The sequence below is a fragment of the Bradyrhizobium sp. Kon69 genome (assembly GCF_055807515.1).
On sequence record NZ_JBVVOS010000002.1, the window covers coordinates 166,546 to 222,617 of the forward strand.

Annotated in this window: 52 protein-coding genes (2 of these 52 only partly in view); 22 read left to right on the top strand and 30 right to left on the bottom strand. The window is 65.1% G+C overall.

The annotated features are described in order from the left end of the window. Together AC0L3U_RS03040 and AC0L3U_RS03045 are read right to left on the bottom strand one after the other, a co-directional pair. Window positions 1-1,106, bottom strand: partial view of a multidrug effflux MFS transporter gene (locus AC0L3U_RS03040; protein ID WP_473360633.1) — the 5' portion only. The gene continues 172 nt to the left of window position 1, outside the view; 1,106 of the gene's 1,278 nt are visible here — the first part of the coding sequence; the start codon lies at window positions 1,104-1,106; its stop codon lies beyond the left edge, outside the window. Between the two features lie 323 nt (window positions 1,107-1,429). Continuing rightward, a complete protein-coding gene (locus AC0L3U_RS03045; protein WP_473360634.1) occupies window positions 1,430-3,259 on the bottom strand; it encodes an aminopeptidase P family protein in 1,830 nt (609 codons plus the stop codon). Between the two features lie 188 nt (window positions 3,260-3,447). On the opposite strand from AC0L3U_RS03045, the gene AC0L3U_RS03050 reads away from it, so the two are divergent. After that, entirely contained in the window at window positions 3,448-3,627 is a 180-nt protein-coding gene (locus AC0L3U_RS03050; protein ID WP_027519609.1) for a hypothetical protein, read from the top strand. A gap of 24 nt (window positions 3,628-3,651) precedes the next feature. On the opposite strand, the gene AC0L3U_RS03055 is transcribed toward AC0L3U_RS03050, so the two are convergent. Then, on the bottom strand, window positions 3,652-4,539 hold the full coding sequence (locus AC0L3U_RS03055) for a 50S ribosomal protein L11 methyltransferase (protein WP_473360635.1): 888 nt from the start codon (window positions 4,537-4,539) through the stop codon (window positions 3,652-3,654). Window positions 4,540-4,702: 163 nt separating this feature from the next. Here AC0L3U_RS03055 and AC0L3U_RS03060 point away from each other — a divergent pair, with 163 nt between their 5' ends. Then, window positions 4,703-4,858 carry a Flp family type IVb pilin gene (locus AC0L3U_RS03060; RefSeq protein WP_456769831.1) on the top strand — a complete coding sequence of 52 codons (156 nt, stop codon included), beginning with the start codon at window positions 4,703-4,705 and terminating at the stop codon, window positions 4,856-4,858. 278 nt (window positions 4,859-5,136) lie between these two features. On the opposite strand, the gene AC0L3U_RS03065 is transcribed toward AC0L3U_RS03060, so the two are convergent. After that, a complete protein-coding gene (locus AC0L3U_RS03065; protein ID WP_473360823.1) occupies window positions 5,137-6,747 on the bottom strand; it encodes a phytoene desaturase family protein in 1,611 nt (536 codons plus the stop codon). Between the two features lie 176 nt (window positions 6,748-6,923). Here AC0L3U_RS03065 and AC0L3U_RS03070 point away from each other — a divergent pair, with 176 nt between their 5' ends. Beyond that, the gene (locus tag AC0L3U_RS03070) at window positions 6,924-9,203 is read left to right on the top strand and encodes a spermidine synthase (RefSeq protein ID WP_473360636.1); all 2,280 of its coding nucleotides are present in this window, start codon (window positions 6,924-6,926) and stop codon (window positions 9,201-9,203) included. Window positions 9,204-9,237: 34 nt separating this feature from the next. Here the strand turns inward: AC0L3U_RS03070 and AC0L3U_RS03075 are convergent, their stop codons facing one another. After that, window positions 9,238-10,245: a glycerophosphodiester phosphodiesterase gene (locus AC0L3U_RS03075; RefSeq protein ID WP_473360637.1), complete on the bottom strand. Its 1,008-nt coding sequence runs from the start codon at window positions 10,243-10,245 to the stop codon at window positions 9,238-9,240. 161 nt (window positions 10,246-10,406) lie between these two features. Between AC0L3U_RS03075 and AC0L3U_RS03080 the strand changes: the two genes are divergently transcribed. The 3 genes from AC0L3U_RS03080 to AC0L3U_RS03090 are packed head-to-tail and all read left to right on the top strand — an operon-like array spanning window position 10,407 to window position 13,782. Then, window positions 10,407-11,366, top strand: coding sequence for an acyl-CoA desaturase (locus AC0L3U_RS03080; RefSeq protein ID WP_473360638.1), 960 nt, complete (start codon window positions 10,407-10,409; stop codon window positions 11,364-11,366). 45 nt (window positions 11,367-11,411) lie between these two features. Continuing rightward, complete coding sequence (locus AC0L3U_RS03085) at window positions 11,412-12,794, top strand: MBOAT family O-acyltransferase (protein WP_473360639.1); 1,383 nt, start codon at window positions 11,412-11,414, stop codon at window positions 12,792-12,794. A gap of 25 nt (window positions 12,795-12,819) precedes the next feature. Next, on the top strand, window positions 12,820-13,782 hold the full coding sequence (locus tag AC0L3U_RS03090; RefSeq protein WP_473360640.1) for a hypothetical protein: 963 nt from the start codon (window positions 12,820-12,822) through the stop codon (window positions 13,780-13,782). Window positions 13,783-13,788: 6 nt separating this feature from the next. On the opposite strand, the gene AC0L3U_RS03095 is transcribed toward AC0L3U_RS03090, so the two are convergent. The 3 genes from AC0L3U_RS03095 to AC0L3U_RS03105 form a co-directional block, all read right to left on the bottom strand. Then, window positions 13,789-15,489: a fatty acyl-AMP ligase gene (locus tag AC0L3U_RS03095; RefSeq protein WP_473360641.1), complete on the bottom strand. Its 1,701-nt coding sequence runs from the start codon at window positions 15,487-15,489 to the stop codon at window positions 13,789-13,791. 24 nt (window positions 15,490-15,513) lie between these two features. Then, the gene (locus tag AC0L3U_RS03100; protein WP_018454262.1) at window positions 15,514-15,768 is read right to left on the bottom strand and encodes an acyl carrier protein; all 255 of its coding nucleotides are present in this window, start codon (window positions 15,766-15,768) and stop codon (window positions 15,514-15,516) included. Between the two features lie 224 nt (window positions 15,769-15,992). Continuing rightward, a complete protein-coding gene (locus tag AC0L3U_RS03105) occupies window positions 15,993-16,763 on the bottom strand; it encodes a L,D-transpeptidase (protein ID WP_473360642.1) in 771 nt (256 codons plus the stop codon). A gap of 328 nt (window positions 16,764-17,091) precedes the next feature. On the opposite strand from AC0L3U_RS03105, the gene AC0L3U_RS03110 reads away from it, so the two are divergent. Continuing rightward, window positions 17,092-17,415, top strand: coding sequence for a hypothetical protein (locus AC0L3U_RS03110; protein ID WP_027519597.1), 324 nt, complete (start codon window positions 17,092-17,094; stop codon window positions 17,413-17,415). A gap of 45 nt (window positions 17,416-17,460) precedes the next feature. On the opposite strand, the gene AC0L3U_RS03115 is transcribed toward AC0L3U_RS03110, so the two are convergent. Then, the gene (locus AC0L3U_RS03115) at window positions 17,461-18,222 is read right to left on the bottom strand and encodes an ABC transporter permease (RefSeq protein WP_018454266.1); all 762 of its coding nucleotides are present in this window, start codon (window positions 18,220-18,222) and stop codon (window positions 17,461-17,463) included. Next, the gene (locus AC0L3U_RS03120) at window positions 18,219-19,142 is read right to left on the bottom strand and encodes an ABC transporter ATP-binding protein (RefSeq protein ID WP_027570727.1); all 924 of its coding nucleotides are present in this window, start codon (window positions 19,140-19,142) and stop codon (window positions 18,219-18,221) included. Before AC0L3U_RS03120 ends, AC0L3U_RS03115 begins: the two co-directional genes overlap by 4 nt. Before the next feature lie 281 nt (window positions 19,143-19,423). Between AC0L3U_RS03120 and AC0L3U_RS03125 the strand changes: the two genes are divergently transcribed. After that, the gene (locus AC0L3U_RS03125) at window positions 19,424-20,137 is read left to right on the top strand and encodes a hypothetical protein (RefSeq protein WP_473360643.1); all 714 of its coding nucleotides are present in this window, start codon (window positions 19,424-19,426) and stop codon (window positions 20,135-20,137) included. 81 nt (window positions 20,138-20,218) lie between these two features. On the opposite strand, the gene AC0L3U_RS03130 is transcribed toward AC0L3U_RS03125, so the two are convergent. Next, window positions 20,219-20,563, bottom strand: a complete 345-nt coding sequence (locus AC0L3U_RS03130) for a hypothetical protein (RefSeq protein WP_473360830.1) — start codon at window positions 20,561-20,563, stop codon at window positions 20,219-20,221. Between AC0L3U_RS03130 and AC0L3U_RS03135 the strand changes: the two genes are divergently transcribed. Then, entirely contained in the window at window positions 20,539-21,528 is a 990-nt protein-coding gene (locus AC0L3U_RS03135) for a zinc-binding metallopeptidase family protein (RefSeq protein ID WP_473360644.1), read from the top strand. The two genes, AC0L3U_RS03130 and AC0L3U_RS03135, sit on opposite strands and share 25 nt — an antisense overlap. 22 nt (window positions 21,529-21,550) lie before the next feature. Here the strand turns inward: AC0L3U_RS03135 and AC0L3U_RS03140 are convergent, their stop codons facing one another. After that, on the bottom strand, window positions 21,551-22,402 hold the full coding sequence (locus AC0L3U_RS03140; RefSeq protein ID WP_473360645.1) for an alpha/beta fold hydrolase: 852 nt from the start codon (window positions 22,400-22,402) through the stop codon (window positions 21,551-21,553). Between the two features lie 128 nt (window positions 22,403-22,530). On the opposite strand from AC0L3U_RS03140, the gene AC0L3U_RS03145 reads away from it, so the two are divergent. Further along, window positions 22,531-23,145 (top strand): CGNR zinc finger domain-containing protein, encoded by a 615-nt coding sequence (locus tag AC0L3U_RS03145; protein ID WP_473360646.1) that lies wholly within the window; start codon window positions 22,531-22,533, stop codon window positions 23,143-23,145. A 127-nt stretch (window positions 23,146-23,272) separates the two neighbouring features. After that, window positions 23,273-24,205 (top strand): LysM peptidoglycan-binding domain-containing protein, encoded by a 933-nt coding sequence (locus tag AC0L3U_RS03150; RefSeq protein WP_473360647.1) that lies wholly within the window; start codon window positions 23,273-23,275, stop codon window positions 24,203-24,205. Window positions 24,206-24,547: 342 nt separating this feature from the next. On the opposite strand, the gene AC0L3U_RS03155 is transcribed toward AC0L3U_RS03150, so the two are convergent. The 4 genes from AC0L3U_RS03155 to AC0L3U_RS03170 form a co-directional block, all read right to left on the bottom strand. Next, on the bottom strand, window positions 24,548-24,787 hold the full coding sequence (locus AC0L3U_RS03155) for a hypothetical protein (protein WP_473360648.1): 240 nt from the start codon (window positions 24,785-24,787) through the stop codon (window positions 24,548-24,550). A 26-nt stretch (window positions 24,788-24,813) separates the two neighbouring features. Continuing rightward, window positions 24,814-25,131, bottom strand: coding sequence for a hypothetical protein (locus AC0L3U_RS03160; protein ID WP_473360649.1), 318 nt, complete (start codon window positions 25,129-25,131; stop codon window positions 24,814-24,816). 116 nt (window positions 25,132-25,247) lie between these two features. Further along, window positions 25,248-25,703 (bottom strand): small heat shock protein HspD, encoded by a 456-nt coding sequence (gene hspD, locus AC0L3U_RS03165; RefSeq protein WP_035994254.1) that lies wholly within the window; start codon window positions 25,701-25,703, stop codon window positions 25,248-25,250. A gap of 232 nt (window positions 25,704-25,935) precedes the next feature. Beyond that, the gene (locus tag AC0L3U_RS03170; RefSeq protein ID WP_473360650.1) at window positions 25,936-27,009 is read right to left on the bottom strand and encodes a tartrate dehydrogenase; all 1,074 of its coding nucleotides are present in this window, start codon (window positions 27,007-27,009) and stop codon (window positions 25,936-25,938) included. A gap of 135 nt (window positions 27,010-27,144) precedes the next feature. Between AC0L3U_RS03170 and AC0L3U_RS03175 the strand changes: the two genes are divergently transcribed. Together AC0L3U_RS03175 and AC0L3U_RS03180 are read left to right on the top strand one after the other, a co-directional pair. Further along, entirely contained in the window at window positions 27,145-28,062 is a 918-nt protein-coding gene (locus AC0L3U_RS03175; RefSeq protein WP_473360651.1) for a LysR substrate-binding domain-containing protein, read from the top strand. 37 nt (window positions 28,063-28,099) lie between these two features. Then, the gene (locus AC0L3U_RS03180) at window positions 28,100-28,924 is read left to right on the top strand and encodes an aspartate dehydrogenase (RefSeq protein WP_473360652.1); all 825 of its coding nucleotides are present in this window, start codon (window positions 28,100-28,102) and stop codon (window positions 28,922-28,924) included. A gap of 4 nt (window positions 28,925-28,928) precedes the next feature. Here the strand turns inward: AC0L3U_RS03180 and AC0L3U_RS03185 are convergent, their stop codons facing one another. The 9 genes from AC0L3U_RS03185 to AC0L3U_RS03225 all read right to left on the bottom strand — a co-directional run bounded on the left by AC0L3U_RS03185 (window position 28,929) and on the right by AC0L3U_RS03225 (window position 37,349). Beyond that, entirely contained in the window at window positions 28,929-30,233 is a 1,305-nt protein-coding gene (locus tag AC0L3U_RS03185; protein ID WP_473360653.1) for a PQQ-dependent sugar dehydrogenase, read from the bottom strand. Window positions 30,234-30,375: 142 nt separating this feature from the next. Then, window positions 30,376-30,585 carry a hypothetical protein gene (locus tag AC0L3U_RS03190; protein WP_007613466.1) on the bottom strand — a complete coding sequence of 70 codons (210 nt, stop codon included), beginning with the start codon at window positions 30,583-30,585 and terminating at the stop codon, window positions 30,376-30,378. A 286-nt stretch (window positions 30,586-30,871) separates the two neighbouring features. Continuing rightward, window positions 30,872-31,498, bottom strand: a complete 627-nt coding sequence (locus AC0L3U_RS03195) for a methyltransferase family protein (protein ID WP_007600907.1) — start codon at window positions 31,496-31,498, stop codon at window positions 30,872-30,874. A gap of 30 nt (window positions 31,499-31,528) precedes the next feature. After that, window positions 31,529-32,560 carry an NAD-dependent epimerase/dehydratase family protein gene (locus AC0L3U_RS03200; RefSeq protein WP_473360654.1) on the bottom strand — a complete coding sequence of 344 codons (1,032 nt, stop codon included), beginning with the start codon at window positions 32,558-32,560 and terminating at the stop codon, window positions 31,529-31,531. Window positions 32,561-32,589: 29 nt separating this feature from the next. Next, the gene (locus tag AC0L3U_RS03205; RefSeq protein ID WP_473360655.1) at window positions 32,590-33,126 is read right to left on the bottom strand and encodes an Mpo1 family 2-hydroxy fatty acid dioxygenase; all 537 of its coding nucleotides are present in this window, start codon (window positions 33,124-33,126) and stop codon (window positions 32,590-32,592) included. 154 nt (window positions 33,127-33,280) lie between these two features. Further along, window positions 33,281-33,952, bottom strand: a complete 672-nt coding sequence (locus AC0L3U_RS03210; RefSeq protein ID WP_473360656.1) for an OmpA family protein — start codon at window positions 33,950-33,952, stop codon at window positions 33,281-33,283. Further along, entirely contained in the window at window positions 33,952-34,368 is a 417-nt protein-coding gene (locus tag AC0L3U_RS03215) for a hypothetical protein (RefSeq protein ID WP_473360657.1), read from the bottom strand. Before AC0L3U_RS03215 ends, AC0L3U_RS03210 begins: the two co-directional genes overlap by 1 nt. 88 nt (window positions 34,369-34,456) lie before the next feature. After that, a complete protein-coding gene (locus tag AC0L3U_RS03220; protein ID WP_473360658.1) occupies window positions 34,457-34,747 on the bottom strand; it encodes a type II toxin-antitoxin system HicB family antitoxin in 291 nt (96 codons plus the stop codon). 7 nt (window positions 34,748-34,754) lie between these two features. Beyond that, window positions 34,755-37,349 carry an ATP-dependent helicase gene (locus tag AC0L3U_RS03225; RefSeq protein ID WP_473360659.1) on the bottom strand — a complete coding sequence of 865 codons (2,595 nt, stop codon included), beginning with the start codon at window positions 37,347-37,349 and terminating at the stop codon, window positions 34,755-34,757. A gap of 241 nt (window positions 37,350-37,590) precedes the next feature. Between AC0L3U_RS03225 and AC0L3U_RS03230 the strand changes: the two genes are divergently transcribed. After that, entirely contained in the window at window positions 37,591-37,764 is a 174-nt protein-coding gene (locus AC0L3U_RS03230; protein WP_007600914.1) for a DUF1328 domain-containing protein, read from the top strand. Window positions 37,765-37,769: 5 nt separating this feature from the next. On the opposite strand, the gene AC0L3U_RS03235 is transcribed toward AC0L3U_RS03230, so the two are convergent. Continuing rightward, a complete protein-coding gene (locus AC0L3U_RS03235) occupies window positions 37,770-38,276 on the bottom strand; it encodes a thioesterase family protein (RefSeq protein ID WP_473360660.1) in 507 nt (168 codons plus the stop codon). 87 nt (window positions 38,277-38,363) lie between these two features. On the opposite strand from AC0L3U_RS03235, the gene AC0L3U_RS03240 reads away from it, so the two are divergent. After that, complete coding sequence (locus tag AC0L3U_RS03240) at window positions 38,364-39,788, top strand: FAD-binding oxidoreductase (protein ID WP_473360661.1); 1,425 nt, start codon at window positions 38,364-38,366, stop codon at window positions 39,786-39,788. 50 nt (window positions 39,789-39,838) lie between these two features. Then, window positions 39,839-40,201: a hypothetical protein gene (locus tag AC0L3U_RS03245; protein WP_473288634.1), complete on the top strand. Its 363-nt coding sequence runs from the start codon at window positions 39,839-39,841 to the stop codon at window positions 40,199-40,201. Between the two features lie 6 nt (window positions 40,202-40,207). Here the strand turns inward: AC0L3U_RS03245 and AC0L3U_RS03250 are convergent, their stop codons facing one another. Next, the gene (locus tag AC0L3U_RS03250; RefSeq protein ID WP_473360662.1) at window positions 40,208-41,875 is read right to left on the bottom strand and encodes a SulP family inorganic anion transporter; all 1,668 of its coding nucleotides are present in this window, start codon (window positions 41,873-41,875) and stop codon (window positions 40,208-40,210) included. A 139-nt stretch (window positions 41,876-42,014) separates the two neighbouring features. Further along, window positions 42,015-43,502 (bottom strand): caspase family protein, encoded by a 1,488-nt coding sequence (locus AC0L3U_RS03255; RefSeq protein WP_473360663.1) that lies wholly within the window; start codon window positions 43,500-43,502, stop codon window positions 42,015-42,017. A 428-nt stretch (window positions 43,503-43,930) separates the two neighbouring features. On the opposite strand from AC0L3U_RS03255, the gene AC0L3U_RS03260 reads away from it, so the two are divergent. Genes AC0L3U_RS03260 through AC0L3U_RS03270 form a run of 3 tightly spaced genes read left to right on the top strand, consistent with a single transcriptional unit; the run spans window position 43,931 to window position 47,837 of the window. Next, window positions 43,931-44,962 carry a TRAP transporter substrate-binding protein gene (locus AC0L3U_RS03260; protein ID WP_473360664.1) on the top strand — a complete coding sequence of 344 codons (1,032 nt, stop codon included), beginning with the start codon at window positions 43,931-43,933 and terminating at the stop codon, window positions 44,960-44,962. Between the two features lie 7 nt (window positions 44,963-44,969). Beyond that, window positions 44,970-46,847, top strand: a complete 1,878-nt coding sequence (locus tag AC0L3U_RS03265; protein WP_473360665.1) for a TRAP transporter large permease — start codon at window positions 44,970-44,972, stop codon at window positions 46,845-46,847. 12 nt (window positions 46,848-46,859) lie between these two features. Beyond that, entirely contained in the window at window positions 46,860-47,837 is a 978-nt protein-coding gene (locus tag AC0L3U_RS03270; protein ID WP_473360666.1) for a hydroxyacid dehydrogenase, read from the top strand. A gap of 7 nt (window positions 47,838-47,844) precedes the next feature. Here AC0L3U_RS03270 and AC0L3U_RS03275 read toward each other — a convergent pair whose 3' ends face one another. Further along, the gene (locus AC0L3U_RS03275) at window positions 47,845-49,011 is read right to left on the bottom strand and encodes an ABC transporter substrate-binding protein (protein WP_473360667.1); all 1,167 of its coding nucleotides are present in this window, start codon (window positions 49,009-49,011) and stop codon (window positions 47,845-47,847) included. 315 nt (window positions 49,012-49,326) lie between these two features. Between AC0L3U_RS03275 and AC0L3U_RS03280 the strand changes: the two genes are divergently transcribed. The 3 genes from AC0L3U_RS03280 (at window position 49,327) to AC0L3U_RS03290 (ending at window position 55,845) form a co-directional block, all read left to right on the top strand. After that, on the top strand, window positions 49,327-51,717 hold the full coding sequence (locus AC0L3U_RS03280; RefSeq protein WP_473360668.1) for a putative bifunctional diguanylate cyclase/phosphodiesterase: 2,391 nt from the start codon (window positions 49,327-49,329) through the stop codon (window positions 51,715-51,717). Between the two features lie 97 nt (window positions 51,718-51,814). After that, window positions 51,815-53,107, top strand: a complete 1,293-nt coding sequence (locus AC0L3U_RS03285) for an MFS transporter (protein WP_473360824.1) — start codon at window positions 51,815-51,817, stop codon at window positions 53,105-53,107. A gap of 152 nt (window positions 53,108-53,259) precedes the next feature. Continuing rightward, the gene (locus tag AC0L3U_RS03290) at window positions 53,260-55,845 is read left to right on the top strand and encodes an EAL domain-containing protein (protein WP_473360669.1); all 2,586 of its coding nucleotides are present in this window, start codon (window positions 53,260-53,262) and stop codon (window positions 55,843-55,845) included. A gap of 29 nt (window positions 55,846-55,874) precedes the next feature. Here the strand turns inward: AC0L3U_RS03290 and AC0L3U_RS03295 are convergent, their stop codons facing one another. Beyond that, window positions 55,875-56,072: the final stretch of an isocitrate lyase/PEP mutase family protein gene (locus AC0L3U_RS03295; protein WP_473360670.1), read on the bottom strand. Its footprint extends 606 nt past the window's final position; 198 of the gene's 804 nt are visible here — the last part of the coding sequence; its start codon lies off the right edge, out of view — the gene reads right to left on this strand; it ends in the stop codon at window positions 55,875-55,877.

Sequence of the window (56,072 nt, forward strand, 5' to 3'; positions counted from 1 at the left end):
AATTGCGACATCAGCGCGCCGATGCCCTGCTGGAGGAAGCCCATCGCACCTGAGGCGGTGCCGGCGGCCTCGGGACGGATGCTGATGGCGCCGGCGGCGGAGTTCGCCATCACGAAGGCATTGCCGACCATCACGATCATCTGCGTGCCGAACAGCCAGGCGGGCGCCTCGTTCCAGCCAGTGAAACTCCACAGCAGGTTCAACAGGCTGCCGCAAAGCTGTAGCGCGAGGCCGAACCAGATCAACTTCTCCAACGAGTGCCGGGGCGCGAACCGCACGCAGAGCAGATTGCCGACGAGATAGGCAAAACCTGTCGTCGCGAACCACGCGCCGTATTCGGCGCTGGTCCTGCCCATCTGCGTCACCACGATATAGGGGCCGCCGCCTGCGAAGGTGAAGATGATCTGCGACGCCAGCACCTGGCACATCACGTAGCCGACGAAGGCGCGGTTGCGGATCAGGATGCCGACATCGCCGCGAAAACCGCTGCCGGCGGCGCGGTCTCGGCGCGTCTCGGGCAGCGCGAATGCGATGCCGACGGCGACAATGATCGCGGCGAGCGTGATGGCGTAGAAGATCGCGCGCCAGCCGAACGCAGTCTCGATCAGGCCGCCGGTGAGCGGGGAGACCATCTGCCCGATCATCAGCGCCGCGATGACGAGGCTGATCATCGAGGCGACGCGATCGCGCTGGTAGATGTCGCGAATGATGGCGCGGCTCACCACCATGCCGGCGGCGCCGCCCAGCGCCTGGAAGAAGCGCGCGGCGATCAGCTGCGGCAGGGTTTCCGCGAAGATACAGGCGACGCTGGCGACCACCATCAGCGCCAGGCCTCCAAGCAGCACCGGGCGCCGCCCGAAACGGTCCGACAGCGGGCCCATGATGAGTTGCGACAGCGCGATGCCGACCATGTACAGCGACACCGTCATCTGCGCGACCGAGATGTCGCTGCCAAAGGTCGTCGCCAGCACCGGCAGCGCCGGAACCAGCATGTAAAGCGAGATCGGCGCGATTCCGGTCATGACGACGAGCAGCAGCAACACCACGCGCGAGGTCGCGAGGTTGTGTTGCGCCGCTGGCGGCGGCGTGCTGATCATGCCGTGCATGCGCGCCCGTCTCGTCGAAATTCGAATCGGACTGTAGCGTGCTCGCACAAGACGGATATCGGCGTTTTGGAATGCGGCTATACGGATTCCGGGACGGTGATATTGGCGGCGCGATGAGGATGGATTCGGCGTGCTGCTCGCGTCAAAAACTCGGTGTCATCGCCCGGCTTGACCGGGCGATCCAGTACGCCGCGGCTTCTCCGCATGCGTTTGCTGTCTCTGGAATACTGGATTCCCCGCCTTCGCGGGGAATGACAGCGGGGGTGGAAATGAGCCTTGCGCAAATCGCGTGGTGCTATGCGTCGAGCCCGTGAATGGCAAACTTACGCCTTCAGCTCCGCCGTGGCCTGGTCCAGCCAGGCCTTCGTCGTCTCGTCCAGGGCCGGCCGCACCTCGGCCCTGACGCGCGCGTGATAGGCGTTGAGCCAGTCGAGTTCGTCCTTGCCGAGCATGCCGACATCGATCAGCCGGCGGTCGATCGGTGCCAGCGTCAGCGTCTCGAACGCGTTCATCGATTTTTCCGCGCCCTTGATGTCGGCGGCGACCACCAGTTCGAGGTTCTCGATGCGGATGCCGAAGCCGTCGGTCTTGTAGTAGCCGGGCTCGTTGGACAGGATCATGCCGCGCTTCAGCGGCGTGGTGCCGAGCTTCGAAATCCGCGCCGGTCCTTCGTGCACCGAGAGATAGCTGCCGACGCCGTGGCCGGTGCCATGCTCGAAATCGACGCCGGCGGCCCAGAGATATTGCCGTGCCAGTGTGTCGAGTTGCGCGCCGGTGGCGCCGTCGGGAAAGATCGCCCGCGCGATCGCGATGTGGCCGCGCAGCACACGCGTAAAGCGGTCGCGCATCTCGGAGGTCGGCTCGCCCACGGCCATGGTGCGGGTGACGTCGGTGGTGCCGTCTTCGTATTGCGCACCTGAATCGATCAGCAGCAGATCGCCGGGCACGATCCGCCGGTTGCTCTTGCGGGTGACGCGGTAGTGCACGATGGCGCCATTCGGGCCGGTGCCCGATATGGTCGGGAACGACACGTCCTTGAGCGCGCCGGTGTCGCGGCGGAACGTCTCCAGCGCCTCGACCGCGTCGATCTCGGTCAGCTTGCCGCTTGCCGCCTCGCGATCGATGAAGGCGAGGAAGCGCGCCAGCGCCACCGCGTCGCGCCGGTGCGCCGTTTGCGTGCCCTTGATCTCGGTCGTGTTCTTGACCGCCTTGAGCAGCGCGATCGGATCGCTGCCGCGCACCGGCTTGCCGCCGGCGCCCGTGATCAGCCGGCTGAGGGCGTCGGCCGCGGTCGCATTGTCGAGCGCGATCGATCCACCGCTCTTGGCGAGCGCCATCAGCGTCGGCGCCATCGCATCGGGCTCGCGCACGTCGGCGGACTGCTCGAGATGGTCGCGGGTCAGATTGGAGAGCTTGCGGTGGTCGATGAAGATGGTGGGACGGCCGTCCTTCGGCACCAGCGCATAGGACAGCGGCAGCGGCGTATGCGCGACGTCGGCGCCGCGGATGTTGAAGGTCCAGGCCACGGCATGGCTGTCGGACAGCACCAACGCATCGACGCCTAGCTTGGCGATCTCGCTTCTGATCTGCGTCAGCTTCTCGGCTTCAGTCACGCCGGCATGTTGCATCCCGTGCACCGTGACCGGCGCAATCGGCGGCTGTGGCCGGTCTTGCCAGATCGCATCGACCGGATTGCTGTCGACGGCGACCAACTCGGCACCGGCCTTGGTGCAGGCGGCGGACAAACGCTCGGCTGCCGCAAAAGTGTGCAGCCACGGATCAAATCCTAGGCGGTCGCCGGCCTTCAGGTGTGCCGATATCCAGCTTTCCGGCGGGGGATCGATCAGAGATTCCACGGCCCAGGCCCTTGAATCGACCTGCTTGGCCGCCTGGATCGTGTAGCGGCCATCGACGAAGACCGCGGCCTCGTGCGTCAGCACCACCGCCAGTCCCGCCGAGCCGGTAAAACCGGTCAGCCAGGCCAGGCGCTCTTCCGACGGCGGCACATACTCATTCTGCTGCTGGTCGGCGCGTGGAATCACGAAACCGGTCAGCTTGCGGCGGGCGAGTTCTTCACGGAGCGCGGCCAACCGCGCCGTCAACGCGACGCCGGCCTCGGGCTCCTCGAATGTCTGGAAGTGCGCTTCGAACATGGTGGATCACTTTAGGATCATGCGGATCAGTCCGCAATGTAGACGCATTTGAGGTCGTATCTGGCATGGACTGTGCTTGAACAAGTTCCATTCGAATTGAGTGGAGTACAGGATGCGGCAGTTGCGCTTCGTCCGGATAACAGGGAAATTCGAGCAAGTTGTTCATCTCAACGACGAGGGGACACTCGATGCCAGCGTTCACGTTTGAGAAGATTACGCCGCCGGTGCGCCGCGCCCCGGCTGCGGCAACACCGAAGAAACCGCGCGGCCTCATCAACCAGATGATCGACCGCTTCGCCGAACGCCGCGCGAGGCGCGCCTCGCAGGCCGAGCGCGCGATGCGCCCGGACGAGAAGGCCGCAAAGTAGCGGCATCTACGGCAGCACCCGTACTCACCCCATCTTCCGCAGCAACAGGCTGCTCCATCCCTCGATCCGCAAGTGCTTCAGAGGCACGAGGCCGCGCGCGCGGTAGGCGGCGATCACGGCGGGGACCTGGGGCGTCAACAGGCCGGAGAGGATGACGCGCCCTCCGGTCGCGAGGTGCCGCGTCAACGGGCCCGCCAATTGCCGTAACGGATTGGCCAGGATGTTGGCCAGCACCAGGTCGAACGGGCCGCATCTGCCGAAATCGGCCGCCGCGAATCCGGTGGCGCGGATCACGCGCACATGGTGACCGACCTCGTTCAACAAGGCGTTCTCGGCTGCCACCTTGACCGAGGCCGGGTCGATGTCGGAGGCCAGCACCGCGCGATGCAGCGCCTTCGCCGCCGCTATCCCCAGCACGCCGGTCCCGGTGCCGAGGTCGAGCACGCGGCCGGGCCGGGTGCTTTTCAGGACATGGTCAAGCAGGAGTAAACAGCCGCGTGTGGTGCCGTGATGGCCGGTGCCGAAGGCGAGAGCCGCCTCGATCTCGATGGCGAGCTTGTTTGGCGCCACGCGGTCGCGGTCATGGCTGCCGTGGACGACGAAGCGCCCGGCCGGCACCGGGACGAGATCTTGCAGGCTCGACTTGACCCAGTCCCTGGCTTCGACAGTGTCGAAGGCCAGCGTGTCCGCGATCTCATTTCCTGCTGAAGTTGCAACGAGTTCGCGCAGCCATGCCCGGTCCGGCGCGTTCGCGAAATGCAGCGCGACGTCCCATTGTCCGTTCGGCTGCTCGAAGGCGACGACGGCCGCATCCTCCTCGAAGAACATTTCGGTGAGGACGTCGACAATGCGCCTGGCGGCGATCTCGCTGCCGATCGAAAAACTGGCGCGATGGGTGGGGGAAGGCTGCATTCTCAGGGTTCCGTCCGGTTCAAGTTTTGGAACTTTTGTTCCCATTTTTTCCGACAACTTGCATTTAAGAGATTAACCCGACCGCAGGTTGTACCCCGTACATTTCCGGGTGTTGGGCAACCCACACAGCTTGAAATAGAATAGGAGGCGAAACTTGAAGCGCATGATTTTGAAGTTCTGGACCGACGATTCAGGTGCAACCGCAATCGAATACGGTCTGATCGCAGCCGGTATCGCGCTGGCGATCATCACCGTGGTGAACGGCCTGGGCACCACGATGAACGAGAAGTTCACCTCGATTAGCACCTCCTTGAAGTAATTTCCGCCTTCCATCTCCCGGCGGGGCCATTTCTCCATACGACTGCTTTCGAGCCGCGCCCGTCGGGGGGAATTGCCCCCCGGCGGGCGGAAGTCGTTTTGGGATTGGCTTTCACAGAATGCCCACAGGCTTTCCGGTGGTTTTTCCGGACTTTGTCCACGGATTATTCCGCCGCACATCCCCGGATTTTCCGCCGACTTGTACCAGGCTTGAAGGGGCGTTACCCACCGCTCTTTCACAGCTCTGCCAACAGCCTTGTCCACAGCCCATCCACGGGCTTATCCACGGCTTCCGAACAGGCTGCGGTGATCCCTCAAAATCGCCTGCGCGGCGTTGTGGCCGGGCGCGCCCGTGACGCCGCCGCCGGGATGGGCGCCGGAGCCGCAATGATAGAGGCCCTTCACGGGCCCGCGATAATCGGCGTGGCCCAGCATCGGCCGGGCCGAGAACAGCTGGTTCAGCGTCAGCGCGCCGTGAAAGATGTCGCCGCCGAGCAGGCCGAACTGCCGTTCGAGATCGAGCGGTGACAGGATCTGGCGGCCGAGCACGCTGGTCGCAAAGCCCGGCGCGTATTTGTCCACCGTCGCGATCATGAGGTCGGCGACCTCGTCGCGATGGTCGTCCCACGACTTTCCATCGGGAAGCTCCGGCGCCACGTGCTGGCAGAACAGGCTCGCGACATGTTGTCCTGCGGGCGCGAGCGTATCGTCGAGCGTCGAGGGGATCAGCATTTCCACGACCGGCTCTCGGCTCCAGCCGTGCGCGCGGGCATCGAGGAAGGCGCGGTCCATGTAGCCGAGATCAGGGGCCAGGATAATGCCCGAGGTGAGATGATCGCCGTCGCCCGGCAACGCCGTGAACGAGGGCAGGCGGTCGAGCGCGACGTTCATGCGGAAGGTGCCGGAGCCGTTCTTCCAGTGCCGGATGCGGGCGAGGAAGTCGGCCGGCAGCGCATCGGCCGCGACCAGCCGCGTATAGAGCAGCTTCGGATTGACGTTGGCCGCGACATATTTCGCGCGGATGGTCGTGCCGTTCTCCAGCGCCACGCCGACCGCGCGGTCGCGCTCGACGATGACCTCGCGCACGCCCGCATCGGTGTCGATCACAACGCCGTGGTCGCGTGCGGCGCGTGCCATGGCCTGCGTGATCGCGCCCATGCCGCCGATGGCGTGACCCCAGACGCCCTTCTTGCCGTTCACCTCGCCGAAGGCGTGATGCAGCATCACATAGGCCGAGCCTGCGGCGTAAGGGCTGGCATAATTGCCGACGATGGCATCGAAACCGAACAGCGCCTTGACCAGATCATGCTCGAAACGTTCGTCCAGCATCTCGCCGGCCGAGCGGGTGAAGAGATCGAGCAGGCTGCGGCTCTGCTCCAGCGACAGCCCGCGCAGGATGTTGGCGCTCTGGAATGCGTTGACGGCCTCGCGGATCGAGGCCGTGCCGAAGCCATCGAGCAGGTTTGGCGGCGCGCGCAGCACGAATTGCCGGAGCACGTCGGCGATATCTTCCAGCTCGCGCGAAAACCCGTCGAGCGCGTTTGCGTCGCGCGCGCTCAGCCGTGCGACGGATGCTTGCGTCCGCCCCTCGCCAGTGAGGAGATAGCTGCCGTCGGGAGCGGGCAGAAAATTCTGCGCGCGCCGTTCGACGATGCGCAGGCCCTGTTCGGCCAGCTTCAAGTCACGGACCACTTGCGGGTTAAGCAGGCTCACGGTGTAGGCCGCCACCGAATTGCGGAAGCCCGGATGAAACTCCTCCGTGACCGCGGCCCCGCCGACCACCTTGCGGCGCTCGACCACGCGCACGCGCAAGCCGGCCATCGCGAGATAGGCCGCGCAGGTGAGGCCGTTATGGCCAGCGCCGATGATGATGACGTCGGTTTCGATCATGAAGGGTGCAAGCTGTTCCACGGTCATTCCGGGACGGTCTGAGCGACCCGGTTCGGAATGACATCTGTATATGAAGCATTCCCCGCTGCAACATCACGAGACCCTTTATTGCTCGTTCAGGCGCCTTGTGCTCCATTGCGCGCGCCCGGCGCCCGCCGGGATATGCTGGAGCTTCCATGGATTCGATCGTGCAACCCGCCGCCACGGAGCAGCCGTCCTCGTCACGCAACCGGCTGCTGCTGACGGTCTACACCGCGGCGATCTTCGTCAGCGCGCTGTTGCTGTTATCGGTGCAGCCGCTGTTCACGAAGATGGTCCTGCCGCGGCTCGGCGGCTCGCCGGCGGTGTGGTCGGTGGCGATGGTGTTCTTCCAGTCGCTGCTGCTGGCGGGCTACGCTTATGCGCATGTGTTGATGCAGGTGAGGAACCGCATCGTTCCGGTGGTGGTGCATCTGGTGCTGCTGATTGCGGCCTTCGCCACGTTGCCGCTCGGCATCGCCTCGGCCTATGGCGATCCGCCCGCTTCGGGCTACGCGGTCTGGCTGCTCGGTCTGTTCGTGATCTCGATCGGGCTGCCGTTCTTCGCGCTCGCCGCCAACAATCCGTTGCTGCAGGCCTGGTTCGTCCGCACCGGGCATCCTGCCGGACATGATCCCTATTTCCTCTATGCGTCCTCCAACATCGGCAGCTTCCTCGCCCTGCTGTCCTATCCGTTCCTGCTGGAGCCGATGTTCACGCTGCACACGCAGAACCGGCTCTGGACCGGCGGTTACGGCATTCTGATCCTCCTGATCGCCGCATGTGGCGTGCTGCTGTTGCGCTCGCCGAAGCTGGCCACGGTCGATGCACGAACCGAAGATTTGAATGCGCCGGCGCCCGGTTTCATGACGCGGCTGCGCTGGATATTTCTCGCCGGAGTGCCGTCCGGCTTGCTCATCGCCGTCACCGCGCACATCTCGACCGACGTTGCGGCAGCGCCGCTGCTGTGGGTGCTGCCGCTGTCGCTATACCTCTTGACCTGGGTGGTGGTGTTCCAGTCGCGGCCGCTGCTGCCGCACAAATGGATGCTGATGCTGCAGCCGGTCGCGATCGCGGGCGTCGTCTTCCTGCTGGCCTTCGGCGGCGAACAGAACCTGCTGCTGACGCTCGGCGGGCATCAATTGTGCTTCTTCGTCATCGCGATGGCCTGCCACGGCGAATTGGCGCGGACCCGGCCGGCCGCGAAATACCTCACCGGATTCTATGTCGCGCTGTCGTTCGGCGGCATGGTCGGCGGCCTGTTTGCAGGGCTGGTTGCGCCGTTCACATTCTCCTGGATCGCCGAATATCCGATCCTGGTCGCGCTTGCCGCGCTGTGCCGGCCGCCCGCGAACGAGCGGCTGGCGGGCTTCGTCAAATGGTATTGGCTGGCGCTTGCCGCACTGGTCGTCGTGCTCGTTGCGCCCTTTGCCACGACGGGCGCCCTGTCGAGCTGGTTCGAGGATCACCGCGTCTGGCTGGCCAGCGGCGTCGGCGTGCTCGCCGCGCTCCTGGCGCTGACGGTCAACGCCGGCCGCTGGAAGATATTCGCCACCGTCGCGCTCGCGCTGGCGCTGATCCGGGTTTATCCGGCGGACGAAGGCCGCGTCACCACGGTGCGCAGCTTCTTCGGCGTGCACAAGATCGTGGTGACGCCCGGCGGCTATTTTCACGTGCTGATGCACGGCACCACGATCCACGGCGCCGAGCGTTTCCTCAACAATGACGGCACGCCGGTCACCGGCCGGCCCGAGCCGATCACCTACTATCACAAGGATGGCGGCATCGGTCAGGCCGTCAGCGCGATCCGGGAACGCAAGGGCGCTCCGTTGAAGGTCGCGGCGATCGGCGTCGGATCGGGCACGCTCGCCTGCGCCGCCGAGCCAAACGAGAGCTGGACATTCTTCGAGATCGACCAGTCCATGGTCGACGCGGCAAGCGATCCGAAGAATTTCCGCTACATCTCGAGCTGCATGCCGGGCCTGAAGCCGGTGATCGGCGATGCCCGCCTCACCTTCGCGAAGGAGCCGGACGGCGCCTATGATCTCATCATCGTCGACGCCTATTCGTCCGATGCGATCCCGATCCATCTTGCGACCGAAGAAGCGATGAAGATCTACAAGGACAAGCTCGCTCCGCACGGCGCGGTGGTGATGCACGTCTCCAACCGCCACCTCGATCTCGAGACCGTCGTGGTCGGCATCGCCGATGCCAACGATCTCAAGAGCTGGGTCTACAACGAGGATTCGGGGCGCGATGGTGACTACATCTTCTCGACCGACGTCGTGATATCCGCCCGCGAGGATGCCGACGTCGGCAGGCTCGCATCGTCGAAATCATGGGAGCAGACCGAAGCCGACGACAGGGTGCGGGTCTGGACCGACGATTACTCCAACATTTTGGGCGCGCTGTACCGGCGCTTGCGGGACGGGGAGTAGGGACAGTTCGTAGCAGAAAGCCTGCGGCTCGACCTCACGGCTCCACCGCTGTCCCCGCGGGCAACGTAATTCCCTTCTCGCCCGCGACCTGTCGCAGCAAATCGGGCCTATCGGAGATGATCCCGTCGACGCCGATCTCGATCATGCGCGTCATGTCCTCAGGTTTGTTGACCGTCCAGACCACAACCCGCAGCCCGAGGGCATGGGCCTCGGCAATCAGCGCCGCGGTCACATCGCCGAAATAGGGTGACCAGACCGCGCCGCCCGCAGCCTTGATGGTTCGGGGCAGCGACCCGCCATGATCGGCCGGGCTGAACCCCGCCGTCCAGCTGGTCGCCTTGTCCAGCGCCACCGTCTGGCTCGAGCCGCGCTGGAGCGTCAGGTACACCGTCGGCATCTTCGGTGCCTGCTGCTGGACGAGCAACAGAGTCCGCCAGTCGAACGACTGGATCATGACGCGGTCGGAGAACTTTTCGGCTTCGATCAGGGCGAGCAGCCTGGTGACGAAAGCTTGCGGATCGAGCGTCTCGTCCGGATGGTTCGGATCGATCTTGGTCTCGATGTTGAAGCGCACGCGCGTATTGCCGGATCTGCGCACCAGCGCGAACAGCTCGCTCAGGGTCGGAATGCGGGTCCCGGGCATGGCGCGCTGGTCGGGGAATTGCTTGGCGTAAGGGCTGTCTGGCCGGATCCGGCCGACGTCGTAGGTCCTGACATCGGCGAGCCGCAGCTTCGCGAACGGCGTGCCGGGAGGCGCGACGTAAGAGCCGCTCGCATCCCGCGTGATATCAGGGTTGAGCCCGCGCTCATGCGACACAACCACTTCGCCGTCTGCGGTGATGCCGACGTCGAGCTCCAGCGTGTCCACGCCCATCGACAGCGCATTGGCGAAGGCCGGAAGCGAGTTTTCCGGCAACAGCGCCCGCCCGCCGCGATGGGCCTCGAGGTCGAAAGCCGAATCAAATGCCGAATCGAATCCCATGGCCGGTCCCGCAATGAGAAGTGACAGTACGGTCAAGATCGTCGCAGCACGTGACGGCATGGCGGCTCGTGGGGCAAGGGGAAAGGGGCGATATTTCAACGCGTTTTGGCGCGTCCGGCCGATTGTATAGGTTTTCGTGGCTGTTGAAACCTTGGGCGGTGGCTTGGGTTGCGGCCGGCGCGGGGGTATGTACTCATAGTCGGTGCCCTGGAATCCCGCCCGTGCAGCAGCAACGCGATCATCGAATTATCCGCAGCCGGCATTTTCGCCGGATGCAGCGCCGGCATTTCATCATCTTCGACGTTTTGCCCTTCGTCGGCACGCTGCTGGCGTTGGCCCTTCTGCTCTACCACCCGATCGGCGCGATGGAGCTTGGCCTGTTCGTCGGCTTCTGGCTGGTCACCGGGCTCGGCCTCACCGTCGGCTATCACCGGCTCTTTACCCACCGTGCCTTCGCGACCTCCACGGCGATGAGTGCGATCCTGGTCGCGATGGGATCGATGGCCGGCCGCGGTCCCATGCTGTCCTGGGCGGCAATGCACCGCCGGCACCACGAATTGTCCGATCACGAGGGCGATCTGCATTCGCCGCGGCTGCACGGCGAAGGCGCATTCGGCCGCCTGCGCGGCTTCCTGCACGCACACCTGACCTGGATGATCGAGCACGATTATCCCAACGTCGCGCACTATGTCCCGGATCTGATGGCGGATCGCAGGCTGGTTGCCGTCAACAGCTACTATTACACGTGGGTCGGTCTCGGCCTGGTGCTGCCGGCCGCGATCGGCGGCCTCGCCACGATGAGCCTGTGGGGCGCACTCACCGGCTTGCTCTGGGGCGGCGTGGTGCGCATGTTCGTGGTCGAGCAGACCATGTCCGCCATCAACTCCGTGATGCATAGTTTTGGCGCGCAGCCCTTCGTCACCCGCGACGACAACAGCCGCAATCTCGGCGTCATGGCCTGGCTCGCCTGGGGCGAGGGCTGGCACAACAACCACCATGCCTTTCCCTATTCCGCGGCGTTCGGCCTGCGCTGGTTCGAGTTCGATCCGGGCTTTATTTTCATCAGGGCGCTGGAAGCGCTGGGACTGGCCTGGGACGTCAAGGTGCCGAGCGAGGAGAAGATTGCGCGACGCATGCTACGGCAGCCGGGCGACGCTGCGCCCGACCTCGAAACGGGCTGAGCATCATCCGCCGGCTCACGCCGGCGATGGCGCGGCTTTGAACCGATGCTGTTCAACGACTATCCCTTTCTCCTGGTCTTCCTGCCCGCGGCGCTGCTGATCTATCGCTTGGCCGATCCCTATCCGGGCTTGCGTATCGGCGTGCAGGTCGCGCTGTCGCTCGCCTTCTATGCCTGGGGCAGCCCGTCCTTCATCCTGCTCCTGATCGGCTCGATCGCGATCAATTGGCTCGCCTCGGTCGCCTATGGGCGCGTGAAGTGGCCGGCGGTGCTGACACTGGTGATCGTGCTCGATCTCGCGGTGCTGGCGCTGTTCAAATACGCCAACTTCCTTCTCGCCAATCTCGGCCTCGTCCTCGGTACGACGCTGCCGGTGCTCGACGTCGGGTTGCCGCTCGGCATCTCCTTCTTCACCTTCCATCACATCATGTATCTGGTCGACCTGAAGCGCGGCAGGGCTCCGCTCTATACGCTCGACCGCTACGCGCTCTACATCGCCTTCTTCCCGCAGGCGATCGCCGGCCCTCTGGCGCGCTGGTCAGAGGTGATGCATCAGTTCGGCAGGCAGGTCTACGTTCCGGGCTGGCAGCGCCAGTTCTGTGTGGCGACCTGCTTCATTGCGATCGGCCTGTTCGAAAAAATCGTGATCGCCGACGGCCTCGCGCATCTGCTCGATCCGATCTACGCGCAGGCAGCGAACGGGCCACTTCCGAGCGGCGATGCCTGGCTCGCCTTCTGCTTCTCCTTCCAGATCCTGTTCGATTTCTCCGGCTATTCCGACATTGCGATCGGCCTCGGCCTGCTGTTCGGGGTGCAATTGCCGTACAATTTCAATGCGCCGCTGCGCTCGACCAATATCCAGGATTTTTGGCAGCGCTGGCACATCACCCTGATGCTGTTCCTGCGCGACTACGTGTTTTATCCGCTGGTCAATCTCCGCCTGTTGCCGCGGCACTGGCTACCCGTACAGTTTTTCGCCGCCATGATGATCACGATGGCGTTGTGTGGCCTCTGGCACGGCGCGAGCTGGACCTTCGTGTTGTGGGGCGTGCTGCACGGGCTTGGGCTGGTCGCCTGCACGCTGTGGCGTCGCTATGGTCCGGAGTTCCCGTCATGGCTCGGCTGGACGCTCACCGTGCTCTTCGTGCTCGCGACCGGCGTGATTTTTCGCGCGGGCTCCGTGGAGGCGGCCTGGCATGTCTTCTTTGGGCTGGTTTCGCCGCTGCCGCTTGAGCGCGGAAAGCATTTGTGGCCGCTGATCGCAGCGCCGCTGTTCGCCTTCCTGCTGCCGGCGAGCCAGGACATCGTGGCGGTGCTCACGCGTCGCCCCAATCCGTGGCTCGCTGCTCTGCTCGGTCTTGGGCTATTCGCATTGCTGCTTCACATGGGTGGTCGGGATCTCCATGACTTCGTCTACTTCAAGTTCTGAGACCGACCCCGGCTGGGGCCGGAGCTTGCTCGCGTGTCTGGGCACGCTGACCGGAGCTGCGCTGCTGGTGCTCGCACTGGTGGTGGCGGTCGATCCCTATGACAGCGGCAAGCTCGGCCTGCTCGGTATCGACGGCGTCGACAATCGTCTGACCCAGATCACGGCCGCGAGCCGCGCGAGGAATCCGGATTTCAATGCCGCGATCCTGGGCAATTCGACGGCGCAGATGATCGAGCCGATGGAATTGTCGCGGGCGACCGGCCTGCGGTTCGTGCAGCTCTACATGACCGGTGCGTTTCCCCGCCAGGAGCTCGCGGTGCTGGACTTCTTCCTTCGAAATCACCGGGAGGTCGGCGCACTGGTGATCGTGACCGACCCTGGCTGGTGCACGCATGCACGGGCGAAGGAGGAGGGCGGCGTCCCGTTTCCCGACTGGCTCTATGACAGAAGCGTCGTCACCTACGCTGCGCGTCTGATCTCATGGCAGGCAATCGAGCACGCTTTTCAACGGATCAGTATTGGGCTTGGCCGGCGACCACGGATGAACCCTGACGGCTTTGTCAGCTACGAGGACATCTGGCCGCCGGGTCAATTCAAGGAAGTCGGCTGGCCCAGGGATCCGGCGCCGTCCTTGTCCGCCGAGATGCGGGCGACATTTCCCGAGATCGCTGCGCTGGCAGGTATGCTCAGGACATTGCCGGCCGATGTGCCGGTCGTGATCATCGTTCCGCCGACCTTCGCAACGACTGTGCCGAAGCCCGGTACGGAAGCCGCCCTGGAGCGCCGCGCCTGCGACGCGGCGCTGAAGAAAGTGGTCGCGGGCCGACCGCGCAGCAATTTCATCAACTATCGCGTTGATAACGATCTCACGCGCGACCGCGCCAATTTTGCCGATTTCATCCATTATCGCCCAATTCTCGCGCGCAAGATCGAGCAGGGGATCGCTGCGAGCCTGCGCGATGGGGAGAGCGCGAAGATCGATTTCTGAGTCGTCTCAGCCGAGCTGCTCAAAACCGCCATCGAGCCAGAGTTTGCGCGCCAGCTTGCGCTGGATCTTGCCGCTGGTGGTCTTCGGCAGGGTGCCGGGCCGGATCAGCGCGATGTGGCGCGCGGAGAGTTCGTGGTTGTCGGCGACGGCCTCGCGAATTAGGCCCCTGATCGCTTCGGTGTCGATTGAGTGACGCGCGGTGCGCTCGATTTCCTGGACGATGACGAGCATTTCCTCGCCGGTCTCGTCCGGCACCGAGAACGCCGCGCCGCAATTTTCGCGCAAAGCTCCATCGAGCGATTGCACGGTGCGCTCGACGTCCTGGGGATAATGGTTGATGCCGCGGACGATGATGAGGTCCTTGATCCGGCCCGTGACGAACAATTCGCCTGTCACGTCGAGGAAGCCGAGGTCGCCGGTGCGCAGCCACGCCCCGTTTTCGCCGGCAATCTGCGCATTGAGCCCCTCGCGCGTCGCCTCGTCGTTGTGCCAATAAACGCGGGCAATATTGGCGCCGTTCACCCATATTTCACCGACGCGGTCGGCGGGCAGGCGTGTGTGGTCGTCCGCGTCAACGATGGCGATCCGTTCGCCGGTGAGCGCGCGGCCGCAGCCGACGGCGACCTGCGTATCTTCGGCGCTGGAAGGCGCTTCCACCGCATGGGCCTGAAGCGCCGTGCGGCTCACGCTGCGCGTGACATGACCCTCGCCACGGCGTCCGCCGGAAATCAGGAGCGTCGCTTCCGCCATTCCGTAGGCGGGATACATTGCGCGCGGGTCGAAGCCGTGGGGCGCAAATGTCTGGATGAACCGCTGGATGGTCTCCGCATGCACCGGCTCTGCGCCGTTCAGCGCGATCCTGAGCGAGGACAGGTCGACGCCCTCCATCTGGTCGGCGCGATAGCGGCTGACGCAGAGGTCGAAGCCGAAATTCGGGCTGCACGCCACTTCCGCGCGATAGTGCGAGATCGCGCGCAGCCAGCCAAGCGGCCGCTGCATGAACGCATTCGGTGCCATCAGCACGCAGGTCGCCCCAACATAGAGCGCCTGCAGCGCGTTCAGGATCAGCCCCATGTCGTGATAGAGCGGCACCCAATTGACGTAAGTCGATTGCCGGGTGTTGCCGAGCGCGAGCCGGATCATCTCGAGATTAGCGAGCAGATTGGCGTGGCTCACCATCACGCCTTTGGGCGCGGACGTCGAGCCGGAGGTGTATTGCAGGAAGGCGGTGTCGTCCGGCGCCGGCTCGGGCAGCTCGATTGTCTCACCATCGGCCGCGGCGAGATCGACCTCGATCCAGCGGATGTGCTCGTGCGCGAAGCGTGCCCGCAGATCACCACGGAGCAAGACGGCCGAATTGGTCAGCGCCACCGCCGGCGTGCAATTGGCGAGGATCGCGGCGCTGGCATCGCGCGCGCTGTTTCGCCGCGGCATCATCATCGGCACGGCGATGATGCCGGCCATCAGACAGCCGAAGAACGCCACCATGAATTCGATGCCGGGCGGAAACACCAAAATGGCGCGGTCGCCGGGACGCGCGGCCGCGGTCAGTCGCGACGCGAGCGCGCCCGCGGCATCGTGCAGCTGTCGAAAGCTGAAGACAGCTTCCTCCGTCCCGCGATCGGAGACGAAGACATAGGCGCGGTCGTCGGCCTGCTCCGCCGCACGCCGGGCCAGCAGTGCCACGAGCGAGCGGAAGGTTTCCATGGGTTGCGCCGGCTTCAGCCGCCCTCAGGCGGCGGGGCGGATTGCGCGCTTGTCGGCGAGAAATCGCGACAGCGCCTCAACGGTCGGATGGTCGTAGAAGTCGTCGGTCGATAGTTCGAGGTCGAGCTTCTCCTCGAGTTCCATCATCAGGTAGACCAGCATCGCCGAATCGAGGCCGAGGCGGCTGAATTTCGTGCCGATGTCGACGCGGTCGCTCGAAATTCGCAGGATATTTGCCAGGGCGGTAACGCAGAAATCCGAAATCTGCTCGCGTGTCATGTCATGTCCCAGAAACAATGGGAACGACAATAAGGGCGACCCCCTGGTTGTCAATTTGGCCGGAACGCCACTGCGTTGAAGGTTGTGGACTGTTGCTTCCTTGCGTCGGCCGGTGCCCAATCCGTGCACAGGCTGGCGCTATTCCTGCGGTCGACTGCCGCAAGCGCCCGCCGCGGCAGCGGCTTTCTGATTCGCTGGCGCGGCAACGCCGCGTTCAGATAGGGTCAGTTCTGGTAGTAATAGCCACGCGGTTGGTAAACCTGCCGGGGCTGCGGCTGATAGTAGGTGCCGTTGTCCTGATTGTAATATTGCTGCGGCTGCTGCTGATAGACCTGCGCGTCATAGAGCGGACGGCTGCCGCGCGGCGCCGGGTAGCGCGCGCCGGTGTCGCTGCCGTCGGCCGGATAGATGTAGTTGTCATCCTGCGGCATGTAGCGGCGGGTAGGTGCGGCCTGAGGCGTCAGGTTCACGGGATCGCCTGATGTGGCGTACTGCTCTTCGGCGGGCTGCGGCGCGCGGGCCACTGCCGTTGGGTTGCGGCCACGCGGATTGCGCGCCAGCGCCACCTGCGCCGAGCCGGTCAGCGTCACCGTGGTGTTGAGCACGCCCTGCTGCTGCACCAGCGCGTAGAGCGTCGTGGCATTCTGGCGCGACAGCCGCACGCAGCCATGCGAGGCGGGCGTGCCGAGCCGACCGACCGAGTCGGTGCCGTGGATGGCGTGCCCGACCTTGGTGAAGAAGATCGCGTGCGGCATCGGCGCGTCGTCGAATTCCTTGGAGTAGTGATCCTCTTCCATGCGGAAAGTGCGGAACGCGCCGTTCGGCGTCTCCCGCGAGGGGATGCCTGTCGACACCGGCCAGTGGTAGCGCGCGACCCCGTCGACAGCGACGGTCATCTGCTGATTGTCCTTGTCGACGGTGATCTCGACCTTGGCCTGCGCGGTGCCCGCGCTCAAAAGCATCAGGGAGGTGAAAGCAATAAAAAACGAACGCATCTGACTTGTGGCCTCCGGCCTGTTCACACTAGGCGCCGCGGCTCTCCGTCCCCCGGCGTGCACTATGCCTGCAATCCGGCTTTCGTTCCAGCGGCCTGCAAAGCTAACCTTATTGCCATCGTTAACGCGACGCCCGGCGTAAGCAAGGCCGCTTTGTGCCGCAAAGCCCGCGGCGGCGCTGACATTTTCGCGAGCGGGAGATGCGTTCATAATGCCGACAATTCATCAGAATGGCGCAACCATCCGGGCAACCATTTGGCCGCATCGGCGTTGATGATCGTTGCCTCGACCGGCGGCTTCCGCCGCCGGTTTTACCTTGGGAATGAAGATGAACAAAGTTTGCGTCGCCGCCGCCTCTCGGCCGGCCGGTCTGCCTTTCCGTCTGCTCTTCGCTGGCGCCGCCGTTCTGGCCGCGCTGTCCTGCATCCCACAGCCTGGCCATGCCCAAGGCATCGTTCGGGGCGCCCAGGAAGGTTCTTATGAAGGCAACCGGATCGCCGGCCCCGTCGGCGGCGTGGTGGGTGGCGCGGTCGGCGCCGGTGTCGGCGGTGCCGTCGGCGCGGTCGAGGGGGTGTTCGGCATTCCCCATCGCGGCCACCGTCGCTGCCGCGGCTATTACGACGGATACAACCGCTTCCACTGCTATCGGTAACCCCTGGCGATTCCGGGGCGCACGTGCCCGGAATGACGGCCGGGGTCAGTTCTTCAACCGATATCCCGTGCGGAAAATCCACCAGATCACGACCAGGCAGATCACCAGGAACGCCGTCGTCATGCCGATGCTGACGGCCATGCTGACGTCCGCGATCTCGTAGAAGCTCCAGCGGAAGCCGGAGATCAGATAGACGACCGGATTGAGCAGCGCCACCGTGCGCCAGGCGGGCGGCAGCATGTCGATGGAATAGAAGCTGCCGCCGAGGAAGGTCAGCGGCGTCACCACCAGCATCGGGATCATCTGGAGCTTTTCGAACCCGTCGGCCCAGATGCCGATGATGAAGCCGAATAGGCTGAACGTCACCGCCGTCAGCACCAGGAAGGCCAACATCCAGACCGGATGGTGGATGTGCAGCGGCACGAACAGGCCGGCCGTGGCGAGGATGATCAGGCCGAGGATGATCGATTTGGTCGCGGCCGCGCCGACATAGCCGAGCACGATCTCGAAATAGGAGATCGGCGCCGACAGGATCTCGTAGATCGTGCCGGTGAATTTCGGGAAGTAGATGCCGAACGAGGCGTTGGCGATGCTCTGCGTCAGCACCGAGAGCATGATCAGGCCCGGCACGATGAAGGTGCCGTAGCTGACGCCCTCGACCTGGCTGATGCGCGAGCCGATCGCGGCGCCGAACACCACGAAATACAGCGAGGTCGAGACCACCGGCGACACGATGCTTTGCAGCAGCGTGCGCCAGGTGCGCGCCATTTCGAACAGATAGATGGCGCGGACAGCGCGGTAGTTCATGACGCCCTCACGAGATCGACGAAGATGTCCTCGAGCGACGATTGCGTCGTGTCGAGATCGTTGAAACGGATACCGGCGGTGCGGAGGTCGCCGAGCAGGCTGGTGATGCCGGTGCGCTCGCCCTTGGTGTCGTAGTCGTAGACCAGGGTCGCGCCGCCGTCGCAGAGGTCGAGCTCGTAATGCCTGAGGCTCTCCGGCAGCGCATCGAGCTTGCCCTGCAGATGCAGCGTCAGCCGCTTCTTGCCGAGCTTCTGCATCAAAGTGGCCTTGTCCTCGACCAGCACGATCTCGCCCTTGTTGATGACGCCAATGCGGTCGGCCATCTCCTCGGCTTCCTCGATGTAATGCGTGGTCAGGATGATGGTGACGCCGGATTGCTGGAGCGTGCGCACCACCTCCCACATGCCCTTACGCAGCTCGACGTCGACGCCAGCGGTCGGCTCGTCCAGGAACAGGATCTGCGGCTCGTGCGACAGCGCTTTGGCGATCATCACGCGGCGCTTCATGCCGCCGGAGAGCGTGATGATCTTGCTGTCCTTCTTGTCCCACAGCGAGAGGTCCTTCAGCACCTTCTCGATATGATCGGGGTTCTTCGGCTTGCCGAACAGCCCGCGGGAGAAGCTCACGGTCGCCCACACGCTCTCGAAGGCATCGGTGTGCAATTCCTGCGGCACCAGTCCGATCAGCGAGCGCGCCTTGCGATAGGAGGTCTGGATGTTCTCGCCGCCGACGAGGACCTTGCCTTCGCTCGGATTGGCGATGCCGCAGATGATCGAGATCAGCGTGGTCTTGCCGGCCCCGTTGGGGCCGAGCAACGCGAAGATCTCGCCGCGCTTGATGTCGAGATTGACGTTCTTGAGCGCCTTGAAGCCGGACCCATAGGTCTTCGACAAATTGGCGACGGAAATGATGGAGGACATGATGGCCGCAAGTCTGAGGGGGCGAAGGCTGGGGAGGGGAGGCTGGAACCTGCCGGGAGGGGCGGGTCAGCGGAGCCCTGAGATAGGAAGGCCCTTGCGCGGCTGCAATTAGCCGGAGAAGAATGGCCTCAAAACAGGCCCTTCCGTGGCAGGTTTCGGGCAAGTGTTGCGCGATGGTCACGGCTTGCTGCTAAGATCGCCGTTCACGCGGCTCTTTGTTGCGTCTGCGAGCAGGCCATGGCTACGATTCCGGCCGAAGCATATTCCCAGGGAAAAGATCGATGAGACCGAACGGCCGTCACGCCGCTGGCGCCAGCCAGTTGTCCGCCCTCCGTGCCTGGGCGATGGGCCTGCTCCTGCTGTCAGCTGTTGCCATCAGCCCGACCACCGCCAAGGCGGCGCCGAGCCAGGCTGCGGTCGCGACCACGCATGTCTACCTGCTCCGCGGCGTGCTCAACATCTTCTCGCTCGGGCTCGACACGATAGGCGCCCGGCTCCAGGCGCAGGGCATCCCGGTGACCGTCTCGAATTTCGTGTCCTGGTCCTCGCTCGCCGATGAGGCCGCCACCGCCTACAAGGCCGGCCGGCTCAAGACCATCGTGTTGGTCGGGCACTCCTCCGGCGCGACCGCGCTGCCGGACATGATCGCCAAGCTCAACCGTCTTGGCGTGCCCGTGAAGCTCGCGATCGGGCTCGACTCCGTGTTCAAGACCAAGCTGTCGACCGGCGCGGAGCGCTACATCAACATCTATATCGGCGACGGCCCCGGCGAGCCGGTGAAGCGCGCCGACGGTTTCCGCGGCAAGCTCGACAATGTCGACGTCCGCGGCTCCGGCGTCGGCCACATCTCGATCGACAAGAACGAGGCGATCCAGCGCCGCGTGATTGCCGAGATCGACGCCGCAATCATGCGCTCGCGCGCACCGGCTCCGGTTGCCGAACCCGGCACGCCCAGGCCGGCGCGCTCGGCGGCAGCAACGGCTCCCCGGAATTAGGCCCTTCGCCGCAAACCCCTGAATTGACAATGCCGCCGTCATGCCGACGGCGGCATTGTCGTATCTGGAGAGCCAACTCGATCACCTGCCGGTCGAATGAAGGGAACTCGGCACGCGGTGTGGTGTTGTCACACCATGACAAGGAAACGAAACGTCGGCCCCATGGCGGTTCAGCCCGAGCGGGCGTGGGCCGGTCGACCTGTTTCCGAAAATGTCCTTGAGAAAAAGCCGCAGCCGCAATCGCGCCAGTTGAGCGCGACGCGAGCCGGCCTGCTGAGGCAGCACGCGCTGCGAACGCAGCGTGCGCTGCTCGCCGGCAACAGCGACGGTCGCAAGAGATAAGAGTTCCTCTAATTGACAGCCCGGTGTTCTGGTGTGCCGTCTGTCTGGGGCCAGTCCACGTGAAGTTTTTTCAGTGCCCGTCATGCCGCCATCCTGTCTCGTTCGAGCACGTCGCCTGCGCGAATTGTAGCACCGAGCTGGCGTTCGATTCGTCGCGCATCGAGATGACGAAACTTGCACCCCATCAAGCTTGCCGTAACCGCGAGATCATCGGTTGCAACTGGGGTGTCGAGGGCGCGGACTGGTATTGCGGCTCGTGCCGCCTCACGCGTACGATTCCAGACCTCGTCAGCACCAGAAACGTGATGCTGTGGCGCCGCATGGAGGAAGCCAAGCGCCGTCTTCTCTATGATCTCAGTCGCCTCAGGCTTCCGCTTGCATCGCGCAGCGGCGCACCATTGGCGTTCGACATTCTCTCGGACGAGGTCAGTCCGATCCTGACCGGGCATCTGTCGGGCCTCATCACGCTCAACCTTGCGGAGGCCGATGATGTCGAGCGAGAGGCTCGCCGCGTGGCATTCCGGGAGCCGTACCGCACGTTGCTCGGGCATTTCCGGCACGAGATCGGTCACTTCTATTGGGACCTGCTCGTTGACGGCACGACATTCCAGGCGCCGTTCAAGCTGATCTTCGGTGACCAGGCGCAGGACTATCAGGCCGCGATCAACACCTATTACAGCCGCGCCGATCGTTCATACGACCGAAGCGGCTTCATCAGCGAGTACGCTACGTCCCACCCCTGGGAGGATTGGGCGGAAACGTTCGCGCATTTCCTGCATATCGTGTCGACGCTCGACTCGCTGGCAGGTTTGCCGTTGTCGCTGGACGAGCGCGCCCGCCAGACCCTGACGGATCCCTATCTCGAGAGCGACTTCGAGGCACTCCTGGCCCTGTGGATGCCGCTTGCCCGCAGCATCAACGAACTCAACCGCTCGCTCGGGATGAGCGACGCATATCCGTTCGACATATCGCCGGCGGTCAATGGCAAGCTGCATCTCGTCCACATGGCGATCAGCGCATTCCGCGATCAGCAGAGCCTGGCGGCGTAAACGTCGCGGCGGACAGCTCCCGTTACGTCAGGAAGGCGCGAATGCTGTCCGCGATCTCCTTCGCATGCGTCTCCAGCGCGAAATGGCCGGTGTCAAAGAACTGCACCACGGCGTTCGGATTGTCGCGCTTGAATGCCTCGGCGCCGGGCGGGATGAAGAATGGATCGTTCTTGCCCCAGACCGCCAGGAACGGCGGCTTGTGCTTGCGGAAATAGTCCTGGAAGGCGGGATAGAGCGCGACGTTGCTCTTGTAGTCGCCGAACAGGTCGAGCTGAACGTCGTCCGAGCCTGGACGCGCGAGGTAGAAATTGTCGAGGTTCTGACCGTCCGGTGACACGATCATCGGATCGGGTACACCATGCGTGTACTGCCAGCGCGTGGCTTCCGGGGTGAGGAGCGCGCGCAGCGCATCGCGATTGGCCGGCGAGGGATCCTGCCAATAGGCCTTGAGCGGAGTCCAGTTGTCGCTAAGGCCATCCTCATAGGCATTGCCGTTCTGCGAGATGATCGCCGTGATCCGCTCGGGATGGCTGAGCGCAAGCCGGAAACCAGTCGGCGCGCCGTAATCGAAAACGTAGACCGCGAACCGGTCGAAGCCGATCACTTCGGTGAAGCGTTCGATCACGCGTGCGAAATTGTCGAACGTGTAACGGAAGCTTTCGCGCGAAGGCATGTCGGATTGGCCGAAGCCGGGAAGGTCGGGCGCCACGATATGAAACCTGTCCGCAAGCAGCGGAATGAGGTCGCGAAACATGTGGCCTGCGCTGGGGAAGCCGTGCAGCAGCAGGAGTTTTGGCGCCCCGACAGTGCCGGCCTCGCGATAGGCCACCTTGAATCGGTCGATACCCGCGCTGCGGTACGTGATCGAGGCCATGACATTCTCCATTTGGACGTAACCGTACAAAAGCTATATAAGAGGTTACATCCTGTCGTCGTAACTTGTCAACTGCGTCTTAACTGGTTATCTATGTCCATGTTCTCCCGACCGGCCAAGGACCGCTCATGGACCGCCCGCCCGCGATGTTCATCGCCGACTCGCTCGGCCTCGACTTCCTCAACTCGGTGGCGACGCCGGTCGATACGCCCGTGGACTGGATCGACGACGGCGATGGCCTGATCGACTGGCTGGCGCAGGCAAAGCTGGTGCCGGCGGATGATCTGCGCGCGCTGAAGGCACGCGCCACGCCGGACGAGCTGGACAAGGTCGCGGATCAGGCGCGCACCTTGCGCGAATGGTTCAGGGGATTCGTGCGCAAGCATGCGGGCCGGCCGCTCGCGATAGATGCATTGCTCGAGCTCGGTCCGTTGAACAGCCTGCTGGAGCGCGACGAAGCGTTCAGCCGGATCGAGCCCGGGCATGACGATGGCGCTCTCGCATTGAGAATGAGGCGGCGCTGGCGCTCGCCGGAAGCGCTATTGCTGCCGGTTGGCGAAGCCATGGCGAAATTCGTCTGCGACGAGGACTTTTCCAACGTCAAGGCGTGCGAGGGGCACAACTGCACCATGCTGTTCGCCGACCACACGCGCAGGCGCGCGCGGCGATGGTGCATCATGGCGGTCTGCGGCAACCGCGCGAAACAAGCCGCGCACCGCAGCAGGCTCAAGAGCATGCAGTGATTGGGTGTCGAGATGCTGGAATGAGCGCGGATCGAGCCCGGTTCCGTGCCCCAAATTCCACCCAATCGACCGTCACTAAGCGCCTTTGGGGGAGGCTGCAGCCTCCCGGAGTGGGACTACTGGACTGATGATCGATTTGAGGCGACTCCTCGCGCTGGCAGCCGTTGCGCTGCTCGCCTTCAGCACCGGGACGGCCGTTGCCTCACCTGCCAAGACGAAGCCCGCCGCGGCCGCACCCGCGGCGCCGCCGCCCCCACCGTTCGAGCCGTTGCCGCCGCCGAAGATCTACCTGTTCCGTGGCGCCATGGGGCCGTTCTTCTCCACCGGCATGGACCGGCTCGAAGAGAAGCTGACGCAGGCCGGCTTTTCCGCCAACGTCTATGAATTCACCATCTGCCGATGGATCGGCGACCGTGCCATCGCCAGCTACAAGGAAACGCCGGCGCCGATCGTGCTGATCGGACATTCGATGGGCGGGCTTTGCTCGATCGTCATCTCCGAGATGGCGGCCAAGGAGAACGTCCCGATCAGCCTCGTCATCACCATCGATCCCGCGCATGCGACCGGCGACGTGCCGCTCAATGTCGAGCGCTTCATCAACATCTACCTCTCCGACAGCGTGCTTGGCGGCGGCAACGTGGTCGCGGTACCGGGTTATCGCGGTCACTATGCGAGCTATGACCTGAAGGAGAACGCGCGGGTCAGCCACATTAACATCGAGAAGTCCGACGACATCCACCGTCAGATCGTCGACATGGTCACGCAGTTGCCGCGCATTCCGCCCCAGACGCAGGTCGATGCCGTGCCGCTGCGCTATCTCGTGCCGGCGAATACGCTGGTCGAATTGTGGGACAGTGGCGTGCGGCTACCGGTGCGCCGGGGCGACACCATGGAGAGCATCGCGGCAGCCAATCGCGTGCCGCTGTGGTCGCTCGCGCAGAGCAACTCGCTGCCGGAGAACGCAACGCTCACCCCCGGCCAGTCCATCATCGTCCCGCGCCACCTGACGCCGCCGGACCCGACAGCCGCCATGGCGACCCCGCCGCCCGCACGGCGGTAAGCGGTCAGCAACGGAGATCGCCGGGATGGAGCTTGGCTGCGCCAGGCACCATCCCTCGCGGCCTCTGTCATTCACGCATCTTGTGCCGCGGCAGCCATCTTGATGCGGGTGTCTCCAGGGAGGAGCGCGCCGTGGCGGATGCCCGGCCCGCCGGGCGATAAGGCGCGGCGAGAAGCATCAGAAATAACGCCCTTTCAGCCGCATATTTGGCGGCGGGTCGGCCGTTTTCGCAGCCGTGCATGACCAAGCGTCCTTCCGTCGTGCAGACACGCCACCGCCATGTCCTTCGACCGCATTTCTTCAGGAACACCTCGAATGTCGGGAGCCGTTCGGGCATGTCGATTACCCGTGGCTGCTCGCCGTCAGGCGCGTGGCTGCGTTCCCCATCGCCCGGTTCGGAGCCTGAAAGGTGAGCGGAAAGGCAGAGACGGCGAGCTTCTCGATCGCCGAGCGCTCCTCGGACACACGTCTCTCGATGAACCGCCGTTCGAACTCGGTCAGCTCGGTCTTGAGCAACCGCTGATAGCGGCTGATGTTGCTGCGGTGGCCGCGCAACAAGGCCAGCTCTTCATCGACCCTCATCGCAATCCCCGTTGAGCTGTCGTTGCCTAGGCTGCGAGGCCGGTTCGCTCGACCGATCGCGTGCGGACCGGCTTGCCGCCCGGAGGCCCCTTCGGATGGTGGTCGAGGCTCGCGAGCGCTTCCAGAATTTCGTCGATCGTGACGGCTTTGCCCGAGCCGGGAAGCTCCCGCAATGCCGGACTCGAGGCGATACTGGCTGCATCCGAAGCCCAGGACGCAAGGATCGCGCGCTTCTCGCCGATCGACAGCGTTGGGTCGGCGATGACGTCGCGGGGATGATCATAGACAGAGCCAGGGTGCAATATCGCGTTCAGATCGATGACGTTGTCGACATGATCGAGCATGAGAGGTCCTCCTCCTTTCTCTAAACCTCTGACTTGCATTCGGGTACGCGGTCGAAGGCCATGGCCGATCCCGCCCGACGATCGGGCGGGATCACCGGGTCTCCGACGGACCGAATTCAGGCGGCTTTGCCTTCGAGTTGATGCACGTTGCCGGACGGCGCGGCATTGATCGCAATTCGCCGCGGCTTCATGGCTTCAGGGATTTCCCGGACCAGTTCGATCTTGAGCAGGCCGTTCTCGAACGAGGCGCTGTGCACCTGAACATAATCGGCCAGGTTAAACTGCCGCTTGAACGGCCGCGCGGAAATGCCCCGGTAGAGATATTCGCGTTCGGTTCTGTCCGGCTTGTTTCCCTCGACGGTCACCGCGTTCTGCTCGGCCGTCACCGCGACCTCGTTGGGTGCAAAGCCCGCAATCGCAAGCGAAATCTGGTAGCGATCCTCGCCGATGCGTTCGATGTTGTAGGGGGGATAGTTGTCCTCGCCGGCACGCTGTGCCGTTTCAACGAGGTCGAAAAGGCGGTCGAAGCCAACGGTCGAACGCCACAAGGGAGAAAAGTCGTAAGTGCGCATAGCCAGATCCTCCAAGGAGCAAAATGGATACGAACGACACCGGACACGACCGGTGCCCGTCTCAGTTTCCCGACCCTATGGGCGTCGGGAACGCCACCTCTCGGCGGCAGCGGAAAAATAAAAAAAGCCCGTTTTGGTTTCAAGAGGGGGTCCAAAACTTTTTGGAATCCCTGGCGGCTCCCGCTCCTACCCTCTCCCCGCAAGAACGGGGGAGGGAGAGACGTAGTTCGGACTACACGTTCGATCCCTGGATCGCCTCGATCACGGCATCCGTCACGTCCTTCGTCGTCGCCTTGCCACCGACATCGGGCGTCAGCACGCCGGCTGCGCATACTTTCTCCACCGCCGCCATCAACCGCACCGCCGCGTCCTTCTCGCCGAGATGCTCCAGCATCTGTGCGCCGGTCCAGAACGTCGCGACCGGGTTGGCAATGCCCTTGCCGGTGATGTCGAACGCCGAGCCGTGGATCGGCTCGAACATCGAGGGGAAGCGGCGCTGCGGATCGATATTGGCGGTCGGCGCCACGCCGAGGCTTCCGGCCAGCGCGCCTGCTAGGTCGGAGAGGATGTCGGCGTGCAAATTGGTCGCGACGATGGTGTCGAGGCTCTTCGGATGCAGCGTCATGCGCACCGTCATGGCGTCGACCAGCATCTTGTCCCAGGTCACATCAGGGAATTCGGCCGCGACTTCGGCGGCGATCTCATCCCACATCACCATGCCATGGCGCTGCGCGTTCGACTTGGTCACCACGGTCAGGAACTTGCGCGGGCGCGACCGCGCGAGCTCGAACGCATAGCGCATGATCCGTGTCACGCCGACGCGGGTGAACACCGCGACCTCGGTGCCGACCTCTTCCGGGAGACCCCTGTGGGCGCGGCCGCCCATGCCGGCATACTCGCCCTCCGAATTCTCGCGCACGATCACCCAGTCGAGGTCGCCGACGCCGACATTGCGCAGCGGCGAGGCGACGCCCGGCAAGATCTTGGTCGGCCGCACATTGGCGTATTGGTCAAAGCCCTGGCAGATCGGCAGCCGCAGGCCCCACAGCGTGATGTGGTCGGGCACGTCGGGCGCACCGACCGCGCCGAAATAGATCGCGTCGAACTTCTTGAGCTCCGCGAGGCCATCGGCCGGCATCATGACGCCGTGCTTCTTGTAATAGTCCGAACCCCAGTCGAACGTCTCGATGTTGAAGGCGAGGTCGCCGCTGCGTTTGGCCAGCGCCTCCAGCACGCGGACGCCGGCGGAGATGACCTCGGGGCCGATCCCGTCGGCGGGGATCGCTGCAATCGAATGGGTACGCATGAGGATGCTCCGTTTCAGATGTCGGTGGGATTGCGTGACGCGAGCGAACCTAGGCGGGGAGGGGCAGGGACTCAATCGACACTGGTTTATACAAAAAAATGATATAATCCCGTCACAGGATCAGAGGACCGGTGAATGGAATTGCATCAGTTGCGATGCTTCGTGGCGGCGGCCGAGCAGTTGCATTTCGGCCGCGCGGCGCAGCATCTCCAGATGCTGCCCTCCGCACTCGGCCGCCAGATCAAGCTGCTGGAGCAGGATCTGGACACGCGGCTGTTCGCGCGGACGACGCGTGCGGTGTCGCTGACGGAAGATGGCGCGACGCTGCTGCGCGATGCCCGTGCCATTCTCGCCCGCGTCGAGGCAGTCGAGAGCAATCTGCGCAATCGCTCGCGCGCGGGGGCTGCTCGAAAACTCCGGGTCGGCGCCATCGACAGTGCCGCGGCGGGGCTGTTGCCGGCATTGCTCCGCGACTTCCGCGCAAAGCACCCGGAGGTCGGGGTGCAGCTTCTGGAGGAGAAGACCGTCCGGCTGCTGCCGAAGATCCTGACCGGCGCGCTCGATCTCGCCTTCGTGCGTCCGCCGGCTCAGCGGGACAAGCGGCTCGAATTCCGCGATCTGCTGCAGGAGACAGCTATCGTTACCTTCCCGCAGCGCCACGCGCTGGCCAAACGCAAGTCGATCACGCTGGCGGAGATCGCCGAGGAGGCGATGCTGGTGCCGGACCGCCGCTCGCGGCCGCACAGCCACGACCTCACGATAAGACTGTTCGAGCAGGCAGGCCTCACGCCACGCATCGTGCAGGTCGCGGACGAGAAGCAGACCATCATCAATCTCGTCGCAACCCGGCTCGGGGTGGCGATCGTGCCGCGCTGGAGCACGCGGATGGCGGTATCAGGCGTGCGCTTCGTGCCGCTGCGGCCAAAGCAGATCGGACCCGTCGGCCGGCTGCCGCTCGCTGCCGCATGGCTGCGCGGCTCGCGTGATCCGGCCCGCGACGCGATGCTGTCCGTGCTCGAGACGCGTCTGCGCAGCTATGCGCGGGACGCCTGAGGCGCTATGACATCGGCTTGGCGAGAGGGATGATGCGATGACGGAACGGAGAGCTTCGAACCAATTGCGGGTTGCCATCGCGGGGCTCGGCTCGATCGGCACCAAGATCGCGACCGCGCTCGATCAGGGCATCGAGGGATTGACGCTTTCTGCCGTGGCGGCGCGCGACCCCGCAAAGCATCAGACGTTCCTCTCCGGCCTGCGTCGTCCGCCATCCGTATTGCCGCTCGACCAGCTTGGCGACGCCGCCGACATCGTCGTCGAATGCGCGCCGAGCAGCCAACTGCGCGCGATCGTCGAGCCCGCAGTGAAACGCGGTAAGGCCGCGGTCGTGGTCAGCGTCGGTGGGCTGCTCGACAATTTCGATCTTGTCGATCTCGCCCGCGCCAATGGCGGCCGCATCCTGGTGCCGACCGGCGCGCTGATCGGGCTCGACGCCGTCAACGCCGCTGCGATCGGCACCATTCATTCGGTGAGGATGGTGACGCGCAAGCCGATCGACGGCTTGAAGGGCGCGCCGTTCATCGTCCAGAACAACATCGATATCGACCATCTGCGCGAGCCGCTGAAGCTGTTCGAGGGCACCGCGCGCGAGGCCGCAAAAGGCTTTCCGGCCAATCTCAACGTCGCGGTCGCGCTGTCGCTCGCGGGCGTTGGGCCGGATCGCACCCAGGTGCAGATCTGGGCCGACCCCACCGTGACGCGCAATGTTCATCGCATCGAGGTCGAGGCGGATTCCGCGCGCTTCTCGATGTCTATCGAGAATATCCCGTCCGAGAATCCCAAGACCGGGTTGATCACGGCGCTCTCCGTGATCGCGCTGCTTCGCAAGCAGCGCGCCACGCTCAGTGTTGGAACATAAACCTTCAAGCGCCGGTGACACGCCAGATCACGTTGCCGACGTCGTCGGCCATCAGCAGCGACTTTTTGTCGGGACCGATCGCGACGCCGACCGGGCGGCCGTAGGATTCTTTCTCGTCGGGCGCGAGGAAGCCGGACAGGATGTCGCGTGCGGGACCCGAAGGGTTGCCGTTCTCGAACGGGATGAACACCAACTTGTAGCCTGACAGCGTGCTGCGATTCCACGAACCGTGCTGGCCGATCGCCATGCCGTCCGGGAAGCCGGGCAGTGTGCCCGCCGGCATCCAGCACAGGCCGAGCGAAGCGGTGTGGCCGCCGAGCGCGTAGTCGGGCGTGAGCGCCTTGGCGACCATCGCCGGATCCTGCGGCACGCGATCGTCCACCGTCTTGCCCCAGTAGCAATAGGGCCAGCCGTAGAAGCCGCCGTCGCGCACCGAGGTCAGATAATCCGGCGGCGTTTCGTCGCCGAGGCCGTCGCGCTCGTTGACGACGGTCCAGAGCACGCCGGTCGTTGGCTCCCAGGCGAGACCAACCGGGTTGCGCAGGCCGGCGCCGAAGATGCGGTGCGTGCCGGCGACGAGGTCGAGCTCGTAGACCGCGGCGCGGCCTTCCTCGACCTCCATGCCCATCTCGGCGATGTTGCTGAGCGAGCCGACGCCGGCATAGAGTTTTTTGCCGTCGGGGCTCGCCAGCAGGCTGCGGGTCCAGTGGCCGCTTGGCTTGAAAGTGGTGAGGCGCTTGCCCGGCGCGGTGATGCGATCGGCATTCGCCACGTACGGGAAGGCCATCACGCCGTCGGTGTTGCCGACATAGAAGGTGTCGCCGACCAGCGCCATGCCGAACGGCTGGCTGAGATTTTCCATGAACGCGCCGCGATACTCCGCGACGCCATCGCCGTCCTTGTCGCGCAACAGCGTGATGCGGTTGGCGCTGACGCCGAGCGCGGCGGCGCGCCGCATCGTCGCCTGCATCGCGTAGTGAAACACCGACCGCGGCGCCCCCGCGATCTGCGTCGCCTCCGCGATCAGCACGTCGCCATTGGGCAGCACCTCGATCCAGCGCGGATGGTCGAGACCGGTCGCGAACGCATTGACCTTGAGCCCGGGCGCGACCGTCGGCTTCTGTCCCTCGCTCCAGCCCCGCGCCGTCGGCATCTTCAGTGTCGGGATGGCGCCTTGCGGCTTTGCTTCGGGAATCGCGGGCGACTGGCCCCAGGCCGGCGCAGGCACGGTGCCCGACAGCTTTCGCCATTGCAGCGCGATGCCACCGAGAAGCGCAACGAACTGCGCAAAGATGCTGGAAAAAGTCATGAGAGGCCCCTGTTTGCGCGCGCATCCAACGGGCTGGCGGGGCAGACGTCAACCTGTGCGACGGGGCACGGGGCTCTATTCCCGTGGAATGGCAGCCGTTCGAATTTGCATGGGACGAATGCCGACAGGCTGGGCCCGGAGATCAGCGGCCGATCTGCCGCTCCGCCCGGCGCGCCGCGCGAAAATCATCCAGATGATGGATGTTCGGCGCGAGCGCGGCCTCCCTGGACAGGAGATGATAGACGCGCGCCACCGTGCGCTGCTTCTGCTTCGGCCGCCCGGGCGGCAGCGCCCGCGCCTTGCGGACGGCGGCGATCGCATGCTCGCGAAAATAATCGTAGGCGTCGGACATGGCTCGATGCGCTGCGCTCAATGCAGGTGTCGAGGGGCTAACGGGCGCAGGCAGCAGGGGTTCCTGCCAGCCAGGAGCCGATGTGTTGCGCACACAGCTTCCTCAACGTCGTCCTGGCGAAGGCCAGGACCCATAGCGCGGAATCCATCGATTTCGTGCGGCCTCAGTTCCGGGCAATCCCCGCCAAACCGCTCCCTGGGGTAATGGGTCCTGGCTTTCGCCAGGACGACTCCGGAGGTGCAGCCGCGCTACGCTTGCGATGACAGCGTTGAAGCGTCCCCCGCTCTCACCGCGGCGACAGGAACGGGATGATCATCGGCACGCGGCGGCAATAGGCGCCGTAGGCGTCTTCGCCGAGCTCCTTGGACAGGAACACCTCTTCCATCCGGCCCTTCTGCCACATGCCGAGCGAGATCAGGATGGCGCCGAGCATCGCGGTTACCGTGCCGACCGCGATGCCGGTCACCAGCATGCCGAGGATCAGGCCGGTGTAGATCGGATGGCGCACGATGCCGTACGGGCCGGTGTCGATGACGCGGTGGTCTTGCTTGTGGGTGATGGTGTTGGACCAGAACTGTCCGAGATGCAGCCGTCCCCACCAGGTGAAGGAGATGCCGGCCAGCACGATCAGCGCCACGACGTAGACGGCGGTATTGCTGAAAACCCAGAGCGGCTTCTCGCCGAGCACTTCCGCGGTCCAGGGCGTGAACAGGATGCCGCCGACCAGGATCGGAATGCGATAGCGGCCGGACTCCAGCGTCATCACCTGCTTCTGGGTACGGCCTTGCCAGAACGAGGCGCCGACCCAGCTTGCGAGCCAGGCGAGCCAGATCAGGGCGAGCAGTTGCGTCGGCCACGTCGTGGTCCAACCACCCCAGGCGACAGAGAGAAGCTTGCTGAAATCGAAGGACATGCGGAAAGGTTCTTTGGGTTGGGCGGCAGCTCAGCTGGCGCGCGAGGAGAGCGCGTGATGCTCGATGGCGCCGGAGGCAAGCGCGCCGCCGCGGGCGAGAAGAAGGGTGATGGTTTCGCGCAGGACCGGCTCGATCGGGCGCGGCGCGTAGCCGAGCTCGGTGCGCGCCTTGCCGATCGAGAGGTCGCTCGCGGCGAGCGCGATGCGCACGCCCTCGGCGGTGCCGTTGGGCGGCCTACGCGTGATGCGGTCGGAGAGATATTCGAGCATGATGCCCGAGAGCTCGGCCATCTTGCCGGGAACGACGACCGGGAATTGCCGGCGGCCGCTCATCGCTGACATCATCCGCAGAATCTGGCCGAGCCTGACGCAGTCGCCGCCGAGGATGTAGCGCTGGCCGTTTCGCCCGCGTTCCATGGCCAGCACGAGGCCCATGGCAACGTCGCGGACGTCGACGAGATTGACCGGGAAGTCGAGATGCGGCTGCACTTTCTTCTGCAGGAAGTACCACAGCATCGCGGTCGGCGGCGTCAGATTATGATCGGCGGCACCGATCGGCATCGTCGGCGTGCCGATCACGAGGGGGAAGCCCGCGGCTGCGGCCTTCGCGGCGCAATGCTCGGCCAGCGATTTCGACCGCGTGTAGGCGCCCGGCATCGCCTCGGCCGGCTGCAGCGCCTCTTCGGCGGGAACACCGTTGAGGTCGGAATAAGGGAACAGGATCGATTCCGTCGAGCAGTGCAGGAAGCGCGAGACCCCGCGCTTCATCGCGGCCGCGAGCACGATCTCGGTGCCGCGGCAATTAACGTCGTGAAAGGCCTGCTTGTCGGCGACCCACATGCCGGGCAGGCCCGCGAGGTGATAGACCTGATCGACCCCAGCAATCGCGGCATCGACCGCGGCGCCGTCGAGCACCGAGCCTTGGGCATATTCAACGTCGGCATACGGCGCGGCAGGCGCACGGACGTCGAGAACACGCACCCGCTGCCCACGGGCGCGGAGCGCTTCTACAAGATGATGTCCGATGAAGCCGCTGCCACCGGTAACCAGTACGAGAGCCATGCAGTAGGTTTGCTGTTTCGCGTCTAGAACTATCGGGTTGAAAGGGAATTGGTCGGAGCAGGCGCCAGAATCGCGGCAAGGTCGCGACGGAAGCCCAATGCAATGAATAATTTTGCCATGACAAACATCGGTCCAAGCAGAAAATGCGTGGGGTGGTCGACCATCGACGGCTGCCGCTCCTCGAAAACCTTGTGACCGACGATTTGCGACACGACGCCGAGCCCGATCAGCACCACAAAAATCGACCACATCATGACCATCGAGACTTGATTGCCGATCGCGGTTGCGACCGAAAGCAGCACGATCATCGCGGCGAGGATGCCGAGCCCGATCCCGGCGTCCAGCATCAGCCAGTAGGCCAGCACCGGCAGGGCAAGAACCATGGCCAGGCTGACCTCGATCCCGAACAGCGGGAAATGCACCAGCGTCAGCGGCAGCACTGCGCCGGTGAAGAGCAGGAGGATGCCGACCACGTGCATCGCGCAGTTCCAGGGATCGCGATGGTATTCGACGTAGTCGGCCAGCTGACGTTGAAAATAACTGGCCATCTCGGTCTCGTGTAGCATGGGGTCGGGCAGGGCGAAAAAAGCCTATAGCACCTGATAGGGCGGTGCACAAACCGGCGCGATTGTCGCGCGAAACCGCGCTGTTGCGCTGTGAGACAGGTCACAAAATGATCAAGACTTCAAAGGGTTCCGTCAGCCGCCGTGGCGCGTCCGCTCAGCGTTTCTTGGCGGGCTTTTTCGCCGCAGGCGCAGGTGTCGCAGCCGGATGCGCAGGCGCTTCCTCCGGTACCTTGGCGTAGGTCAGGATTTGCAACTGGGCGTTGGCGGCGGAGGTCGGCTTGGCCCGGTCGAGAAACTGCTCCTCGCCGAGGCCGATCGGATGCAGCCGCTTGGTCGAGATCTTGAACGTGTTCACCAGCACGTCGCGAATCGCGTCCGCCCGGCGCTGGCTCAGGATGGCGTTAGCCTCGCGCGTCTTCGCGTTGGATTCGACATGGCCGACGATCAGGAACGTGTAGGGCAGCAGCGAGGCATGGACCAGCGCGTCGGCGAGGCGCCCGACAGTCTGGTAGGACGCCGGCTGGATGATCGGCGTGTCGGCGTCGAACTGGATCTGCGCGGTGAAGGTCGGCAAATTGACCAGATCAGGCGCGATCAACGGCCGGTTCACCGGACCCGGATCGTTCTTGATCCTGGCCTTGGCCCGCTCCATCACCTGCAGCTTCAGCGCGGGGAGATCGATCTCGGCGGGCTGTTCGAAATGGTTGAGCTTGCCGACGATGTCGTCGCGGGTCGGCGGCGCCGTCTGCGCTTCCGCTGTGCCCGCGAGCAAAGCGAGGCCGAGCGCGATGCATATTCCGGCGGTGGTAAGCCTGGTCGCTGGCATCACCGATACCCCGCCTCGTCGACGGCCTTCAGGCAATTGTTGCTGATGCCCTTGGGCGTCGAGACCAGGCAGGGGACCGCCTTGCTGGTCTCCTTGGTCGAGCCGCCGCAGACCTTGACGATCTCGCGCTGGCAGACGTTCGCCACGGTGACACGGGCTGCGACGCGCTTCTGGATGGCGTCGAAGGCGCCGAGATAGTCGCTCTGGCACTGTTGGGAGAGCACGTCGCGGTTGCGCGACAGGCACTCCTTCAGGCGGGTCGAATCCGGGTTGACGCCGCGGCAATTGGCGACGATTTCCGCACCGCAGCTTTTCGCCAGCAGCCCGATCGCATCGCCAAAGCTCATGGTCTCCGCCGCCGCAAGCGACGGCATACCCAATGCCAGCAAGATCAGTGTGATGGAGCCCCGGACCATGGCCGCATCTGATACGGGGAAGTTCGCGGTGGTCAAGGGCTGTTCGGACCTGAACTGTCGAGAGTCCGACCAGTGCGGCGAACAGTCCTCACTCCGTGGCCTCAGTGAGGGGCGGCCATTCGATCAGGGCGACCGTGTGTTTCCCGAGCTCGTCGGCCAAATCAGGGTCGGCCTTGAGCTCGTCCAATGTCCGCGGCGGGGGAAGCTGGCGGCCGTCCGCGATCAGTTCCTGTGCATAGAACGCGAGTGCCTCGGGCGCATTCTCCAGGGCCTCATCGACGTCGTCGCCGCCGGAAATGCAGCCGGGCAGGTCGGGAAACCACACGCCGACGGCTTCGTCCGGGCCGGCGTCCTCGATGATGGCGATGTAGTGCGGCATGCAGGCCTCACGCCCGCTGCACAAAACTGTCCACGACCTTCTTCTCCCCCGCCTTGTCGAAGGCGATGGTGAGCTTGTTGCCGTCGATCTTGGTGACGCGGCCGTAGCCGAATTTCTGGTGGAAGACGCGGTCGGAGAGCGAGAATTCCGACGTCGTGCCGGTGGATTTGGCCACCAGCTCGCCCTCGATCGTCAGGGGCCCGCGGCGGCGCGAGGAGAAGCTGCCGAAATCGGGCGAGGACGACTGGGACGAAAACGACGAGGCCTGTTCCTCGAAGCTGCCGCGGCCGCCATTGCCGCCCCCGCCGCCGCCACGATTGCGATTGGCCTGGGCGCGCTGCCAGCCGGGGGTCGAATAGGTGGAGCCGAACGCTTCCATGTCGTCGAAGCGGGAGGCGCCGTAGCCGCCGGTGCCGCCCCAGGCGGAGCCGCCCTTGGATTCCGTGATCTCGACATTGGCCGCCGGCAATTCGTCGAGGAAGCGCGACGGGATCGTGGTCGACCAGGTGCCATGGATCCGGCGGTTGGTGGCAAAATAGATTTTGGCGCGGCGGCGAGCCCGGGTCAGGCCGACATGACCGAGCCGGCGCTCTTCCTCGAGGCCGGCGCGGCCCTGTTCGTCGAGCGTCCGCTGGCTCGGAAACAGGCCTTCCTCCCAGCCGGGCAGGAACACGTTGTCGAATTCCAGCCCCTTGGCCGAATGCAACGTCATCAGCGAAACCGCGTCCTCATCGGCGCCGCTGTCGCGGTCCATCACCAGCGAGATGTGCTCGAGGAAGCCTTGCAGGTTCTCGAACTCTTCCATCGAGCGCACCAGCTCCTTGAGGTTCTCGAGCCGGCCCGCGGCGTCCGCCGAACGGTCCTTCTGCCACATCTCGGTGTAGCCGCTCTCGTCGAGCACGATCTCGGCGAGCTCCGTGTGCGACGTGACCTCGCGCTGGGCGCGCCAGCGGTCGAACTGGGCGACGACGTCGCGCAAGGAGCCGCGCGCCTTCGGCTTCAGCTCGTCGGTGTCGACCACCGCGCGCGCCGCCTCGAACAGCGGAATGCGGCGCTTGCGGGCGTGATCGTGCAGCATCTGCACGGTGGCGTCGCCAAGCCCGCGCTTGGGCGTGTTGACGATGCGCTCGAAGGCGAGATCGTCGGCCGGCGAATTGATGACGCGCAGATAGGCCAGCGCGTCGCGGATTTCGGCGCGCTCGTAGAAGCGCGGGCCGCCGATGACGCGATAGGGCAGGCCGAGCGTGACGAAGCGATCCTCGAACTCGCGCATCTGGTAGGACGCGCGCACCAGGATCGCGATCTCGTTGAGCTTGTCGCCCTGGCGCTGGATCTGCTCGATCTCCTCGCCGATGCCGCGGGCTTCCTCTTCCGAATCCCACGAGCCTGTGACCGTGACCTTCTCGCCGTCATGGTCCTCGGTGCGCAGCGTCTTGCCGAGCCGGCCTTCGTTGTGGGCGATCAAATGCGAGGCGGCGGCGAGGATGTGGCCGGTCGAGCGGTAGTTGCGCTCGAGCCGGATGACCTTGGCGCCGGGGAAATCATGGTCGAAGCGCAGGATGTTGTCGACCTCCGCGCCGCGCCAGCCATAGATCGACTGGTCGTCGTCGCCGACGCAGCAGATATTTTTGACGGGGGTCTTCTGCTCCTTCTCCCCGCTTGCGGGGAGAAGGTCGGGATGAGGGGGAGTCTCCACGGGCGCGGTGCTTGGAGAGTCCCCCTCACCCGCATCGCTTTGCGATGCGACCTCTCCCCGCACGCGGGGAGAGGTGAAAGAGGAGGGCGCCTGCGAGAGCAGCCGCAGCCACAGATATTGCGCAACGTTGGTGTCTTGATACTCGTCGACCAGGATGAATTTGAAGCGCTGCTGGTACTGCCGCAGGATATCCGGGTGCTCGCGGAAGATGCGGATGTCCTCGAGCAGCAGATCGCCGAAATCGGCGGCGTTCAAAATCTTCAGCCGCTCCTGGTAGCTCGCATAGAGCTTGCCGCCCTTGCCGTTGGCGAACACGGCGGCTTCGCCCGACGGCACCTGCGATGGCGTCAGGCCGCGGTTCTTCCAGCCGTCGATCAGGCCGGCCAGCATGCGCGCGGGCCAGCGCTTGTCGTCGATGTTGTCGGCTTGCAGCAGCTGCTTCAACAGCCGCACCTGATCGTCGACGTCGAGCACGGTGAAGTTCGACTTGAGCTGCGCCAGCTCGGCGTGGGTGCGCAGGATTCGCCCGCCGATGGAGTGGAAGGTGCCGAGCCACGGCATGCCTTCGACGGCATGGCCGAGCATCTGACCGAGCCGGTGCTTCATCTCGCGCGCGGCCTTGTTGGTGAAGGTCACCGACAGGATCTCGGAGGGGCGGGCGCGGCCCTGGCTCAGGATATGGGCGATGCGCGTGGTCAGCACGCGGGTCTTGCCGGTGCCGGCGCCGGCCAGCACCAGAACCGGGCCGTCCAGCGTCTCCACAGCCTCGCGCTGCTCCGGATTGAGCCCGGACAAATATTGCGGGCCCACCGAGGCCCGTGCACGCGCGGCGATGCCGCCGGCTGCGGGCTGGTGGTCGGGGACGCTCTGGGACGTGATCTTGCTCGGCTCGGTCATGCGAATCATTTGCCCCACGTTGGCACCGCGGGGTGGTGAAAGGGGAGCCTTCTTAACAGGGATTGGTCCCTATATGGGGCCGTGGACGGGGGTTTTCCACGTGCGCGGAAAGCCAATTTGTTCCTGCGGGTCAGGCGAATTTCCGGCCCCAGCGGCCCGGAACCATTGTTCCGAGTCAGCGATTGGTTCTGCAAGTGAGGCGCGTCAGCCGCGCCGATCGCAGACAGACATCGAAACAGAGGTTCGGATCATGCTTAGCTGGGTTGTGACGTTTCTGGTTATCGCCTTGATCGCCGGGATCCTGGGCTTTGGCGGCCTCGCCGGCGCATCGATCGAAATCGCCAAGATCATCTTCTTCATCGCGGTCGTGCTGTTCCTGGTCTCGGCCGTCGTTGGTCTGGCCCGCGGCCGTAACAGGGTCTAGCGCGCTTACCGCTTCGAGGGCATCGCCACGTTCCGGCCGATGCCCTCGGGCCGTGGCACCGCGCTGTGGGTCTTGACCACCGCTCCAATGCGCTCACGGATGTCTGCTGGAAAAGCCGCCACCTTTCGTGAGCCCATGTCGATGTGCAGCGACATGTTTTCGGAGGTCGCTGACAGCCAGCCTTCGGTCGCGTGCCGCAGCTCCTGGAAGGTGTGCAGCCGCTTGTCGTCGGCTTCCAGCAGCCAGACCGAGACCTGCACGGGATCGCCGAGGTGGATTTCGCGCAAGTAGCGCACGTGACATTCGGCGGTGAAGGTCGAGCCGCCGCGCTCCTTCATGTAGCCCGGCCCGATCCCGAGCGTCAGCCACATCTGATCTATCGCGCGGTCGAACATCACGTTGTAATAGGCCATGTTGAGGTGGCCGTTGTAGTCGATCCATTGCGGCTCGATCTGCATGATCGAGGCGCGGAACGGTGCGCCCTCGATCGTTGTGGCAGCAGTCTCCGGCATGTGTCCTTCCCCAGCTATGCGTCCGGTCGCTTGACTTGACCGGTGAGATGTCCTTTGCCACGGTTCGTCTCGTCGGGAGGAACGTCCGTGGGTACGACCATCACCAATAATCCGCCGCGGCCGGCGCCGAAAGCCCTCGCGAACGCGCTGGAGCAGCTTGCCGCGCGCTTCGGCAACCGCCTCATCACCTCGCAGGCCGTCCGCGAGCAGCACGGCCATACCACCACATGGATCGTGAACCAGCCGCCGGACGGCGTGGTGATGGCGCAGGAAACCGCCGACATCCAGGACGTGGTGCGGATCTGTGCGAAAAACGGCGTGCCCGTCATCGCCTTCGGCACCGGCACCTCGCTCGAGGGCCAGGTCAACGCACCCGCGGGCGGCATCTGCATCGACCTGCGCGACATGAACAAGGTGCTCGCGGTGCATGCCGAGGACCTCGACTGCGTAATCCAGCCCGGAGTCACCCGCAAGGCGCTCAACGAGCATCTGCGCGACCAGGGCCTATTCTTCCCGATCGACCCCGGCGCGGACGCCTCCCTCGGCGGCATGGCCTCGACCCGCGCCTCCGGCACCAACGCGGTGCGCTACGGCACCATGCGCGACAGTGTGCTGGCGCTGAAAGTGGTCCGCGGCGACGGCGAGATCATCACTACCGGCACGCGTGCGAAGAAATCATCCGCCGGCTACGACCTGACGCATCTGTTCGTCGGCGCCGAGGGCACGCTCGGCATCATCTCGGAACTGACCATCCGCCTGCGCGGCATCCCCGATACGATCGCGGCCGGCGCGGTGTCGTTCGAGACCGTGGACGGGGCGTGTCAGGCCGTGATCCTGGCGATCCAGACCGGCATTCCCGTGGCGCGCATCGAGTTGCTCAACGCCGCGCAGGTGCGGGCCTGCAACGCCTATTCGAAGTTGACGCTGCCGGAAACGCCGCTGCTGCTGATGGAATTCCACGGCACCGAGATCGAGGTCGGCGAGCAGTCGAAGGCCTTCGGCGAGATCGCAAAGGACTGCGGCGGGGGCGATTTCTCCTGGACCACCAAGCCGGAGGATCGCACAAAACTGTGGCAGGCGCGGCACGACGCCTATTGGTCGGTGAAGGCGCTGCGGCCGGGCGATAGCATCGGCGTGGTCGCGACCGACGTCTGCGTGCCGATCTCGCGACTCGCGGAATGCGTCGGCGAGACCGAGGAAGATCTCAAGCGGCTCAACCTGTTGTCGCCGATCGTCGGCCATGTCGGCGACGGCAATTTCCACTGCTCGCTGGTCTGCGACACCAACGATGCCGACGAGATGGCGCGCGGCGAGGAGTTCATGCATCGGCTGGTCGAGCGCGCACAGGCGATGGACGGCACCTGCACCGGCGAGCACGGCATCGGCCAAGGCAAGCAGAAATATCTTGCGGCAGAACTCGGCCCCGAGGCGATCGACGCGATGCGGGCGCTGAAAAAGGCGCTCGATCCGCAAAATATCTTCAACCCCGGCAAGATCGTTCCGGAGGCGTAGCGCGCAGGCTCACCGCCGTTTATGCTCGCTCCCTCACCACGGAGCAGGCAATGCAGTGGTTCGCCCGCAAGACGCGCCGGGACATCTGGGACGAAGCGATCGAACGGCCGCTCGGCGACATCGAGGCCGCCGAGCGCATCCGTGCGATCTGTGACGCCGCTGCCGCCAGTGCGGCAGGCAGCGCGCGCAACGACAAGCGCGACAGCGAGCGCTACGAGCGCGCGGCGAAAGTCGCGATGGAAATCGCGATGAAGATCGCGGATGGACTGATGCGCGACGACGCGGTCCGTCGCATCGTCGATCTCTGCATGAAGGCGAACGACCTCAAGACGGCGCAGATCCTGTTTCGGGCGATCCATGCCAGCTGGATCCGCGAAACGGTGCAGCGGGATCATCCGACATTGGCGCAGTGAGCGCAGTTATTTCGCCAGCCTGCGCACGGCCTCGTCGACACTGTGGAAGACGTTCTCCCGAGGCAGGGCCTCGAACAGCCTGAACCGCTCGAACGCGTCCTGCGCACGCACCGATTCCAGCCGCGCCAGCGCGACCGTGACGCCCTGTTCGCTGCACGCCCTGAACACATCGAGCAGGATCTGCGCGGCGGTGAAGTCGATCTCGACCATGCCGCTTGCCTCCAGCACCAGCAGCTGCGGCGGCGTCGCGCCGAGCACCTTGGTCACGTCGCTGCGAAAGCCGGGCGCGTTGAGGAACGACAGCGGCGCCTGCAGCCCGATCACGGCGACGCCGGCGATGCGCTCGCCCGCGATGTGCGGATGCGCCGGCCACCAGATCGTGGTGCCCGGCACGCGCTCGAACTCGACCAGCCGCGCGCGCGTCGTGCTCCAGATGCCGTGCAGCAGCGACAGCACGATGCCGAGGAACGCACCCTGCTGGATCGGCAGCACGATGATCAGTGCGGCGGTGGCGGCGATCAGCAGGAATTCGCTCGGGGATTGGCGATAGATCGTGACGATCTGCTTCACGCGGATGATGCGCAGCGCGACGAACAGCAGGATGCCGCCGAGGGCTGCGTCCGGAACGTGCTGCAGCAATCCCGTTCCAAACGCGAGCAGCGCCAGCACGATCGCAGCGGCGGCGAGACCCGCGAGCTGCGATTGTCCGCCGGTCTCGGCGACAATGCCCGTCCGCGGCGGGCTGGCATTGACCGGAAACGCGCCGAACAGGCCCGACAGCACGCTGCCGGCGCCCGCGCCGAGGAAATCGCGATCGACGTCGGCCGGCTTATCGGGATCGGACGGAAACGACCGCGTCGTCGCCGCGGTCTGCACCATCACCACGATCGTGATCACGAAGGCCAGCGGCACGAGCCGCACCCATTGCTCCGGTGCAAGGTCGGGGAAGGTCGGCCGCGGCAGCGTGCCGGGCACGCTGCCTACGACGTTGACGCCCTTGCTCTCGAGGCCGAGGGCGATTGTGGCCAAGGTCGCGGCGACGAGCCCGATCAACGCGCCCGGAATTTTTGCGCTGACCTTCTCGGAGGCGAAGACCACGGCCAGCACGCCGAAGCCGATGCACAGCGTGTAGGGATTGCTGCGGCCGAGTTCGCTTGCGAGCACGCCGATGCGATCGAGCGTCGGCCCGCCCGGCGAGTCCAGCCCCAGCACGCCCGGCAATTGCGACACGATGATGTGCACGGAGATGCCGGCGAGGAAGCCGACCATGACCGGCACAGACAGGAGATTGGCGATGCCGCCGAGGCGGAAGGCGCCGCCGGCCAGCATCATCGCGCCGACCATCAGCGCCAGCGCGATTGCGAGGCCCTGGTACTCAGGCGAGCCGGTGGCGGCCAGCGCCGCCAGTCCGCCGGCGAAGATCGGCGTGATCGTGGAATCGGCGCCGCAGGACAGGAAGCGGTTGCCGCCGAGCATCGCAAAGCCGAGCGATCCCGCCATGAAGGCGAAGAAGCCGATCTGCGGCGCGAAGCCGCCGAGCCGCGCCGTGGCCATCTGCTCGGGAATTGCGATCGCGGCCAGCGTCAGCCCCGCCATCAGGTCGCCCGGGAGAGAATAGGACGCGAGTGAGCGAAACAGCGGCCAAGCTGGCTTGGCGTGAGCGTCGTGCGGCATCGATGTGGAGTCCCCGGAAAGCCTGGCGTCAGTCGGTTAGACTACAGCATTTCCGTATCGGGAAGCGGCAGACGCAGTTTATCTCCATCCGATGGCAATGACGAAGGACAGATCTGTCCTTCGTATCTCGCGAGTGGTCTCAGTACCGGCCGCGGTCGTTGTGATAGTCGCCGCCGCGTCCGCCGCCCATTCCCATGCCGATCCCGACACCGATGCCAATGCCTTGCATGATGGCGCCGGGCGGCGGGCCTCGATCCGGTGGCGGCGCGCGCTCGTAGATCACCTCGTCAGGCGGCGGCCGGCGCGGCCTGGGCGGCGTGTCGACCACCTTGCGCTTCGGCGGCGTGTCGTCGACGCGCTTCTTGATGACAGGCGCGATCGTCGGGTTGACCGGCGTTGCCGGTGCCGAGGGCGTCGAGCACGGGCAGGTCGGCGCCATCGCGACGGCGACCGGGGCAGGAGCGGCCGCGACCACCGCAGGCAAGACGTAGTTGCGGTTCTGCACACGGAGCAGCAGCCGGCGTGCGGTCGCAGCCAGATCGCTGTTGTCCCAGTTCGCCAGATAAGCCTCGAACGAGGCGCGGGTGTTGATCGCGGTGGCGCGCTCCCACGCCAGCATCTGGCGCCGGCGCTCCACAATCGTGCGCAGGCGCGGGGTACGGGTATCCTGAGCATACAACTCGATATAGGCCTGATACGCCGGCACGGTGTCGTCGGTGATCACCATCTCATAGGCGACCATGGCCGGCTTGCCCTGCAAATCCTTGCGCCAGTCCTCGAGGCTGCGCGTGCCGCTCGCAAGTGCCATGGAGGATGCGCCAGGAAGCGCAGCCTGACTGCCGCTACTGTCGCCGCCGAAGAACTTGAAGTCGGTCGTCAGCGACGAGCTCTCCCAGGGGATCTGGCGTCCGTCGGTCGATTGCGCCACGGCGACGCGAATGCGTTTGAACACTTCCTCGATCGGCAGATTGGGCTGCTTGGCGACGGTCAGCGCCGCGGTGGTGTAGGGGCTGTCGATGCCGGAGCCATCCTCGGCTTCGGAGCCCGGCGAGGTCGAATAGGAAATGAAGGAGCCCGGCGCGCCGGCCTTGGTGTCGACGATCGCAAGCCCGTGTCCGGCGCCGCTGAGCGCCGGGAACGGGTTGTTGCGGCAGGCATCGAGCATGAAGATGCGGGCTCGTGTCGGCACCGCGCCGAGCGTGTTGAGCAAATCGTTCAGTCGTACGCCCTGCAGCGGAATGTCGGCTTCGCGCTTGGGGTCGAGATCGACGGGAACGAGATAGTTCTCGCCGTCGATCTGGAGGCCGTGGCCGGCATAGAACACCAGCGCGACGGTGTCGGCGCCGCTGGCGCTGACCTTGCCGGCGAAATCCGAGATCGCCTGACGCATGTCGTTCTGCGCCAGATTGGATGCCGTGGTGACGGTGAAGCCGGCATTGCCGAGCAACTCCGTCATGCCCTTGGCATCGTTGGCTGCGTTGGGCAGTTCCGGCACGGTACGATAGGCCGATTGACCGATCACGAGTGCGAGCCGCGCTTCGGCCGCCGCGTCCGTGGGCGTCGTCAATTGCGTGAGCGCGAGAAGACCGGATGCAAGAAACAAATTGCGAAGAACTGGACGGCGCATGGTGTCACCTCCATCGGCAATGCGCGCGATGATGTCACCTTTTCTAGGTGGCCGCCATGCGTCTGTCTGTGCACTGGATCACGTTGAGCTGCGGCAAAATGGGGCAGGAGGTCTGCCAGAGCCAGTGCGGCATCGTTCTGGCGCCATCCATGTGAATTGCGCATTGATCCATGCGCCAATTAGATTGATTGCCGATGCCGCGCGAAAGCATCCTCTCGCACAATGGGCCCGATACCGGTCTAAGCGAGAATCCCGCAAAAAACAGGGCTGTTTCGCCACGCGCTAATGCCGTCGATCCTCGCGACGCGCCGCTTTGCAACGGCCGGCCGCAAGCCTTGCCTGCGCCGTCGCTTTGGCCATACAGTCCGCGCAACGGGCTGCGGCAACGACCGTAGCTCGAAAAATAATAATTGGGGAGAAACCGCATTATGTCCATCGTGCCCGTGAACCGTCGCGCGTTCATCAAGTCGTCGACGGGACTTGCCGCCGGCCTCGTGTTCTCCCCCGCACTCATCGGCCGCGCCGAAGCCGCGACCTTGAAGCTGAAATGCTCCTCCTCGCTGCCGAACGATCCCAAATTCGCCAACGGCCGCGTCTATTACGACAATCTCGTGAAGAACCTGAAGGCGAACGGCCTCGGTGAACAGGTCGAGGTCGCGTTCTTTCCCGACAACCAATTGGGTCAGGAAATCGACGTCATCAACTCGGTGAAGCTCGGCGTCATCGATCTCATGGTCTCGGGCTCGTCGATCTCGGCCAATCTGGTGCCGCTGGTCGGGACCTTCGATCTCGGCTTCCTGTTCTCGAGCTTCCCGCAGCAGACCAAAGCGTTCGATTCGGGCGCCGCCAAGCCGATCGAGGACGCGCTGCTCAAGGGCAGCAACATTCGCATCATCGCCTGGGCGTATAATTTCGGCTCGCGCAGCGTGCTGGCGCGGAAGCCGGTGAAGACGCCGGAAGATCTCGCCGGTCTCAAGATCCGCACCCTGCCGAACCCCGTCATCACGGAATGCCTGCGCCTGATGGGCGCCGCCGCGACGCCGCTGGCGTTTGGCGAAATCTACACGGCCTTGCAGGCCGGCGTGCTGGACGGGCTGGAGCACGATCCGCCGACCATCCTGGCGAGCAAGTTCTTCGAAACGGCGAAATTCTATTCACTGACGCAGCACAATTTCTCGCCGCTCGCGATCTATTTCAGCGACACGACCTACAATCGCATGGATCCGAAGCTGCGCGAGGGTTTCCTCGACGCCGCGAAGAAGGCTGCGGCCGACACGCGCACCCACGGGCTTGCGGTCGAGAAGGAGGCGCTGTCGGCCTTGACCGAAAAGGGCGTGACGGTGGCCGAATGCGACCGCGAGGCGTTCAAAAAGCGCGTCGCGCCGCAGATCGAGAACTTCATGAAGGCGCGGCCGGACTCCAAGGCGGTCATCGACATCATCCGCGCCACGCAGGCCTGACGTGGCAATGACAGCTGCCGTACCTCTCTCGGGCGGCCGCCACGGGAGCATCGCCCTGCTGCTTCGCGTCAGCGACGCGATCGCGGCCATTCTGCTGGCCGCGGATCTCGTCGTCGTCTGCGGTTCCGTGCTGCTGCGCTTCTGCTTCAACGCGCCGGTGGAGTGGTCCGACGACGTCGCGCGCGGCCTGATGGTCGGCTCGGCTTTTTTCGGCGCGGCGAGTGCGCTCGCGCGCGGCGAGAATGTCGGCGTCTCCTTCTTCCGCGACTTGGCTCCGGTACGGCTGCGCGCGCTGGTCGATGCCGCGAGTGCGCTGCTGGTGGTGCTGATCTCGGCCTACGTCGCCTACAACGCCATCAAGCTCGGCTCGTTGACGGCGGGCCAGACCACCGGATCCGGCTTGCCGCTGGAGCTGACCTTCTACCCGATGGGCGCCGGCGCGCTGTTCATGACGGTGTTCGCGATCGACCAGCTCTGCGCCAGGCCGCTCCCTGATATCGTCAGAGGCCTCGTTGCGGTCGCCGTCGTGACCGGCCTCTATCTCGCTTGGGATTATCTGTCGCCCGCCACGGTGCCGTCGGCGGGCACGCTGATGCTGATCGGTTTCTTCGCGACGTTGGTCGGCGGCTTGCCGATCGGTTTTGCGCTGGCGCTGGCCGCGCTGATCTTCATCTGGGTCGAGGGCGCGCTGCCCGGCGTGATCTTCGCCCAGCAAATGGCGCGCGGCATCGACAATTTCGTGCTGCTCGCGATTCCGTTCTTCATTCTCGTCGGCTACCTCATGGAAGCCAACGGCATGTCGGTGCGGCTGATCGAGCTGTTGCAGCGCGGGGTCGGGCGCATGCGCGGCGGTTTGAACGTCGTGATGGTGGCCTCGATGGTGCTGTTCTCCGGCATCTCCGGTTCGAAGATGGCCGACGTCGCGGCGGTCGGCTCCGTGCTGATTCCGGCCGCGCGCCGCTCCAAGCAGAATCCGGGCGGCGCCGTGGCGCTGCTCGCGGCCTCCGCGGTGATGGCGGAGACCATTCCGCCCTGCATCAATTTGATCATCCTGGGCTTCGTCGCGAATTTGTCGATCGGCGGGCTGTTCGTTGCAGGGCTGTTGCCCGCGGCGCTGATGGCGCTGGCCTTGATCGCCGTCTCCATCATCTTCGGCAAGACTCCAACGGAGACTCCAACTGAGACTCCGGCTGATGTCGAGGACATCGCGCCGCAGATGCCGGTGTCGGGCCTGTGGAGCGGCGCGATCGCCTCGTTCGGCCTGATCTTCATGATCTTCTTCGGCTTCAAGAGCGGATTTGCCACCGCCACGGAGATCTCGGCCTTTGCCGTGGCTTATGCACTCGTTGTCGGCAGCGTGGTGTTCCGCGAGCTCAGCTTCACATCGGCCGCGTACAGTTTTGTGCAGGGCGCGACGCGCGCGGGGCTCGTGCTGTTCATCGTCGCGGCGGCGCAATCGCTGGCGTTCACGCTGACCTTGCAGCAGGTGCCGCATGCGGTCGGCGATTTCATGCTGGGATTGTCCAAGACATCAGGCACCTGGCTGTTCATCCTGCTCGCGATCGGTGTGCTGATCGTGATGGGCTCGGTGCTGGAGGGCGCGGCCGCGCTGATCATCTTCGGGCCGTTGCTGCTGCCGGTGGCCGTGCAGCTCGGCATCGATCCCCTGCATTTCGGCGTGGTGCTCGTGATCGCGATGGGCATCGGCCTGTTCGCGCCGCCGCTCGGGCTCGGGCTTTACGGCGCCTGCCTGATCGGCAATGTGCCGATCGAGCAGACGGTGAAGCCGATCATGGGCTATCTCGGCCTGTTGTTCCTTTGCCTGCTCGTGATCGCGTTCGTGCCATGGCTCAGCACGGCATTGCCGCGCGCGTTCGGCTACTGAAGGAGTCTTGCCGTGAAAGTCCTGCTGGCCCACACGCCGGAGATGCGTCGCAATTACTACGGCGATCGCAGCCTGAACGGTTTGCGCGCGACTGCCGAGGTGGTCCTGCACGAGAGCGATGAGACGCTGGTCTCAACCAGCCTCGTGCGCGCTGCGCAAGATGTCGACATCATCGTGGCCGACCGCATGACCGAGGGACGCGGCGAGATCTTTGCGCAACTGCCGCGCCTGCGCGCCTTCGTCCGCTGCGCCGTCGACATCCGCAACGTCGATGTCGAGGCCGCCTCCAACGCCGGTGTGCTCGTGACCCGCGCCGGGCCCGGCTTCGTGCAAGCCGTTGCCGAGCTCGCGCTCGGCTTCATGGTCGATCTCTCCCGCGGCGTATCCCGGGCGACGGCCGACTACCAGGCAGGCCGCAACCCGGAAGCGCGGATGGGACGTCAGCTCGCCGGCAGCAAGATCGGCATCATCGGCTATGGCAGCATCGGGCGCTATCTCGCCGACATCGCCAAGGTGATGCGCATGGAGGTGCTTGTCGCAGATCCCTTTGCGACCGTGAGCGACAGCGCCATCCGGCAGGTCAGCCTCGACGAGCTCCTCGCCGCGTCCGACTATGTCGTCTGCCTTGCCATCGCCAATGAGCAGACCGAAAATTTGATCGGCGAGGCGGCGCTGGCGCGCATGCAGAAGCATGCCGTCTTCATCAATCTCTCGCGCGGCAATCTCGTCGACGAAGCGGCGCTCGCGAAGGCGCTGCTCGAGAATCGTATCGCGGGTGCCGCGATGGATGTCGGCCGCGCGCCCGACCAGATGCCAAGCCCGGAGCTTGCGAAACTTCCCAACGTCATCGCGACACCGCATGTTGGCGGACTGACGCCGCAGGCCATCGAATATCAGTCGCTGGAAACCGTGCGCCAGGTCGAGGCCATCGTCAAAGGCGAGATCCCGCAAGGCGCCGTCAACGCAGACCGCTGGACGCGTCGGCCCTGATCCGGCTCTACAGCCGGTCGACTGCTTTGAACGTCCCGTCCTTCTGGATCACCGTCAAAAACACCTTCGGTGGCGCGTCGAGCATGCGCATGCCGACGGTGACGGTGCTGCCGCTGATGTCGAAGCGGCCGACATCGTTGATGGCGCGCAGCAGGCTCGCGCGCGTCGGTTGCGCTCCGGCCTGTTCCAGCGCCGCGGCCGCGAGACGGCCGGCGATATAGCCTTCGAGCGAGACGAAGCTCGGTGTCAGCGCCGGGTCGAACGCGGTCTGCGCGGCCTGGTAGTCGGCGACCAGTTTGAGCGAGCGGTCCCAGGGAAACGGCACGACCTGGGTGACGACGACGCCTTCGCCCTCGGGGCCGAGCTCGCGGGCGAGCGCCACGGCGCCGACGAAGGAGATGTTGACGAAGGTCGGACGAGCGCCGCTGCGGTGCGCGAGCTTGATGAACTCCGCGCAGGGACCGTAGGTCCCGACCATGACGATCGCCTCGGGTTCGACGCGCTTGATCGTACGCCAGGCGGAAGCGACCGCGCGGGTGTTGCGCTCGAAGGTGCCTTCGGCGGCGAGCTCGAGGCCCCGCCTGGCAAGCGCGCGCTTCACGCCGGTAAGACCGTCGCGCCCGAAGGAATCGTCCTGGTAGAAAATGGCGATGCGGGTGAAATGGCGATCCTCCGTGAGGTGCTTGACCCACGCCTCGGCCTCGGCGCCATAGCTCGCACGGATGTTGACCACGTTCGCAAGCTCGAGGTCGCGCAAGAACTCGGCGCCGCTGAACGGACCGATGAAGGGCACGTTCCTGGCGCTGGTGATCGGTATCGTCGCCACCGCGGTCGGCGTGCCCACCGCGCCGATCAGCGCGAACACCTTGTCGTCCTCGATCAGCCGCAGCGTCTGCGCCACCGAGCGGTCGGGATCGTAGCCGTCGTCGCGGCTGATGAGCTGGAGCTTGCGGCCGTGGACGCCGCCTTTGGTGTTGATCTCGGTGAAGGCTGCGACGATGCCCTGGCGCATCCGCTGTCCGAGTGTGGAGGAGGGACCCTCGAGTGCTGCGGCCTGGCCGAACAGGATCGCATCCTCGCTGACGCCGATCTCGTCGGCCTTCGCCGGCAGCATGGTTGCTGCCAGGAGGGCGACGGTGATGACGATGGATGTCGCAGATCGAGATCGATACATCAAAAAAGTCTACGGGTGCGGGGAGTGGTTTCGGGTAAAGCTATCGCCGCGGGATGAATCGCCGATGTATCGGCGGCTCCGTACTACTCCGGGGAAAACCGGCAACTTATTTCGACAGAGCCCGCATCATCCTGCACTTCATTAACTAAGCCGGCTAATGCAGAAAAGCCGCGTTCCGAAATTGTGCAGTTCTTAACCGCGGTCCTGTTCCGATAGTGGCTCCGGCGGCTCAACCAGAGGTTCGGTTGGCCGGGAGAGGGGACGGCGGTTTCTGCAATGGGCGGTCGGGATCAGAACGATCAGGATCGGGGACGTATGACCGGATGGTGGCGTGCAGCGCCCCTGCTCGGGCTCTATCGCCCTGCGCTCGTCGCCGCCGGCGTTGGTCTTCTGTTCTCGGTCGCGGGTGCGGCCGCCGTGGCGCGATGGGAAGGCCGCGTCAACAAGATCGAGTTCGAAAACGCGGCCGAGACCGAAGTGATCGTCATGCAGAACGGCATGGGCGAGTACATTTCCAGGCTCGTCGCGCTGCGCACGCTGTTCGAATCGACCAACCAGGAGATCACCCGCAGCGAATTCGAGACCTTCAGCGCCCGCCTGTTCGAGCGCCATCCCGGCATGCTGCGCATCTCCTGGGTGCCGCGCGTGAACCGCAAGGAGCGCGCCGAATACGAGGCCGCGGCGATCACGGACGGCGTGTCCGGCTATCGCATCAAGTCGCTCCAGGGCGATGCGTTCGCGACCGCGCCGCAGAGCGACGAATATTTTCCGGTGCTCTACTCGACCCAGCCGAAGACATCTCCGGTCTACGGCATGGACTACGCGACCATTCCGGAGCGCCGCGCGATCCTCGAGCGCGCACGCGACACCGACCGCGTCTCGGCCATTCGCACCCGCCTCTACGAGCCCAAGGCGGGCGGCCGGTTGCCCGACGTCCTCGTCGCCATTCCCGTCTACGCCAAGGGCACGTCGCGCGACACAGTCGTGGACCGGCGCCGCAATCTCGCCGGCTTCGTCGTCGGCGTCTTCGACCTGCCGCTGCTGATCCAGTCCATTCGCGCGACCACCGGGGCAAGCCCCGCGGTCAGCGTCAACGTCTATCCGCCGTTTACGGCGCAGATCGTCGGCCTGGAGGACATGCTGCCGGATTATTCGTCGGCCGCGACGGCGCCGCAGTCGATGCGGGACGTCGCGCGGACCCTGCACTGGTCGGGCAATCTCAAGATCGGCGCCATGGATTGGCAGGTGCGGGCGGTTCCAGCTGCCGGCGGTCCGCTGGAGACGACTTACGATCGCGCGGGCGCGGTGCTGATCGTCGGCATGCTGCTGACGCTGTCGCTTTCGACCTATCTCATGCTCGCAAGCCGCAATTCGCAGCGGCTGTCGCTGGCGAACCGGCGGGTGCTCGAACTCGCCCAGACCGACATCCTGACCGGATTGCCGAACCGCGCCTTCTTCCTCGCCCGGCTCGACGAGCTCAATGGCCGTTTGATGGACGCCGGTCCGACCTTCTCGATCCTGATGCTCGACCTTGACCGCTTCAAGAACGTCAACGACTCGCTCGGTCACGGTGCGGGCGATGCGCTGCTGCGTCAGGTCGCACAGCGGCTGAAATCCGCGCTGCGCGCCAGCGACGTGCTGGCCCGGCTCGGCGGTGACGAATTCGCCATCATCCAGGAAGCTTGCGAGGATCAGCGCGTCTGCTCGACCGAACTGGCGGGGCGGATTGCCAAGCTCGTCGCCGAGCCGTTCCTTCTTCCCGGACATCGCGTCGAGATCGGCACCAGCATCGGCATTGCGATCGCGCCCGATCACGGCATCGATCAGGAGCAGCTGCTGAAGAAGGCCGACCTTGCGCTGTACCGCTCGAAATCATCGGGCCGCAACTGCTTCACCATCTACGACAAGGCGATGTCGGCCGAACTCGAGGCGCGCAGCACGTTGGAAGGCGATTTGCGCGACGCCATCGCGCGGTGCCAGCTCGAGGTGCACTACCAGCCCTTCGTCGACGCCCTCAGCGGCGCGCGGCGCGGCTTTGAGGCGTTGGTGCGCTGGCGGCATCCGACGCGCGGCTTGATTCCGCCGGACCAGTTCATCCCGCTTGCGGAGGAGACCGGGCTGATCGTGCCGCTCGGCGAATTCGTGCTGCGGCGCGCCTGCGCGGACGCGGCCGGCTGGCCGTCCGAGCTCGCGGTCGCCGTCAACCTGTCGCCGATCCAGTTCAAGGAGGCCGAGCTGTTCGAGATGATCAGCGCGGCGCTCGCGGATTCCGGGTTGCCGCCGCAGCGGCTGGAGATCGAGATCACGGAATCCGTGCTGCTGGAACGCGGCGTCGAGAACCACGCCTTCATGGAGCGGCTGAAGAGCATCGGCATCGCGCTCGCGCTCGACGATTTCGGCACCGGCTATTCGTCGCTCAGCTATCTGACCGCGTTCCCGTTCGACAAGATCAAGATCGACAAATCGTTCATCCGCAACCTCACGCATCAGCCGCGCAGCTCGGCCATCATCTCCTCGATCGTGACGCTGGCGCGCGGGCTGGACATGTCGGTTACCGCCGAAGGCGTCGAGACCCGCGAGGAATACGAACGACTGAAGGCGCTCGGCGTCAATTTCGCGCAAGGCTATCTGTTCGGCCGCCCGCACCCAATCGAACGGATTCTGTTCGACGTGCCCGTCAAACCGTCCCAACGCGACGCCGCCTGAGCGCGCGCACAAGCATCGCTCAACGGGCATGCGCGAAAAGCGCTTGACCCGGGCAGCCCCGGATGGTCGGAAGGACCGTCCAGGGATGAAACACACAATGCGGCTTCCGTTCTTCTACGGCTGGGTCGTGGTCGCGGTGACCTTCGTCACCATGGCCATCGGCGTCAACGCGCGCACCGCCTTCTCGCTGTTCTTTCCTCCCATCATCTCCGAGTTCGGCTGGGAGCGCGGCGTCACCGCGGGCGCCTTTTCCTTTGGCTTCGTGGTGTCGGGCATGGTCAGCCCGCTGATCGGCCGGCTGATGGACCGCGCCGGACCGCGCGCGGTGATGGAGCTCGGCGTCGTTCTGATGGGTGGCGGGCTGCTGCTCGCGCCGCTCACGAGCCAGCCATGGCATCTCTATCTCACCATCGGCGTCATGGTCGGCGCCGGCTCGGTGTGTCTCGGTTATTCCGGCCAGTCGCTGTTCCTGCCGAACTGGTTCATCCGCACGCGCGGCCTCGCCATCGGCATCGCCTTCGCCGGGGTCGGCATCGGTTCGGTGACGCTGCTGCCGTGGGTGCAGCACATGATCGAAGGAACCGGCTGGCGCACCGCCTGCACGGCGATGGGCCTGATGATCCTGATCGTGCTGGCGCCGATCAATCTGTTCCTGCACAGGCGCCCCGAGGACATCGGCCTGCGGCCCGACGGCGATGCGGCTCCGGCCGCAGGCGCTGCAAAACCCGCCTCCAACATCGTCGATCCCGTCTGGGCCGGGACCGAATGGACACTCCGGAAAGCGGTCGCCACGACGCGGTTCTGGTGGATCGCGCTCGGCTATTTCTGCGGCCTCTACATCTGGTACGCGGTGCAGGTGCACCAGACCAAATTCCTGCTCGACATCGGCTTCAGCCCGGGTGTTGCGGTGTGGGCACTCGGCATCGTCAGCCTGCTCGGTATTCCCGGCCAGATCCTGCTCGGCCATGTCTCCGACCGGATCGGGCGGGAATGGGTGTGGGCGATCAGCTGCGCCGGTTTTGCGATCTCTTTCGCGGCGCTGATGGCCCTCAAATTCCAACCGTCATTGTGGCTGGTCTACCTCATGGTGTTCACGCAAGGCGCGCTCGGCTACGGCCTGACCTCGATCATGGGCGCAGTGGTGTTCGAGATTTTTCAGGGCAAGCACCAGGGCAGCATTTTCGGCACGATCATGCTGGCGGCATTGGCCGGCGGCGCCGCCGGACCCTGGGTCACCGGCTTGCTTTACGATCGGGCCGGCGACTACACGCTCGCCTTTGGCGTTGCCATCATCGTGAGCGGATTGTCGGCGCTCTCGATCTGGCGAGCCGCGCCGCGCAAGGTGCGCGCCGTCGCCGGCAAGCTTCCGGTGGGCGCCGTCGCCGAATAGGTTCCGTACGCAGCGGATTACCTTCGCGTCTTTTGCCGAACGTTAAGCATGTCGCATCTTGGCGCGGTGCGACCTGGCTGCAAAAACGTCTTGGACACCATCGCGGCGCTAGCCTCGGTTGCCATATCTTCCCGATGCCTCCGGGTCTAGCGATGTCCGCCTCCGATTGTGCCATGATAGAAACTCCGGAAGTGCTGTTGGCCGCGCTCGAACGCGCCGAAGAGGGCATCGTCATCGTCGACAGCGCGCATCGCATCACGCATTTCAATGCCGGTGCAGAGCGGATCTGGAATCTCGCACGCGCTGATGTGCTCGGCCACGACGCCGAAATTCTCACCCTCAAATGCCTTCAGGCCGAACCGTGTGCGGAGTTCCGGGACGAGATCAGCCTGGTGCGCCGTGACGGCAGCCGGATCCGCGCGGCCATCTCGCTTTCATCCATTGCAAGTGGCGGCATTGCCTATCGCATCGTGTTCGCGCGCGACGTCACCGCGGACGCCGAACGCCGCGTCAGGATCCGGCTTCTCAACGCCGTCTCCGACCAGACCAACCGCGCGGTGCTCATCACCGATACCGACCAGAACATCGTCTACGTCAATTCCGCCTTCACGACGCTGTTCGGCTACACCAGCGAAGAAGCCGAGGGCCGCCGTGCGAGGGGGTTGATCGCCGGCCGCCACACCGATCGCAAGGCTGTTGCGAAACTCGTCAAGCGCCTGATGCATGGCGGCCACCGCGGCGAGATCGAGATGCTCGCCTATGACAAGGACGGCGAGGAGATCTGGGTCTGCGCCCGCATCGATGCCTTCCGCGACAAGAAAGGCCAGGTCAAGCACTTCTTCGCGCTGCTCGAGGATATCACCGAGACCAAGCAGTTGCGATCGCTGCAGCAGCTCATCATGGGCGCGCTCGCCGACGAGGTCCCGATCGGCGAGATCGCCGACCGGCTGTGCCGCCGTGTCGAGCAGATCGCGCCCGACGTCGTCTGTTCGCTGCTGCACATCGATGCCGCGGGCCTGATCCATCCGCTCGGCGGCCCAAGCCTGCCCGAGGACTATTCCCGCGCACTGGACGGCGTTGCCATCGGCCCCAATGTCGGCTCGTGCGGGACCGCGGCGTTCTACGGCGAGCCGGTGCTGGCGACCGATCTGGAGACCGACCCGCGCTGGCAGCCCTACAAGGCGATGCCGCTCGCGATTGGCCTGCGTGCATGCTGGTCGACGCCGGTCAAGGCCAAGGACGGACGGGTCATCGCCACCTTCGCCTTCTACTACCGGGAGCCGCGCGCGCCGAGCAATTGGCACCGCCGCATCGTCGAGGCCTGCGTCAATCTCGGCGCCTTCGCGATCGAGCGCAAGGAAGCGCGCGCCGAGATCGCGCGGCTCGCCTATCACGACATCCTCACCGGCCTGCCGAACCGCGCGCAATTGCGGCGCCTGATCACCACCGCCATCGATGCCTGCCCGACCGGCAGCCACGTCGCGCTGGCCTTCCTCGACGTCGATCATTTCAAGGACGTCAACGACACGCTCGGTCATGCCGCCGGCGACGAGCTCCTGATCCAGCTGGCGCAGCGCCTGCGCGAGCAGATCGGACCCGAGGACATGCTGGGGCGGCTCGGCGGCGACGAGTTCGTGATCCTGCTGCCGCGACGCAACGCCGAGGGTGCCGAGCGCGTCGCGGCCGGAATCACCGAAGCGCTGGCGGCGCCGCTGCGGCTCGGCTCCAGGCAGTTGCAGATGTCGGCGAGCATCGGCGTCAGCCTCTATCCCGATCATGCCACCGACATCGACACCCTGATGCAGCAGGCGGACGCGGCCATGTACATGGCCAAGCAGGCCGGCCGCTCGACCCATCGCCTGTTCAGCGCCGAGATGAACGGGCTCACCGAGCAGCGGCTGGCCTTGATTGCGGCGCTGCGCCGCGCCATCGCCGAGGGCGCGCTGACCCTCCGGTATCAGCCGCAGATCCGCAGCTGCGACGGCGCGATCCATGGCGTCGAGGCGCTGGCGCGCTGGCACGATGCCGAGCTCGGCGATGTCTCGCCGGCAAAATTCATCCCGCTCGCCGAAGAGTGCGGCCTGATCGAGCAGATCGGTCTGTGGTCGGTGCGCGAGGCCTGTCGGCAGATGGCGAGCTGGCGCCGCGCCGGGCTCGAGATTCCATCCGTGTCGGTGAACCTGTCGCCGATCAATTTTCGCAACGTCACGCTGGCCGCGCGGCTCAAGGACATCCTCGCCGAATACGACCTGCCGGCGGACGCGCTGATGCTCGAGATCACCGAGGGCGCGTTCATGCAGGACAGCGTCGCCGCGCTCGAGACGATGAACGCGATCCGGGAGCTCGGCGTCGGGCTTTCCGTGGACGATTTCGGCACCGGCTATTCCAGCCTCAGCCGGCTCGCCCATCTGCCGATCCGCGAGCTCAAGATCGACCGCAGCTTCATGCACGACATCGAGCGTGACGCCGGTGCGCTTGCGATCGCCACCGCCGTGGTGCGCGTCGGGCAGGGCCTCGGCATGACCGTCGTCGGCGAAGGCGTCGAGACCCAGGCGCAGCGCAAGGTGCTGGCCGAACTCGGCTGCGACGTCGTGCAGGGTTTTCTTTACGCGCCCGCGCTCGCGCCCGTCGCCTTCGAGCGCTGGCTGATCGAGCACTGCGCCGAGCAGGCGCGGGCGATGCTGGCTCGTCTCGACATTGCACCGACCGGCGCGACCGCGGTGAAGCGGTCGGCGTAGAAGCGACTTTTGGCCGGTGATGTCCGGGCTCAGGCATCCGGTTGCAGGAACGTGCCGTATTGCCTGGTCGCGGCGACCGCGGCTGCGGCCTGTCCGATCATCCGCATTGCTGCCATCATCGGCCATGGCCCAAGACTGACCCGCCGAACGCCGACGCGAGCCAGATCCGGAAGTGCGGGAACGCCTTGCGTCACCATGATGTTGACCGGCAGAGGCGTGAGCTGAAC

Bases quoted from the DNA above. Each gene is read 5' to 3' on its own strand.
- AC0L3U_RS03205 (WP_473360655.1), bottom strand. From the start codon at position 33,126: ATGCTACACGAGACCGAGATGGCCAGTTATTTTCAACGTCAGCTGGCC.
- AC0L3U_RS03155 (WP_473360648.1), bottom strand. From the start codon at position 24,787: ATGAGGGTCGATGAAGAGCTGGCCTTGTTGCGCGGCCACCGCAGCAAC.
- AC0L3U_RS03175 (WP_473360651.1), top strand. From the start codon at position 27,145: ATGGAATTGCATCAGTTGCGATGCTTCGTGGCGGCGGCCGAGCAGTTG.
- AC0L3U_RS03260 (WP_473360664.1), top strand. From the start codon at position 43,931: ATGTCCATCGTGCCCGTGAACCGTCGCGCGTTCATCAAGTCGTCGACG.
- AC0L3U_RS03110 (WP_027519597.1), top strand. From the start codon at position 17,092: ATGAACAAAGTTTGCGTCGCCGCCGCCTCTCGGCCGGCCGGTCTGCCT.
- AC0L3U_RS03100 (WP_018454262.1), bottom strand. From the start codon at position 15,768: ATGACACGCGAGCAGATTTCGGATTTCTGCGTTACCGCCCTGGCAAAT.
- AC0L3U_RS03235 (WP_473360660.1), bottom strand. From the start codon at position 38,276: ATGCCGGAGACTGCTGCCACAACGATCGAGGGCGCACCGTTCCGCGCC.
- AC0L3U_RS03115 (WP_018454266.1), bottom strand. From the start codon at position 18,222: ATGAACTACCGCGCTGTCCGCGCCATCTATCTGTTCGAAATGGCGCGC.
- AC0L3U_RS03220 (WP_473360658.1), bottom strand. From the start codon at position 34,747: ATGCCGCACTACATCGCCATCATCGAGGACGCCGGCCCGGACGAAGCC.
- AC0L3U_RS03265 (WP_473360665.1), top strand. From the start codon at position 44,970: ATGACAGCTGCCGTACCTCTCTCGGGCGGCCGCCACGGGAGCATCGCC.
- AC0L3U_RS03075 (WP_473360637.1), bottom strand. From the start codon at position 10,245: ATGCCGTCACGTGCTGCGACGATCTTGACCGTACTGTCACTTCTCATT.
- AC0L3U_RS03290 (WP_473360669.1), top strand. From the start codon at position 53,260: ATGTCCGCCTCCGATTGTGCCATGATAGAAACTCCGGAAGTGCTGTTG.
- AC0L3U_RS03140 (WP_473360645.1), bottom strand. From the start codon at position 22,402: ATGGCCTCGATCACGTACCGCAGCGCGGGTATCGACCGATTCAAGGTG.
- AC0L3U_RS03210 (WP_473360656.1), bottom strand. From the start codon at position 33,952: ATGCCAGCGACCAGGCTTACCACCGCCGGAATATGCATCGCGCTCGGC.
- AC0L3U_RS03150 (WP_473360647.1), top strand. From the start codon at position 23,273: ATGATCGATTTGAGGCGACTCCTCGCGCTGGCAGCCGTTGCGCTGCTC.
- AC0L3U_RS03180 (WP_473360652.1), top strand. From the start codon at position 28,100: ATGACGGAACGGAGAGCTTCGAACCAATTGCGGGTTGCCATCGCGGGG.
- AC0L3U_RS03200 (WP_473360654.1), bottom strand. From the start codon at position 32,560: ATGGCTCTCGTACTGGTTACCGGTGGCAGCGGCTTCATCGGACATCAT.
- AC0L3U_RS03060 (WP_456769831.1), top strand. From the start codon at position 4,703: ATGATTTTGAAGTTCTGGACCGACGATTCAGGTGCAACCGCAATCGAA.
- AC0L3U_RS03145 (WP_473360646.1), top strand. From the start codon at position 22,531: ATGGACCGCCCGCCCGCGATGTTCATCGCCGACTCGCTCGGCCTCGAC.
- AC0L3U_RS03125 (WP_473360643.1), top strand. From the start codon at position 19,424: ATGAGACCGAACGGCCGTCACGCCGCTGGCGCCAGCCAGTTGTCCGCC.
- AC0L3U_RS03130 (WP_473360830.1), bottom strand. From the start codon at position 20,563: ATGACGGGCACTGAAAAAACTTCACGTGGACTGGCCCCAGACAGACGG.
- AC0L3U_RS03255 (WP_473360663.1), bottom strand. From the start codon at position 43,502: ATGCGCCGTCCAGTTCTTCGCAATTTGTTTCTTGCATCCGGTCTTCTC.
- AC0L3U_RS03245 (WP_473288634.1), top strand. From the start codon at position 39,839: ATGCAGTGGTTCGCCCGCAAGACGCGCCGGGACATCTGGGACGAAGCG.
- AC0L3U_RS03195 (WP_007600907.1), bottom strand. From the start codon at position 31,498: ATGTCCTTCGATTTCAGCAAGCTTCTCTCTGTCGCCTGGGGTGGTTGG.
- AC0L3U_RS03160 (WP_473360649.1), bottom strand. From the start codon at position 25,131: ATGCTCGATCATGTCGACAACGTCATCGATCTGAACGCGATATTGCAC.
- AC0L3U_RS03285 (WP_473360824.1), top strand. From the start codon at position 51,815: ATGCGGCTTCCGTTCTTCTACGGCTGGGTCGTGGTCGCGGTGACCTTC.
- AC0L3U_RS03055 (WP_473360635.1), bottom strand. From the start codon at position 4,539: ATGCAGCCTTCCCCCACCCATCGCGCCAGTTTTTCGATCGGCAGCGAG.
- hspD (WP_035994254.1), bottom strand. From the start codon at position 25,703: ATGCGCACTTACGACTTTTCTCCCTTGTGGCGTTCGACCGTTGGCTTC.
- AC0L3U_RS03045 (WP_473360634.1), bottom strand. From the start codon at position 3,259: ATGTTCGAAGCGCACTTCCAGACATTCGAGGAGCCCGAGGCCGGCGTC.
- AC0L3U_RS03170 (WP_473360650.1), bottom strand. From the start codon at position 27,009: ATGCGTACCCATTCGATTGCAGCGATCCCCGCCGACGGGATCGGCCCC.
- AC0L3U_RS03215 (WP_473360657.1), bottom strand. From the start codon at position 34,368: ATGGTCCGGGGCTCCATCACACTGATCTTGCTGGCATTGGGTATGCCG.
- AC0L3U_RS03190 (WP_007613466.1), bottom strand. From the start codon at position 30,585: ATGTCCGACGCCTACGATTATTTTCGCGAGCATGCGATCGCCGCCGTC.
- AC0L3U_RS03095 (WP_473360641.1), bottom strand. From the start codon at position 15,489: ATGGAAACCTTCCGCTCGCTCGTGGCACTGCTGGCCCGGCGTGCGGCG.
- AC0L3U_RS03085 (WP_473360639.1), top strand. From the start codon at position 11,412: ATGCTGTTCAACGACTATCCCTTTCTCCTGGTCTTCCTGCCCGCGGCG.
- AC0L3U_RS03105 (WP_473360642.1), bottom strand. From the start codon at position 16,763: ATGCGTTCGTTTTTTATTGCTTTCACCTCCCTGATGCTTTTGAGCGCG.
- AC0L3U_RS03225 (WP_473360659.1), bottom strand. From the start codon at position 37,349: ATGATTCGCATGACCGAGCCGAGCAAGATCACGTCCCAGAGCGTCCCC.
- AC0L3U_RS03185 (WP_473360653.1), bottom strand. From the start codon at position 30,233: ATGACTTTTTCCAGCATCTTTGCGCAGTTCGTTGCGCTTCTCGGTGGC.
- AC0L3U_RS03250 (WP_473360662.1), bottom strand. From the start codon at position 41,875: ATGCCGCACGACGCTCACGCCAAGCCAGCTTGGCCGCTGTTTCGCTCA.
- AC0L3U_RS03120 (WP_027570727.1), bottom strand. From the start codon at position 19,142: ATGTCCTCCATCATTTCCGTCGCCAATTTGTCGAAGACCTATGGGTCC.
- AC0L3U_RS03230 (WP_007600914.1), top strand. From the start codon at position 37,591: ATGCTTAGCTGGGTTGTGACGTTTCTGGTTATCGCCTTGATCGCCGGG.
- AC0L3U_RS03065 (WP_473360823.1), bottom strand. From the start codon at position 6,747: ATGATCGAAACCGACGTCATCATCATCGGCGCTGGCCATAACGGCCTC.
- AC0L3U_RS03070 (WP_473360636.1), top strand. From the start codon at position 6,924: ATGGATTCGATCGTGCAACCCGCCGCCACGGAGCAGCCGTCCTCGTCA.
- AC0L3U_RS03275 (WP_473360667.1), bottom strand. From the start codon at position 49,011: ATGTATCGATCTCGATCTGCGACATCCATCGTCATCACCGTCGCCCTC.
- AC0L3U_RS03280 (WP_473360668.1), top strand. From the start codon at position 49,327: ATGACCGGATGGTGGCGTGCAGCGCCCCTGCTCGGGCTCTATCGCCCT.
- AC0L3U_RS03050 (WP_027519609.1), top strand. From the start codon at position 3,448: ATGCCAGCGTTCACGTTTGAGAAGATTACGCCGCCGGTGCGCCGCGCC.